This is a genomic window from Pseudomonas sp. WS 5059 (assembly GCF_012985525.1).
GTDB lineage: Bacteria > Pseudomonadota > Gammaproteobacteria > Pseudomonadales > Pseudomonadaceae > Aquipseudomonas.
Genome location: NZ_JAAQWO010000008.1, coordinates 287,761 through 335,445, shown reverse-complemented (window position 1 = coordinate 335,445; position 47,685 = coordinate 287,761). Strand labels below are relative to the sequence as shown.

The 47,685-nt window shown below is 57.0% G+C and carries 55 protein-coding genes and 4 pseudogenes (1 of these 59 only partly in view); 43 read left to right on the top strand and 16 right to left on the bottom strand.

The features are described 5' to 3' along the window. The first annotated feature begins 296 nt into the window (after positions 1–296). Together HBO12_RS23815 and HBO12_RS23810 are read left to right on the top strand one after the other, a co-directional pair. Entirely contained in the window at positions 297–1,061 is a 765-nt protein-coding gene (locus HBO12_RS23815; protein WP_170043382.1) for a DUF2971 domain-containing protein, read from the top strand. A gap of 970 nt (positions 1,062–2,031) precedes the next feature. Beyond that, positions 2,032–2,829 (top strand): BRO-N domain-containing protein, encoded by a 798-nt coding sequence (locus HBO12_RS23810; RefSeq protein WP_170043381.1) that lies wholly within the window; start codon positions 2,032–2,034, stop codon positions 2,827–2,829. A 394-nt stretch (positions 2,830–3,223) separates the two neighbouring features. Here the strand turns inward: HBO12_RS23810 and HBO12_RS28480 are convergent. Further along, positions 3,224–3,400, bottom strand: a pseudogene (locus HBO12_RS28480) (DNA adenine methylase); the annotation flags it as partial. A gap of 111 nt (positions 3,401–3,511) precedes the next feature. Here HBO12_RS28480 and HBO12_RS23805 point away from each other — a divergent pair. Continuing rightward, positions 3,512–3,859 carry a colicin E1 family microcin immunity protein gene (locus tag HBO12_RS23805; protein WP_170043380.1) on the top strand — a complete coding sequence of 116 codons (348 nt, stop codon included), beginning with the start codon at positions 3,512–3,514 and terminating at the stop codon, positions 3,857–3,859. A gap of 21 nt (positions 3,860–3,880) precedes the next feature. On the opposite strand, the gene HBO12_RS23800 is transcribed toward HBO12_RS23805, so the two are convergent. The 3 genes from HBO12_RS23800 to HBO12_RS23790 all read right to left on the bottom strand — a co-directional run bounded on the left by HBO12_RS23800 (position 3,881) and on the right by HBO12_RS23790 (position 8,341). Next, a complete protein-coding gene (locus HBO12_RS23800) occupies positions 3,881–5,221 on the bottom strand; it encodes a colicin-like pore-forming protein (protein WP_170043379.1) in 1,341 nt (446 codons plus the stop codon). Positions 5,222–5,534: 313 nt separating this feature from the next. Next, positions 5,535–6,584 (bottom strand): phage portal protein, encoded by a 1,050-nt coding sequence (locus HBO12_RS23795; RefSeq protein WP_170043378.1) that lies wholly within the window; start codon positions 6,582–6,584, stop codon positions 5,535–5,537. After that, on the bottom strand, positions 6,584–8,341 hold the full coding sequence (locus HBO12_RS23790) for a terminase ATPase subunit family protein (RefSeq protein ID WP_170043377.1): 1,758 nt from the start codon (positions 8,339–8,341) through the stop codon (positions 6,584–6,586). The genes HBO12_RS23795 and HBO12_RS23790 overlap by 1 nt, the downstream gene beginning before the upstream one ends. A gap of 155 nt (positions 8,342–8,496) precedes the next feature. Between HBO12_RS23790 and HBO12_RS23785 the strand changes: the two genes are divergently transcribed. From HBO12_RS23785 to HBO12_RS23735, 12 genes and pseudogenes are all read left to right on the top strand, one after another. Next, entirely contained in the window at positions 8,497–9,327 is an 831-nt protein-coding gene (locus HBO12_RS23785; RefSeq protein WP_170043376.1) for a GPO family capsid scaffolding protein, read from the top strand. 40 nt (positions 9,328–9,367) lie between these two features. Then, a complete protein-coding gene (locus HBO12_RS23780; protein WP_170043375.1) occupies positions 9,368–10,390 on the top strand; it encodes a phage major capsid protein, P2 family in 1,023 nt (340 codons plus the stop codon). 4 nt (positions 10,391–10,394) lie between these two features. After that, positions 10,395–11,096 carry a phage terminase small subunit gene (locus HBO12_RS23775; protein ID WP_070994588.1) on the top strand — a complete coding sequence of 234 codons (702 nt, stop codon included), beginning with the start codon at positions 10,395–10,397 and terminating at the stop codon, positions 11,094–11,096. 104 nt (positions 11,097–11,200) lie between these two features. Continuing rightward, complete coding sequence (locus tag HBO12_RS23770; protein WP_128592890.1) at positions 11,201–11,662, top strand: head completion/stabilization protein; 462 nt, start codon at positions 11,201–11,203, stop codon at positions 11,660–11,662. Beyond that, positions 11,662–11,874, top strand: a complete 213-nt coding sequence (locus HBO12_RS23765; RefSeq protein ID WP_170043374.1) for a tail protein X — start codon at positions 11,662–11,664, stop codon at positions 11,872–11,874. Before HBO12_RS23770 ends, HBO12_RS23765 begins: the two co-directional genes overlap by 1 nt. Positions 11,875–11,919: 45 nt before the next feature. Beyond that, positions 11,920–12,243: a phage holin, lambda family gene (locus HBO12_RS23760; RefSeq protein WP_170043373.1), complete on the top strand. Its 324-nt coding sequence runs from the start codon at positions 11,920–11,922 to the stop codon at positions 12,241–12,243. Further along, positions 12,240–13,082: an N-acetylmuramidase domain-containing protein gene (locus tag HBO12_RS23755; RefSeq protein ID WP_170043372.1), complete on the top strand. Its 843-nt coding sequence runs from the start codon at positions 12,240–12,242 to the stop codon at positions 13,080–13,082. The genes HBO12_RS23760 and HBO12_RS23755 overlap by 4 nt, the downstream gene beginning before the upstream one ends. Beyond that, positions 13,079–13,282, top strand: coding sequence for a hypothetical protein (locus HBO12_RS23750; RefSeq protein WP_170043371.1), 204 nt, complete (start codon positions 13,079–13,081; stop codon positions 13,280–13,282). The genes HBO12_RS23755 and HBO12_RS23750 overlap by 4 nt, the downstream gene beginning before the upstream one ends. Continuing rightward, entirely contained in the window at positions 13,279–13,722 is a 444-nt protein-coding gene (lysB, locus tag HBO12_RS28475; protein ID WP_170043370.1) for an Rz-like lysis system protein LysB, read from the top strand. The genes HBO12_RS23750 and lysB overlap by 4 nt, the downstream gene beginning before the upstream one ends. Further along, a pseudogene (gene lysC, locus HBO12_RS28240) lies at positions 13,637–13,822 on the top strand (Rz1-like lysis system protein LysC); the annotation flags it as partial. The gene lysB and the pseudogene lysC, both read left to right, overlap by 86 nt. Further along, entirely contained in the window at positions 13,819–14,301 is a 483-nt protein-coding gene (locus HBO12_RS23740; protein WP_170043369.1) for a phage tail protein, read from the top strand. The pseudogene lysC and the gene HBO12_RS23740, both read left to right, overlap by 4 nt. After that, the gene (locus tag HBO12_RS23735) at positions 14,291–14,752 is read left to right on the top strand and encodes a phage virion morphogenesis protein (protein ID WP_170043368.1); all 462 of its coding nucleotides are present in this window, start codon (positions 14,291–14,293) and stop codon (positions 14,750–14,752) included. Before HBO12_RS23740 ends, HBO12_RS23735 begins: the two co-directional genes overlap by 11 nt. On the opposite strand, the gene HBO12_RS23730 is transcribed toward HBO12_RS23735, so the two are convergent. After that, entirely contained in the window at positions 14,743–15,441 is a 699-nt protein-coding gene (locus tag HBO12_RS23730; RefSeq protein WP_170043367.1) for a DUF2971 domain-containing protein, read from the bottom strand. The two genes, HBO12_RS23735 and HBO12_RS23730, sit on opposite strands and share 10 nt — an antisense overlap. 113 nt (positions 15,442–15,554) lie before the next feature. Here HBO12_RS23730 and HBO12_RS23725 point away from each other — a divergent pair, with 113 nt between their 5' ends. The 13 genes and pseudogenes from HBO12_RS23725 (at position 15,555) to HBO12_RS23665 (ending at position 26,944) form a co-directional block, all read left to right on the top strand. Beyond that, complete coding sequence (locus HBO12_RS23725; protein ID WP_170043392.1) at positions 15,555–16,127, top strand: phage baseplate assembly protein V; 573 nt, start codon at positions 15,555–15,557, stop codon at positions 16,125–16,127. Beyond that, positions 16,124–16,468, top strand: a complete 345-nt coding sequence (locus HBO12_RS23720; RefSeq protein WP_170043366.1) for a GPW/gp25 family protein — start codon at positions 16,124–16,126, stop codon at positions 16,466–16,468. Before HBO12_RS23725 ends, HBO12_RS23720 begins: the two co-directional genes overlap by 4 nt. Next, a complete protein-coding gene (locus tag HBO12_RS23715; RefSeq protein WP_170043365.1) occupies positions 16,465–17,376 on the top strand; it encodes a baseplate J/gp47 family protein in 912 nt (303 codons plus the stop codon). The genes HBO12_RS23720 and HBO12_RS23715 overlap by 4 nt, the downstream gene beginning before the upstream one ends. Then, positions 17,376–17,993, top strand: coding sequence for a phage tail protein I (locus tag HBO12_RS23710; RefSeq protein WP_170043364.1), 618 nt, complete (start codon positions 17,376–17,378; stop codon positions 17,991–17,993). The genes HBO12_RS23715 and HBO12_RS23710 overlap by 1 nt, the downstream gene beginning before the upstream one ends. Further along, complete coding sequence (locus tag HBO12_RS23705) at positions 17,990–19,669, top strand: phage tail protein (RefSeq protein WP_170043363.1); 1,680 nt, start codon at positions 17,990–17,992, stop codon at positions 19,667–19,669. The genes HBO12_RS23710 and HBO12_RS23705 overlap by 4 nt, the downstream gene beginning before the upstream one ends. A 1-nt stretch (position 19,670) precedes the next feature. Next, the gene (locus HBO12_RS28470) at positions 19,671–20,276 is read left to right on the top strand and encodes a phage tail protein (protein ID WP_262377062.1); all 606 of its coding nucleotides are present in this window, start codon (positions 19,671–19,673) and stop codon (positions 20,274–20,276) included. Between the two features lie 91 nt (positions 20,277–20,367). Beyond that, positions 20,368–21,543 (top strand): annotated as a pseudogene (locus HBO12_RS23695) (phage tail sheath protein). A 57-nt stretch (positions 21,544–21,600) separates the two neighbouring features. Next, positions 21,601–22,116: a phage major tail tube protein gene (locus HBO12_RS23690; RefSeq protein ID WP_029293889.1), complete on the top strand. Its 516-nt coding sequence runs from the start codon at positions 21,601–21,603 to the stop codon at positions 22,114–22,116. 51 nt (positions 22,117–22,167) lie between these two features. Beyond that, entirely contained in the window at positions 22,168–22,503 is a 336-nt protein-coding gene (locus tag HBO12_RS23685) for a phage tail assembly protein (RefSeq protein ID WP_170043362.1), read from the top strand. An 8-nt stretch (positions 22,504–22,511) separates the two neighbouring features. After that, the gene (locus tag HBO12_RS23680; RefSeq protein WP_029293885.1) at positions 22,512–22,631 is read left to right on the top strand and encodes a GpE family phage tail protein; all 120 of its coding nucleotides are present in this window, start codon (positions 22,512–22,514) and stop codon (positions 22,629–22,631) included. Continuing rightward, positions 22,621–25,242 carry a phage tail tape measure protein gene (locus HBO12_RS23675; protein ID WP_170043361.1) on the top strand — a complete coding sequence of 874 codons (2,622 nt, stop codon included), beginning with the start codon at positions 22,621–22,623 and terminating at the stop codon, positions 25,240–25,242. The genes HBO12_RS23680 and HBO12_RS23675 overlap by 11 nt, the downstream gene beginning before the upstream one ends. Before the next feature lie 5 nt (positions 25,243–25,247). Beyond that, positions 25,248–25,688 (top strand): phage tail protein, encoded by a 441-nt coding sequence (locus HBO12_RS23670; RefSeq protein ID WP_169960485.1) that lies wholly within the window; start codon positions 25,248–25,250, stop codon positions 25,686–25,688. Continuing rightward, positions 25,685–26,944 (top strand): contractile injection system protein, VgrG/Pvc8 family, encoded by a 1,260-nt coding sequence (locus HBO12_RS23665; RefSeq protein WP_170043360.1) that lies wholly within the window; start codon positions 25,685–25,687, stop codon positions 26,942–26,944. Before HBO12_RS23670 ends, HBO12_RS23665 begins: the two co-directional genes overlap by 4 nt. Before the next feature lie 4 nt (positions 26,945–26,948). On the opposite strand, the gene HBO12_RS23660 is transcribed toward HBO12_RS23665, so the two are convergent. The 4 genes and pseudogenes from HBO12_RS23660 to HBO12_RS28460 form a co-directional block, all read right to left on the bottom strand. After that, positions 26,949–28,154, bottom strand: coding sequence for a hypothetical protein (locus HBO12_RS23660; protein WP_170043359.1), 1,206 nt, complete (start codon positions 28,152–28,154; stop codon positions 26,949–26,951). A gap of 2 nt (positions 28,155–28,156) precedes the next feature. Then, positions 28,157–29,347 (bottom strand): nucleoid-associated protein, encoded by a 1,191-nt coding sequence (locus HBO12_RS23655; protein WP_170043358.1) that lies wholly within the window; start codon positions 29,345–29,347, stop codon positions 28,157–28,159. 202 nt (positions 29,348–29,549) lie between these two features. Continuing rightward, positions 29,550–29,756, bottom strand: a complete 207-nt coding sequence (locus tag HBO12_RS28465; RefSeq protein ID WP_262377067.1) for a hypothetical protein — start codon at positions 29,754–29,756, stop codon at positions 29,550–29,552. Between the two features lie 6 nt (positions 29,757–29,762). Next, positions 29,763–29,957: pseudogene (locus HBO12_RS28460) on the bottom strand (helix-turn-helix domain-containing protein); the annotation flags it as partial. 101 nt (positions 29,958–30,058) lie between these two features. Here HBO12_RS28460 and HBO12_RS23645 point away from each other — a divergent pair. The 8 genes from HBO12_RS23645 to HBO12_RS23610 all read left to right on the top strand — a co-directional run bounded on the left by HBO12_RS23645 (position 30,059) and on the right by HBO12_RS23610 (position 35,770). Further along, complete coding sequence (locus HBO12_RS23645; protein WP_170043390.1) at positions 30,059–30,307, top strand: helix-turn-helix domain-containing protein; 249 nt, start codon at positions 30,059–30,061, stop codon at positions 30,305–30,307. A gap of 40 nt (positions 30,308–30,347) precedes the next feature. Further along, positions 30,348–30,821, top strand: a complete 474-nt coding sequence (locus HBO12_RS23640) for a YmfL family putative regulatory protein (protein ID WP_170043356.1) — start codon at positions 30,348–30,350, stop codon at positions 30,819–30,821. Next, positions 30,818–31,120, top strand: coding sequence for an ogr/Delta-like zinc finger family protein (locus HBO12_RS23635; protein ID WP_170043355.1), 303 nt, complete (start codon positions 30,818–30,820; stop codon positions 31,118–31,120). The genes HBO12_RS23640 and HBO12_RS23635 overlap by 4 nt, the downstream gene beginning before the upstream one ends. Further along, positions 31,117–31,488: a hypothetical protein gene (locus HBO12_RS23630; RefSeq protein ID WP_170043354.1), complete on the top strand. Its 372-nt coding sequence runs from the start codon at positions 31,117–31,119 to the stop codon at positions 31,486–31,488. The genes HBO12_RS23635 and HBO12_RS23630 overlap by 4 nt, the downstream gene beginning before the upstream one ends. Positions 31,489–31,560: 72 nt before the next feature. Next, a complete protein-coding gene (locus HBO12_RS23625; protein ID WP_058410890.1) occupies positions 31,561–31,803 on the top strand; it encodes a hypothetical protein in 243 nt (80 codons plus the stop codon). 11 nt (positions 31,804–31,814) lie between these two features. Further along, the gene (locus tag HBO12_RS23620) at positions 31,815–34,613 is read left to right on the top strand and encodes a toprim domain-containing protein (RefSeq protein ID WP_170043389.1); all 2,799 of its coding nucleotides are present in this window, start codon (positions 31,815–31,817) and stop codon (positions 34,611–34,613) included. 61 nt (positions 34,614–34,674) lie between these two features. Continuing rightward, a complete protein-coding gene (locus tag HBO12_RS23615; protein WP_170043353.1) occupies positions 34,675–34,986 on the top strand; it encodes a hypothetical protein in 312 nt (103 codons plus the stop codon). 508 nt (positions 34,987–35,494) lie between these two features. Continuing rightward, positions 35,495–35,770, top strand: a complete 276-nt coding sequence (locus HBO12_RS23610) for a pyocin activator PrtN family protein (protein ID WP_154906830.1) — start codon at positions 35,495–35,497, stop codon at positions 35,768–35,770. On the opposite strand, the gene HBO12_RS23605 is transcribed toward HBO12_RS23610, so the two are convergent. Beyond that, positions 35,745–36,896: a site-specific integrase gene (locus HBO12_RS23605; RefSeq protein ID WP_154906829.1), complete on the bottom strand. Its 1,152-nt coding sequence runs from the start codon at positions 36,894–36,896 to the stop codon at positions 35,745–35,747. The two genes, HBO12_RS23610 and HBO12_RS23605, sit on opposite strands and share 26 nt — an antisense overlap. A gap of 103 nt (positions 36,897–36,999) precedes the next feature. Here HBO12_RS23605 and dusA point away from each other — a divergent pair, with 103 nt between their 5' ends. Beyond that, positions 37,000–38,010: a tRNA dihydrouridine(20/20a) synthase DusA gene (gene dusA / locus HBO12_RS23600; protein ID WP_170043352.1), complete on the top strand. Its 1,011-nt coding sequence runs from the start codon at positions 37,000–37,002 to the stop codon at positions 38,008–38,010. A gap of 242 nt (positions 38,011–38,252) precedes the next feature. Then, a complete protein-coding gene (tal, locus tag HBO12_RS23595; RefSeq protein WP_170043351.1) occupies positions 38,253–39,179 on the top strand; it encodes a transaldolase in 927 nt (308 codons plus the stop codon). 131 nt (positions 39,180–39,310) lie between these two features. Here tal and rssC read toward each other — a convergent pair whose 3' ends face one another. After that, entirely contained in the window at positions 39,311–39,793 is a 483-nt protein-coding gene (gene rssC / locus HBO12_RS23590) for an anti-sigma factor antagonist RssC (RefSeq protein WP_029293846.1), read from the bottom strand. After that, positions 39,793–40,974, bottom strand: a complete 1,182-nt coding sequence (rssB, locus tag HBO12_RS23585; RefSeq protein ID WP_032863287.1) for a two-component system response regulator RssB — start codon at positions 40,972–40,974, stop codon at positions 39,793–39,795. Before rssB ends, rssC begins: the two co-directional genes overlap by 1 nt. 277 nt (positions 40,975–41,251) lie before the next feature. Between rssB and HBO12_RS23580 the strand changes: the two genes are divergently transcribed. After that, on the top strand, positions 41,252–41,548 hold the full coding sequence (locus tag HBO12_RS23580; protein WP_169954163.1) for a PilZ domain-containing protein: 297 nt from the start codon (positions 41,252–41,254) through the stop codon (positions 41,546–41,548). Between the two features lie 59 nt (positions 41,549–41,607). Here HBO12_RS23580 and HBO12_RS23575 read toward each other — a convergent pair whose 3' ends face one another. After that, positions 41,608–42,294 (bottom strand): MlaA family lipoprotein, encoded by a 687-nt coding sequence (locus HBO12_RS23575; RefSeq protein ID WP_169954164.1) that lies wholly within the window; start codon positions 42,292–42,294, stop codon positions 41,608–41,610. Positions 42,295–42,489: 195 nt separating this feature from the next. Between HBO12_RS23575 and HBO12_RS23570 the strand changes: the two genes are divergently transcribed. Together HBO12_RS23570 and HBO12_RS23565 are read left to right on the top strand one after the other, a co-directional pair. Next, the gene (locus tag HBO12_RS23570; protein WP_170043350.1) at positions 42,490–43,101 is read left to right on the top strand and encodes an HAD family phosphatase; all 612 of its coding nucleotides are present in this window, start codon (positions 42,490–42,492) and stop codon (positions 43,099–43,101) included. A gap of 110 nt (positions 43,102–43,211) precedes the next feature. Next, a complete protein-coding gene (locus tag HBO12_RS23565; protein WP_076961288.1) occupies positions 43,212–43,478 on the top strand; it encodes a DUF4404 family protein in 267 nt (88 codons plus the stop codon). 139 nt (positions 43,479–43,617) lie between these two features. Here the strand turns inward: HBO12_RS23565 and queF are convergent, their stop codons facing one another. Both queF and copI read right to left on the bottom strand, forming a co-directional pair. Beyond that, the gene (gene queF, locus HBO12_RS23560) at positions 43,618–44,448 is read right to left on the bottom strand and encodes an NADPH-dependent 7-cyano-7-deazaguanine reductase QueF (RefSeq protein ID WP_169954166.1); all 831 of its coding nucleotides are present in this window, start codon (positions 44,446–44,448) and stop codon (positions 43,618–43,620) included. Positions 44,449–44,514: 66 nt separating this feature from the next. Continuing rightward, positions 44,515–45,039, bottom strand: a complete 525-nt coding sequence (gene copI / locus HBO12_RS23555; RefSeq protein WP_169954167.1) for a copper-resistant cuproprotein CopI — start codon at positions 45,037–45,039, stop codon at positions 44,515–44,517. A 154-nt stretch (positions 45,040–45,193) separates the two neighbouring features. Here copI and HBO12_RS23550 point away from each other — a divergent pair, with 154 nt between their 5' ends. Continuing rightward, positions 45,194–45,874 carry a heavy metal response regulator transcription factor gene (locus HBO12_RS23550; protein ID WP_169954168.1) on the top strand — a complete coding sequence of 227 codons (681 nt, stop codon included), beginning with the start codon at positions 45,194–45,196 and terminating at the stop codon, positions 45,872–45,874. Then, positions 45,874–47,235 (top strand): heavy metal sensor histidine kinase, encoded by a 1,362-nt coding sequence (locus HBO12_RS23545; RefSeq protein ID WP_170043349.1) that lies wholly within the window; start codon positions 45,874–45,876, stop codon positions 47,233–47,235. The genes HBO12_RS23550 and HBO12_RS23545 overlap by 1 nt, the downstream gene beginning before the upstream one ends. A 105-nt stretch (positions 47,236–47,340) precedes the next feature. Here HBO12_RS23545 and HBO12_RS23540 read toward each other — a convergent pair whose 3' ends face one another. Then, on the bottom strand, positions 47,341–47,685 hold the 3' end of the coding sequence (locus HBO12_RS23540) for a lipoprotein-releasing ABC transporter permease subunit (protein WP_170043348.1). 900 nt of this gene lie beyond the right edge of the window; 345 of the gene's 1,245 nt are visible here — the last part of the coding sequence; its start codon lies beyond the right edge, outside the window; its stop codon occupies positions 47,341–47,343.

The following is a 47,685-nucleotide window of genomic DNA, read 5'->3' as shown; positions in this document are numbered from 1 at the left end:
TCTTTTCGGTCACTTGTTTGACCGCCTGGATTTTGAATTCTTCGGGATATCGCTGGTTGCTCATGGCACCTCCTAATGGGCCTCATTTTAAGGCTTGGAGGTGTCTACGAAACTAGGGGCGATTCACATACCGCGATTTGAATTTACCTTAGACAACGAAACTTAAACTAATCGCCGTTGACCGACAGATAAAGGTTTGGAATTTTAGTAAGCATGCAAAAAAGACGGCATTATGTCATGCTAGTTTCATTTAGAAGTCCCTTGCGAGGAGAATAACTGTGTATCTATGGCGATATATGGACTTATCAAAATTCAAACGATTTGTTGAGCAGCAGGCTTTATACTTCTGCGGCGCCCGCTACTTTGAAGACCCATTCGAAGGGGAGTATGCGTGGGGTAAAATCGGCCATGAACGGTTTCTCGATACTCAAGGAAAGCTTTGCCAATCTCACGGAGGCGGAATGCCGCTAGACGGATTTATGGCGATGAACCTTAAGACGTTGCGAGACATAGCTAACAACACCTATATAAGTTGCTGGCACAATAGCGCCCATGAGTCTGAGGCTATGTGGAAGCTCTACTGCAACGACCCTGCCACAGGTATTGCCATACGCACTACACAGAAGCAGCTAAAATCTCAACTTGAACAAAAAAATCTGCCAAATCTCGAATTGAATTCGGTCCGATACACCGCAAACTTCTGGATAAAACAATACAATCCTGAACCGAGCGTTTTTTTCTCAAAGAGAATCTCGTTTGAATACGAAAAAGAATTCCGAGCCGTTTTCAGAGAGATTCCACATGGACTGATTCACTCTATGCCTGGCAAGACTGTCCCAATCGACATTTCGACTTTAGTACACGCAGTACGAATTTCTCCACTGGCTTTGCCTGAGCTGAAAACAGAGGTAGAAGGTTTGTTACACGCAGCCGGCTTGCAAATTCCAGTTGAAACTTCTGAGATAGAAATACATCCCCTTATATCCGTAGATGAACAAATTTTTGCCCAGGGGGCTGGCTGGCAGCACTCAACAGTTAGACTGAAAACCAATGCATCGTAAAAGAACAGACTTCTATTAATTAAGATCTCCTATTTTGCTAAGAAAGCATCAGAAGCATGCGCTTTATAGCTACAGAGCAGCGATGAATTTGAACTGCTAATTCTACAGGGCATGTAATACATGCCCTTCGGCGCACACCCAAAACTCCCGTACCACTTCTGTACCACCCGCCTCCTCAGATTGCTCCCACCTGGCGCTAAACCCATGCGCCTTGTAGCGAGGCAATGCTGATCGCTAGTGCCTATATAAATCCAATCAGCAACCGACCACATCTAACGCTGCGCGGGAGAGGGCCGCGCGCGTGAATGTGAGAAGGCCGAAGAGTGCGCAATCATGCACACGGTGACAGTAGATCCCCCAGTCTAGGTACATTCAGGATTTTCATGTTGACCCAAGGGAAACCGGTTAGGTGGGTTAGTTTTTTTTGGGATACTATGAAAGCCTTGTGTGGTGCGGGTTTGCGAAGGATTGGCAAAGTTAGCTTTGGGTTAGCAGTGGTAATTACCTAACCTTTATTGATGTTAACTATATATTATATTAATCCTTTTAAAAACATATAGTTACAGAACACTAACTTTTAACCTAACCCAACCTAACCCATCAAAGTTAGGTCTCAAGCCCAGCAAACACGAGGCTTCCAGCTAATCACACTCCACTCAAAAAAAACCTAACCCTTTTCCCGAGGCACCAACGAAATCCGGCTGCCCATGCGCGCTTGTGAGCTTTGCGAAAACTACCCTCCTTCGCAGGGTTCCGCAGGCTTCTAACCTCCCCACAACACCGAGCAAAGCCTCAGCCTGGGCCGCATTGAATGGTCCGCAGGTGCGCAGAAAAAACGACCCATTTAGCCCGCAGGCGAGGTGGGGGGACGACGGCGCGCGCCAGGTGTAGACCGAGTTGCCGATCGCAGCCAGGCTGGGCAAACTGCTTGATGCCACACTCTGAACAAGACTTCGTAAGGAACGCACCGATGAGCATGCCCATACTGTTTGAGTTTGAAGCGTTGCCGGTGCGAGTCGTGACAGAAGAGAACGGAGAGCATTGGTTTTGCGCTAAGGATATTTGCACGATTCTCGGCTACAGCAACTCAAGACAGGTGATCAGCGACAACTGCCGCGAGAAGGGTGTCCGTATAACGGACACCCTAACGGAAAAAGGTAAGCAAGAGCTGCAATTCATTGATGAAGGTAACCTATACAGGCTCATCATCAGAAGCCGGAAGGAGGAGGCTCAGCAGTTCGAGTCATGGGTTTGCGACGAGGTACTTCCAGCTCTGCGCAAGACCGGCAGCTATCAACTGGAAAACCGCTCGACAGCCTCAGCGCGCATTGCTAATCACCGACTTCGATTAGTGTTAGGTAAAGAACTCCATCGCACTCGTGATCCCGCGCTGCGCACGCTTATTCACCAGCAACTGGCTGACGTGTCCAATGCATTGGGCCTACCTACCCCAGAGATCGACAGCTTAGGTCTCACCACGCCCAACGTACCGGACGTTCTTAAGACCTTCTGGGAGGCTTTGACTTTTCTCGACGGCAAAGGCGTGCACTATAACCACGCTGTTCGCTCAAATACCCTGGCCGTCAATCTACGAGAGCTAACACGCTTGCTCAGCGAGAACGGCCAATTGCTACAAATCGACACCGTCCTACGCCAAGCCATGTGGCAAAGCCAGAGTCCCCGCTGCCTGCACAAGAACCATGCTGTTCACAGTCGACTAACCGGAAGGATCATCAAATGCTGGGTGTTTGAGCGACTGGCTGAATGAGGATGGGTGCAAAAAACTCGATACATTTAGTCGTCAGGCGAGGGAGGACGACGGCGCGCGCCAGGTGCTGGAGCACATCACAGCCCAAAAATGTAGAACGTCAATTTCCTCGCCAGACCTGTGACGCATCAACGTCCCTAGGCCAAGCGCCCCCCCCCAGCAGATGCCAGCGACTACAGAGTCTTTTACACCTGAAATTCCTGTATTCACCGTAACGAACAACCAAAAATTTTGCAGGAGCGCCCTTAAAATTTTGTATCTAAGTGGTTTTTTTCATAGTGCCGAAGGGCGAAACCTCATCACTCCAGGTCAGACTTTTGCCCAGGGAAAGCCAATCTCCAGTCAGCAAAAATCCACCTCATGCGTGGCCCTTTGTCCTGGCGTAGCCGTCAGATCAGAACACCACTTCCAACGCTGCCGGCTCCCAATTCATGATCACCAGTTCTTCACTGACGTCGGCCTTTCCTTGCTGCTGATTCGCCGTGCTATACAGAAGCTCCACTATTTCAAAATGGACTCAAGCGAACACTCGCCTTATGTCAGGATTGGCGTTGATGCTGAACATGACCTTATAGGAATAAATAGAGAAAGCGGATTTTTTGTACACTAAACCGTTGTTTTTTAGTAAATTAACAGGATACTTCAATGACTTAAACTTGCAAAATCTTAGGGAGCAATAAATATGAAAAGAGATTATTTTTTAAAAAACTTAATGTGGGGAATCCTATTTTTCGGCCTTTCAGTTTACAACTATGATTGGGGCTCAAGCGTAACAATAGCCCCGAAGCTAATTCTTCACCCAATTGTATCAGGGATAAATACACTTCTTTTCCCGTTTTCAAAGCGACTTATAGAAAACATAGCTCTGCATTACACAACAAAAGAATTTTGGAGCAGAGGACTATTCATGGAAACCTCAGGAAAAAATGGCGCATACGCTGTTTTTTATTTATTTTGTTTTTTCTTTGCCATCCCCCTCGGATTAATATATCTAATATTTTCCCACTTCAAAAAACAGCACTACTCATAAGGGTAGTGCTGACACACCCATTTAAATAGTTGAAAAATATTTATTCATCATTTCAACTGTAGTATCGTTAATGACTGCCCCTGTCAAAGCCATTAAAGCTCCGAACCCTAGTATCCCCAGCGGCGTTACCGCTGCGAACCCAAAGACAACCCCAACTATGGCTGTCGCAGCTAATCCAAGCCCAATAGTTTCGAGCTTTACAAAAGCTGGCTTCCAGTCACCAGACCTCATAGCCTTACTAACTTCCAGATAAACATCTTTAACATCCATTGCTTTCCCTACATATCCAAATCCTTTGCCAAACTTGGCAGCAGCCTTACCGACAGCATCAAAATCCATTGAGTCAATCTGCTTTGCTGCCGCATCCCAATCCTTAGCACTAAATTTTTTATCCAAAATACTCTTATACTTATCAAATGCTTTAAATGCCTCATCGGCACTGCGAATACTTTTCCCTTTAGCGCTCTCTGCCAACTCTTGCGCTAGCGTAGAGGCCTTATTACCAAACTTACCCGCTACCTCTTCATAAAAGCTGGCGGTGGCCTTAATAGCATCTTCATATTTAGCTTGCTCATCAGCCGCCCGTTTCGCCTCTGCCACAGCCGCAGCCTCTGCGGCGACTTTCGCGATAGCCTCAGCTGCAACACGGGCCTGCTGAGCAGCTGTAGTAGCGTCCAACACTGATTTAACCCCTGCGGCCTTAGCAGTTAACGCTGCAATAGCAGTTTCAAGCAGCTTTGCCTCGTAAGCCGCTGTCAGCGACTTATGCCGCTCATAAATTATATCGTCGTCAGCGGTCACTCCTTGCCTACGGAGACGAGACATACCTTTGGCAAAATCAATAGGTGTCTTACCAATAGGGTTGCTACCATAAAATACTTCGCTTGCTTTAATCTGCTCTTGGAGATCGGCACTCTTTTGTGCGATCAGAGCATTGTGCAAAGACAGCTCATGCGTAAGTTTCTCAACTGGCGTATTACCGGAATCTGGATTGCTTGCCTTTAACTCTTCAATCTCTTCCTTTAGCAAAGTTTCCTGATTTTTTAGCACCGCTTCATACTGCTGCTTGATTTTAGACTCTTGCGCACCAAGCGGCCCTCTTACCATGCCAACCCAACGCGCACCTCCAGGGCGATTTTCAGGATCAAATCCCAATAGCTGTGTCCATTTTTCATTGTGGGCACGAAGGGAATTATCACTATCATAACCCCCACCCATTCCATACATTGAAAACTTTGGAATTTTCCCTGCGGTGATAATAGTAGGCCCGATTTCTAATGGCCCCCCAGAAGTAAATCCACCGGTTCCACCGGACGTAGGCGGAGTAATAGGCACTTTTACAAGAATGTTCTTTTCTGTCATATCGATTTCCTTTTCAACTTAACTAAAATAAACCTGGTCAAATGTTTAAACCAGAATTTCCGGGTTTCCTTACCTGACAGTTCTCAGCATCAGTGATGTTTAAGAGGGAGAAAGCAAGGCACACAAACACTGTACATAAACACAGTTAAAAACATCAAGAAAAATATGCACTGGCGCATATTTTTCTTGATGAACGGTATTGATATACGTTTGCATTTACTGCTAAAGCGAACGTCAAAACCAGTTTTTTGACGGCTAAGGACGGGCCGCAGTTGACGCGTAGGTTTGACTCCTCGTTTGCTGCGCAAGGGGTTTAGGCCCCCGCAGGAACTGCATAGGGGTTGAAGCGAACAACCTCCTCCCCGAGCCATTCATTCACTTGCGACATACGAGCCTGAATCGGCTCCAGCTCATTGGCCGCATAGATCTGCGCCGCCTCCCTGATCGATCCAAACCCACCCGCGTTTTGCGGCACGATGCCCATCAGCTGCGGAGGAATGCGCAAGCTTGCAAGCACGTCGTCACGGGTCTGATTTTTGATCGAGTTGAATTCGTCCTTGGCCGTCACTTCGCTGACCGGGATGATCTGCAAGCCATCTTTTTTGCCGTTCGGCGAATACACGAATAGATTGCGGAAATTGCCAGGCCCCTTGGAGTCCTTCAGCGCCTTGCGCAGCGAGTCGACGTCCGCTTCGTTCTGCGCCGCATCGGTCATGTACAAAATGAAGCCCGCGTGACTGCCATTTTCGTAATACTTGCGGCGAAACAGCGTGGCCGACTCATTCAACAACGCCGACTGCAACGCACTGATCCACTCGGGCAACCCGTACACCTCCTGGTGCAGATCCGCTTCCCGCAGATGAAAGACGGTGCCTGGTTCAAATTCATGCTCTTCTTTCCAACCCTGGACCATGAACTGCCGGCCGTCCTTGCCCGAACGCATGTACTTCGCCAGCGGCGGCACCAGCTCGCGTACCGGGCCAAGCATCGACCGTCGAGCCTCCAGATAACCGTTACCCAGGCACAAGAAGTCCAGGGCGAACTGTTCAAACGCCGCCCGCGACAGCAGTCGGTGCGGGATAAAGGTCTTGCTCAACAAATTGCGCTTGAACATCAGCCCAGAGTGCAAATGCACGCTGGAACCCACCGACCGCGCCAGGCCATCCAACGACAGCGGCGGCTCGTACCATCGCCCGTTAAACCAACACTCCAGATAATCGAACACCTCCCGGCCACTCAATACCGGTGTGGGCTCTCCGAAGCTGAACGCCTCGATCTTGCTGTCACCGCGAGGAATAAACTCCTGCGTTGCAACCGTGGCGGCCTGGGCCAATTGCTTGGTATTTCTGCGGCGGTTCGACATCAAAAAATCTCCATCCGACCGGTGTTGGCAGTGGTCTGCCCCTCCAGCGGTTCGTTGTGCAATGCGTGAAAGAGCGCCCACGCCAGGTCGGCGTGGCCGGTGTTGTCGTTGCGGCCGGCGGTGTAGGTGAATTGGCGACCGCCGGCGGTGATGGTCTTGCGGATAGCCATCAGCGACTGCGCCATGTCGGTCCAGCCGGCGTCGAACTCCAGCCGGCCACGGTGGATCACGTCGTAAGCCTTCAGCACCAGGCGGGTCTTGACCTCTGGCGAGTAGCTGAAGGTGGTGACGTTAGGAAAAAATTGCCGCACCAGCTGCGCCACGCCGCTACCCAGGCCGGTGACGTCGATCCCGATGTACGTCACCCAGTAACGGTCGCAGACGGCTTTGATCACGCTGGCCTGGGCCGCAAAGTCCATGCCTCGGAACTGGTGACGCTCCAACACCCGGAACTTGCCCCCTGGCACCATCGGCGGCGCGACGACCACCAGGCCCGAGCAATCGCCGGTTTCCGCCGGGTCATAACCCACCCACACCTGGCGATCACCAAACGGCCGCATAGCAAACGGCTTGTAGTCCTCGGCCCACTCAACCCAGCTATCAACCATGCACGGCTGCAACACCGTCAGCGGGAAAATGCTCGCGCCGTCGTCAACGAACTCGCACATCAGCAAGTTGGCGAACGCCTCGGGGCTGTACTCCCGGCGTAGCTCCTCAATGTCGAACAGGTCGCAGCCGCCCTCCTCCGCGTCGAGGATGGTGACGATCTGGCGCCACAACCGGTCCTCACAGAAACGGCCCTGCTGGAGAGCGCCATGGGAAACATCGACCTTCGTGTGTTGCGCCGCCGGCTTGCCTTTGTTGAAGCGTTCGCCCGTCCAGAAGGTGTAGGCCTCGTGGGCCATGGTCGAGGGCGTCGAGAAGTAGGTTTTGCGCCACTTCTTGTGCATTGCCATACCCGACGCAACCTTGTTCAGTTCCTCAAACTTGAACGTCCAAAAGAATTCGTCGAAGTAGAAGTTGCCGTGGTAGCCCTGGGCCGTCCGAGCATTGGTACCGAGGAAAAACAGCTCGGCACCGTTGGGTAGTACGATTGGATCGCCCGTTAACTCGACACCGATCACCTCACGGGCAAACGCCTGGATGTACCCACGAAACAGGTAGGCCTGGTTCTTCGACGCTGACAGGAAGATCTGATTGCGCCCGGTTTCCAGCGCATCAATAAACGCCTCGCGGGCAAAGTAGTAGGTAGCGCCGATCTGCCGGCTCTTGAGGATGACGCGGGTGCGCTGATTGCCGGCCCGGTGCCAGTCTTTCTGGTAGTCGAAGCAGCCGTCGATAAATGCTTCGCGCAGCAGCTCGATCTGCTCTTCGCTGATGTCGTTTTTCGGGGTCTTTTTCTTCGGGCCTTCGGTGCGCTTGGCGAGGTTGGGGTTGAGTTCGGTTTCGGTACCGCCGCCCTGAAAACGCTGAATGCGCGCCTGCCGCTCCAACTGGCGGTGCAGCAGGTCGATCTCTTTGAAGTCGCCGCTGCTCTTCCCCTCCTTGAGGATCAGTTGCACCAGACGTGCTTCCAAGGCCCCGCCGATCCGTTCAACGTTGTCGGCCCGGTCCCATTCGTCGCGGGCCTTCCAGCTGTGTAGCGTTTTTTCCTTTTCGCCCGTAGCCTCGGCGATCTCGCAGATACGCCAGCCCATCCAATACAGAAACTTGGATTGGCGCCGGGGATCGATGGGGAGCAGTTCGGTCGTAGTCATGGCCGCGATGCTGCCGCCCATGCCTTCGAGTCAGTAGCGCCGCCTCTTGTAATAGCCCTTCCTACAATCCCGCCTCGTTGCCGCAACTCGCGCGCGTCACGACCATGCCCCTCATTGCAACGCATTAAGCGCCCTATGCATTGAGGATTCCCGACATGAAGAAATTTCGCAGCAACTGGTTCCGCGTCGCCGTCGAGGGCGCTACTTCCGACAAGCGCACCATCAAACGCAGCTGGCTGGAACAGTCCGCGAAGAATTTCAACCCGTCCACCTACGGCGCCCGCATCTGGCTGGAGCACTTCCGCAGCGTGATGCCGGACAGTCCGTTCAAAGCCTACGGTGATGTGCTCGCGGTCAAGACCGAAGAAGTAGAAATCCACGGCCACAAAAAGCTGGCCTTGTTCGTCCAGGTCGAACCGACCCCTGAGCTGATCGCCATGAACAAGGCCAAACAGAAGATCTACACGTCGATCGAGATCGACGACAGCTTCGCCGACACCGGCGAAGCCTACATCGTCGGACTGGCAGTGACCGATTCACCGGCCAGCCTCGGCACAGACGTGCTGGCGTTCTCCGCGCAAAAGCCTGAATCCAGCCCGTTCAAGGATCGCCATTACTCCACCACTTCGATGTTCACCGAGGCCGTGGAAACCGAGCTGCAATTTGAAGAAATCGAAGACAAGCCCGGCCTCGGCGCTCAGCTCTTCAGCAAAGTGCAGGCGCTCCTGGGCGGCAAGCAGGCAAAGGACGATGCCGAGTTCGCCCAGATCGGCCAGGCCGTCGAAGCGATCGCCGACCACGTCAAGGATTTGCCCGAGCAACTGGCCGCCGAGAAGATATTCTCCGGCGATTTAAACACCAAGGTTGAGCAGCTCAGCAAAGACCTGGTCGACCTGAAAACCACCCTCGGTAAGACCCAAGACCACTCCCAAACCCAGCGCCCACCGGTAACCGGCGGCGGCAACCAAGCCCTGGCTGAGTTTTGACCTGCGGCCTACACCGCCCAGCCCACTATCGGAGACACCCATGCGTAACGACACTCGAAAACTCTTTGCCGGCTACCTCAGCCAGGTCGCGCAGCTCAACGGCGTTGAATCGGCCACCGCCACCTTCAGCGTCGACCCAACCATCCAGCAGCGCCTGGAAACCAAGATTCAGGAGTCAAGCGAGTTCCTGACCAAGGTCAACGTCATCGGCGTCGATGAACAGGAAGGCGAAAAGGTCGGCCTGGGCGTGGGCGGCACCGTTGCCAGCCGTACCAACACCAACGTCAAAAAACGTGAACCGCGCAGCATTGGCGCTCTGTCGAGCGACAAGTACAAGGCCGAACAAACCGACTTCGACACCTTCGTCAGCTACAAACAGCTCGATGCCTGGGCCAAGTTCCCGGACTTCCAGACCCGCCTGTCCAGTGCTATTGCTCAACGCCAGGCGCTCGACCGCATCCAGATCGGTTTCTACGGCGTTTCGGCCGCAGAGCAAACCGACCGCACCACGCACCCGCTGTTGGAAGACGTCAACATCGGCTGGCTTCAGCAGTACCGCACCCACGCCCCCGACCGCGTGCTGAAGGAAGGTGCTGTCGCCGGCAAAATCACCATCGGCAAAACCGGTGATTTCAAAAACATCGACGCCCTGGTCTACGACGCTATCCAGCTGCTCGACCCTTGGTATCGCCGCAACCCTGGCCTGGTGGTGCTGACCGGTCGCGAACTGGTGCACGACAAGTTCCTGGCCTTGGTAAACAAGGACCAGGACGCGACCAACACCCTGGCGAGCGACCTGATCATCTCGCAACGCCACGTCGGCGGCCTGCCGCTGTACGAGGTGCCGTACATCCCCGAAGGCACGATCCTCATCACCACATTCGCCAACCTGTCGGTGTACTGGCAGATCGGCGGGCGCCGCCGCTACCTCAAGGAAGAGCCGGAGTGGAACCGCGTCAGCAACTTCGAATCGTCGAACGAGGCGTACGTGGTCGAGGAATATGGCCTGGGTTGCCTGCTGGAAAACATCACCCCAGTCGAAGACGCCGGCGGCGAGGGTTAATCCCATGGCACTCAGCATTGCCCAAGCCCACCAACGCCGCGCTCGCGCGGCCATGGAAGCAGCGAAAACAGCACCGCAGCAATCCATGGCCGGTGCCACCGCTTACGAGCACCAGTTGAATCAGCTGCTACAGGATCGGCTACGCCTGAAGGCGATCCAGTCCACTGCCGCCAAGGAAGCGCTCAAGCCGCAGCTGTTGCCTCAGTACGTCCCTTATGTCGAGGGCGTACTTGCGGGCGGCAACGGCGCTCAGGATGACGTTCTGACCACCATCATGGTTTGGCGGATCGACGCCGGTGAATACGCCGGTGCGTTGGACATTGCCGATTACGTGCTCAAGCACAAGCTGATCATGCCCGACCGTTTCGAGCGCACCACCGGTTGCCTGGTAGCGGAAGAAATCGCCACCGCAGCACTGAAAGCGCAAAAAACCAACGGCACGTTCGACCTGAGCATCTTGCATCGCACCATTGAGCTGACCGACGAAGAGGATATGCCTGACCAGGCCCGCGCCAAGCTCTACCTGGCAACAGGCCGTGCCACGGTGCATGGCATCACGGCAGAGGAACCCGGCCAGCCGGGGCAGATTCAGGCCGGTATCGACCTGCTCAAGCGCGCCATCGAGCTGCACGACAGCTGCGGCGGCAAGAAGGATTTGGACGGCGCCGAACGCCTCCTGAAAAAACACGCTGCACCAAGCAGCTAACCGAGCGTCCCCACGCACCCCGCCGGCTCGGGGCGGATCGGCCAGGCCGCTCCTCCTGAACGTGAAGCCCCGACCACCGGCGACCTATTTTTGAGTGCCGTTCCATGAGCGCATTTGTAGCCAGCGGCCCAGTTGCCGGCGGTCATATCAACACCAACCCCTTCTGGCCGTCGATTGACCTGGACCACTTGCGCGCCACCCTGCGCATCGACTCCAGCGTCACCCCTGCCCGCCTGGAAACCGCCGTTATTTCTGCAGCTATCAACCTCAACCGCGAGCTGGCCGAATGGCGGGAAGTTCAGCAAGCAGCCGGCCACGCCACGCTGGACGACGTACCAGGTGATCGCATCAATGACGTTTCGGTAAAAGCCCACCTCTACCTGCGGGCCATAGAGGCCGGTACCGGCGCCGAAGTCTGCGAGCGTCACCGCGACTACAGCGCTACCAACGCCGGCAGCCAGAAGGCCGAAGAAGTTACCCCAACCATCGACGACTACCGCCGCGACCTGCGCTGGGCCGTGCGCGACTTCCTCGGGCGAACCCGCACAACCGTGGAGTTGATCTGATGGCCGTCGCCATCCGTGCCAATCAAAACGACACGGTCGACGCCCTGTGCTGGCGTTTCTACGGCCGCACCGCAGGCGTCACCGAGGCCGTCCTTGAAGCCAACCCCGGCCTGGCCGACCACGGCCCAATCCTGCCGCAAGGCCTTGTCGTCAACATGCCCGAAGCCCAAACCAGCGCCCCGCAGCGGCAAATGGTGAACCTATGGGACTGACTGAGCTGCACCCGGACCTTGACCCCCCCAACCCTGGACAACGGAATGAAGCGCATGCCTGAACGTCCCGACACCTGGGCCTGGCTCGCCGCCTGGCTCGAACAGAACTGGCCGACTCTTTACGCCGGAGTCCTCGCTGTGATCATCGCAGCCCTACGGATCATGTACGGCGGCGGCACGGTGCGCCGCATGCTGATCGAGGCGCCGCTGTGCGGCACCTTGGCCCTGGCTGCCAGCCATGGCTTGGCCTTGCTCGGCATTCCAACCACCACCGCGCCGTTTTTCGGCGGTGTGATTGGTTTGCTCGGCGTGGAGGGCACGCGCGCGGTCGCCAAGAAGTTTTTCACCCGCAAGGTAGAACAACTATGACCACCCTACGCCACGGCGACCGCTCACAGGCCGTCCGCACACTGCAAAAGAACCTCAACAACCACGGCGCCAAGCTGGACGTGGACGGCAGCTACGGCGACGACACCGAAGCTGCTGTCCGGGCCTATCAGCTCAAGGTCGGCTTGGTCGCTGATGGCGTGGCCGGCAGTAAGACCCAGGCCAGCCTGGCCGGTGGTGACTGCGCCCAGTTGCTGCGCAACGGCGACCTGGTCGCGGCCGCCGAACGCCTCGGCGTGCCGCTGGCAAGCATCTATGCCATCAACGAGGTGGAATCCAAGGGCAAGGGCTTCCTCGACAACGGCAAGCCAGTGATCCTGTTCGAACGGCACATCATGCACCGCCAGCTCGCCAAGGTGCGGCACGAAGGCGATGACCCGGCCGAACTCAAACGCCACGCCGACCAACTCGCCGCCGTCAATCCCGCATTGGTCAACCCAAAGTCGGGCGGATACTCCGGCGGTACCGCCGAACACCAGCGCCTGGCAATGGCTCGCCTGATCGACGACACCGCCGCCCTTGAATCTGCGTCCTGGGGGGCTTTCCAGATCATGGGCTTCCACTGGCAGCGCCTGGGCTGCACCAGCGTGCAGGACTTCGTGGCGGCCATGAGTGCCGGCGAATCGCAACAGTTCGACGCCTTCACCCGCTTCATTGAAACCGACCCGGTGTTGCACAAGGCGCTGAAAGCCCGCAAATGGGCCGAATTCGCCAAGCTCTACAACGGCCCGGACTATCAACGAAACCTCTACGACGTGAAGCTCCAGCGTGCATACGAACGGCACGCCGACTGCGGTTGCGGGCAAGGGGTAGCGGCATGATCGACTTCGAAGCGGTGCAAAAACTGCGAGTGCAGGACGGCGATCTGCTGGTGGTGCCGGAATCCACCGAACAGGACGATATGCAGGTGCTGGCCGAGGCCGTTCAGTTGATGAGCGGTGCCAGGGCCGTGATCGTTCGCGGCCCTATTAAACAACTCGATACCGAAGCCATGAATAAGCTCGGCTGGTACCGCGCATGAGCACCCTGCGTCAGGCCCTGTACGGCATTGCCCTGCTCGGTGCCCTGGCGCTGCTGATCTGGGGCCAGCAACAGCGCATCAACGTCGCCGAGGGCAAGACAGAGCTGGCAAATGCGGCGGCCAAGGCTGCCCGCGCAGACGCAGACCGAAACCTCACCACAGCCAACACACTCACGAACACCCTGAAACATGAACGTGACGCCCAAAGTGCCTTGCGCACCCAACAGGATCAGTTGCGCCAGGGCCTGGCAAAGCGCGAGCGAACCATAGAGGAGCTGAAACGTGAAAACGCCGAACTACGCACCTGGGCTACTCAGCCTTTGCCTGATGCTGCTCGCAGGTTGCGGGAGCGCCCCGCCCTTACCGGCGCCGCAGCTTACCGTGACTGGCTGTCCGGCCGTGGTGCTGTGCCAACTGCCGGCGACCAGCCCACGCAATAACGGCGACCAGCTTACAGACCAGGACCGCGTTGAAGCCGCTTGGGCGGATTGTGCCGCACAGGTCGACATGGTTTATCAACATCAGCAGGCAGCGCCATGAACAAGCCCGAAAGCCTACGCGCACACCTCCTGGCCACCGTCGCCGAATTCAAGCACAACCCCGACCGACTGCTGATCTTTATCGACAATGGAAAAATCCGCTGCACATCAGCGGAAAGTCTCTCTTTCGAGTACAGCTTTGACCTGCAGATCATCCTCACCGAGTTCTCGGGGCACCCTGATAGCGTAATGCTCCCGCTGCTGGGCTGGCTCAGCGTCAACCAAAACGAACTGTTGGATAACCTCAGCAAGGTCAAAGATGGCATTGCGTTTGAGGCCGATATCCTTGACAAGGGCGCGGTAGACCTCAGCATCAACCTGCCGCTGACAGAGAAAGTGATCGTCGGCAAATTTGACCAGGGCAACACCACCGTCAAACATCCAAACGAACCACAGCGTGTAGCGGGCTACCTCGATCCGAACTGGAAACCGGGCGCCCAGGGCAACACCAGTGAATGGATTGTTCCCGATGGCAAATGATCTGGAAGCGCTGGAGACCTGGGCAGCCACGCTGCTGGAACGGCTGGCGCCTGGGGCACGCAATCAACTGGCCCGCAGCATTGGCCAGGAGCTGCGTCGCAGCCAACAAAAGCGTGTTATTGCCCAGCAAAACCCGGATGGCACCAAGTTCGCCCCACGTAAACATCGGAATCTACGCGGTAAACAGGGCCGCATTCGACGCAAGCTGGAAATGTTCAAGAAGTTGAAGAACGCCACCTACCTCAAGGCCCGAGGTGACAGCAACGCCATTACCGTGGGTTTTACCGGGCGAATCGCCCGCATTGCCAGGATTCACCAGTACGGTTTGAAGGACCGCGCAGAGCGTGGCGCTCCCGATGTGCAGTACGAACAACGTGAAGTGTTGGGGTTCACCGAAGCGGATCTTGAACTAATCCGCGACGGGTTGTTGTTTCACCTCACTCAGAGCTGATCGAGAGATACCTCATCAATTTCAATCTGTCCTGGTGACTTATACAAAACCGAACGTCTAACAGGCCTCTTAAATAAAAGCTTGCCTTTGAAGTAGAATTTAAAAGCATTGACAAGTTCTTCGGGCGCCCTAGGGTCCAGCAAAATATTATTAACAAAATCATGAGGATCAACAGGGACAGTAAAGCCCGCGTGTTCTTGCGAAGGCTGCGCATCCTTTGAAAAAAGAATTGCTCGCCACTCTTTCTCGTGATTAAACGCCAGACGCTTAATATATAGTGCATCTACTGCGCGAGAGATTTTAAATTCTTCATTAAGATCCGCCGCAATATCTTTTATCTTGCCAGCCAACATAGCTGTCGAGTGATATCGAACCTTCGCTACTCGGGAACTATATTTTTTCAACTTTGCCGAAGTATTTAATACTGATTCCAACTTCGATCTAGTGGTTGAAATTCGAACACCCATTCCATTTTGCGAATAAATCCTCCACATCGCATCAGAAATTGGGGCACTGCTCCAGCACTGGGCAAAAACAGCGTGGTTTTTTGAATGCTTAATTCGTTTTTCGTAAGGGTCGTCCCAAACCCCCGGATTAGCAAAATACAACTCTCCCTTTTCAAAAATCTGAACCACTCGCGTGAAATCCAATATTCGATAAAGCCGTTGAGAAACATCCGTTTTTACCATAGCCGCTCTCCTGATTTTCCATAATTTTAACAACTGCACTCTCTGTTTGTAACGTTCGCTCCTACAAACACAAACAGCTGCACATGTTCGCGCGAGCAATCACCATCGGCGCCATGAACAATTTCGCCGCCCTCTCCCGTATGCTCGAAAACCTCATCCGCCTCGGCGTCATCGCCGAAGTCCAGATGGTGCCCCCGCGCGTGAAAGTAAAGACCGGCGAATTGACCACCGCCTGGCTGCCCTGGCTGGCCCTGCGTGCGGGGGCCGACCGGGAGTGGGACCCGCCCACCGTCGACGAACAGGTCATCCTGATCAGCCCGTCCGGCCAACTCGCCAATGGCGTCGTCATCACCGGCCTACCCAGCGATCACATCCCCGCCAACGGCAACCGCGCCGGCCTGCACCGTCGCACCTACGCCGATGGCGCAGTGATCGAGTACGACAGCGTCGCCCACCACCTCAACGCCACCCTGCCCGATAGCGGCACCACTAACTTGGTCAGCAAGGGCGGCATCAACATCATCGGCCCCATCAATCACCAGGGCGACTACAACCAAACCGGCAACCAAAACGTGGTCGGCCTCGTAACCGTCTCCGAAGACGTGGTGGCGGCCGGCATCAGCCTGGTGAACCACCCGCACGGCGGCGTCACGCCAGGCAGCGGCAAGACGGGAAAACCAGAATGAACCGAGAAACCGGCGGCGCCATCGGCGATCTGGACCTCATCAGCCAGGCGATTACCGACATCCTCACCACCCGCATCGGCACCCGCGTCATGCGCCGCGAATACGGCAGCCTGCTGCCCGAGCTGGTGGACCATCCCTTCAACGATGCCACCCGCCTGCGCGTGTACGCGGCAGCAGTCATGGCATTGATGCGCTGGGAACCGCGTATCAGCCTGAACCGGGTGCAGTTCCTCGGCGCCAATCTGCAAGGCCAATCGGTGCTGGACCTGGACTGCACCCTGGTGGACACCAATGAGCCGTTGAGCATGAGCCTGCCGCTGCAACTGGGGGCCAGTGTATGAACACGTTCGCCGCCATCGACCTGAGCCTGTTGCCCGCGCCGCAGATCGTCGAGCAGATCGACTACGAGCAGATCCTTGCCGAGCGCAAGGCCTACGCCATCAGCCTGTGGCCGCTCGAGGAACAGCCAAAAATCGCCGCACGCCTTGAGCTGGAGTCGGAGCCGCTGACCAAGCTGCTGCAAGAGAACGCTTACCGCGAGACGATCTGGCGCCAACGGGTCAACGAAGCATCAACCGCCAATATGCTGGCCTTTGCCAAGGGCTCCGACCTGGAAAACTTGGCCTCCAACTTCAACGTCAAGCGCCTGGTTATTCAGGAAGGCAATGCATCAGCATCCCCGCCCGTGGCGCGGGTCATGGAAGATGACGACAGCCTGCGCGAACGCACGCAGATGGCCTGGGAAGGCCTCAGCACCGCAGGCCCGCGCAACAGCTACATCTTCCACGCCCGCGCAGCTGACGGCCGGGTTGCCGATGCCACAGCGGAAAGCCCTTCCCCGGCCGTGGTCGTGGTGACGGTCCAGGGCATGCTGGCCGATGGTAGCGCGGAGCCTGGGTTGCTGGCCGTGGTGGACGCCTACCTCAGCGATGATGATCGCCGGCCTGTCGCCGACCGCCTGACCGTCCAGGCCGCACAGATCCTGCGTTATCCGATCAAAGCCAAAATCTATTTGAAAACCAGCGGCCCGGAAACTGAGCCAGCGCGGACCGCTGCCGAGCAACGCTTAAAGAACTACGTCCACCAGCGTCGGCGCCTGGGCATGGAAGTCTCAGAATCAGCGATCCACGCCGCGCTGCACGTCGAGGGCGTGCGCAAGGTCGTGCTTGAAGGCTGGACCGACATCATCGCCACGCCTTACCAGGCGCCGTTCTGCACCGATATTCAATTGTCGGTTGGGGTGGAGTAATGGGCGCCCAGCACCTGCTACCCAGCAACTCGATGCAGTTGGAGCGTGACGCGGCCGTGGCACTGGCGCAGATCCAGCGGGTGCCTATTCCGATCCGTCTGCTGTGGAACCCTGACCTGTGCCCCCTCGCGGTATTGCCATACCTGGCTTGGTCGTTTTCGGTCGACCGCTGGGACAGCAACTGGTCGGAGTCCACCAAGCGCGCGGCGATCCGGGCCGCGTACTACCTGCATTCGCACAAGGGCACCATTGGTGCGTTGCGCCGAGTGGTCGAGCCCCTGGGCTATCTGATCGAGATTATTGAGTGGTGGCAGGACGTGCCGGTTGGCATACCGGGCACCTTCAAACTCAAGGTCGGCGTGCTGGAAACCGGTATCACCGAAGAGATGTATCAGGAACTGACCTTCCTGATCGATGACGCCAAACCCCGTAGCCGCCACCTCACCGGCCTGGCCATCAGCCTGGAAACCACCGGCAGTTTCTATATCGGCGCCTGCGTCAACGAAGGCGATGAACTCAGCGTTTACCCACCGACCCAACGCGACATCGAAGTCAGCGGCTATCTGCGCCTGGGCGGTCGCGAACATCACATTGATACGATGGACATCCTCCCATGATCGACCAGAACAGCCAGTTTCAAGCCATTCTTACGGCCATCGGCGAGGCCAAGCAGGCAAACGCGGATGCCCTGGGCGTCCCCTGGACGTTCGCGCAGATGGGTGTGGGTGATGCCAACGGCACCGACCCGTTCCCCGACCGCCTTCAAACCAAGCTGATCAACGAGTGGCGCCGTGCACCGCTCAACCAGCTCAAGCCAGACCCGAAAAACGCCGGCATCATCATTGCCGAGCAGGTCATCCCGGAAAATGTCGGCGGTTTTTGGATTCGGGAAATTGGCCTGTACGACACGGACGGCGATCTGGTGGCCGTCGCTAACTGCGCGCCAACTTTCAAGCCGCTGCTGACTCAAGGGTCCGGTCGAACGCAGATTATTCGAATGAATCTGATCGTTTCCAGCCTGGCCAACATCGTGCTGAAGATTGATCCGTCAGTAGTCCTGGCAAGTCGGGATTATGTGGATCGTTCGATTGGTGACGTGCTGCCGGCGGATAAAACGCCCGGTACTTATCACCGAGTTACGATCAATGCGCGGGGCATTGTGGTGTCGGGCAGCAATCCAACCACGCTTGACGGATTCGGCATTAAAAACGCTTACACCAAAGACCAGACCGATAGCCTGCTCGATCAGCGGGTTGCCGCAGACAGCATACTGGCGGCAGGTGTGGTGAATGGAGACCCAGGCGCGCCATATTTCAGGTTCAAGAAACCTGATGGCTCTGTGGGTCATATCATCAACCTGTCATTGTCATCTCATGGTCACACCTTCGATAGCTTGAGTGACAAGCCAACAACACGAGATGGCTATAACCTCCGCGATGTTTTTACAAAGACCGAAACACGAGCCGGTTTTGTTGCAGCCGGTTCGGAAAACCGCATTGCTCTTTCCTGGGCTGCGGAGGGGTTAAAAGCCGCTGTTGATGTTACTGACCTCGGTGCGTTATGGCTGACGTCGAACTTCAATCCTGACACGAAGGCAGACAAGTCCAATACCTACACCATTGGGCAAACAGATGTTCGTTTATCGCAGCGAGTTGTCAGCGATTGGATATCTCACGCAGGGTTGATTTCGGATAACCCGGACCTTCCTTACTTCATGCAGACTTCGACCGGCGCTATTTTGCAGCTTGCTCGCCGGGTGCATCGTCACGCATTTTCCGATCTGGATGGGCTTCCGCCTACAGCTGTTGGGCATGGGATCTACGACGTCTACTCCGTATCTCAGTCAGATGTAAAGTTCAATCAAAAGCTGACCCGCGATGCGATTAGCGTGGCTGGATTATGGGGCGGCGACATCAACCTTCCGTACTTCCGGAGGGCTTTTGATGAACAGCCGGTTTACTTCATCACCCAAACCACCCTGCCGAAAAACACCTGCCAGAAGGGTATTCCAGGCTGGTGGAAATGCGCCGATACCGGCCTGCTACGTCAGCGGGTCTCCATCTATATCGGTGATGTCTCAACGGCATGGGCGGGTGCGGTTACATGGCCTGTTGCCTTTGCAGAGCAAGCTGATTCAGTGAAGCTTTCGTTTCTCCATACCAATGGTTCGCCGGCAACCGTCTCATGTGCGTATGCCGACCTGACCCGCACAGGGTGCAATTTGCGCGTAGATGAATGGGGGTTAAATCCGCAGTACGGGCTGACACTTATCGTAGAAGCGGAGGGTTATTAAGATGAGCGCGTATTTTCACTCAAAAAGTGTCGGGTTCTATACCGATGAGGTTCACGGCCCCCGGACTATCTTGGTAGTTGATCCCAAGTGGAAGCAGCCAGAAATCCAGATTACTGATCCCGATTGGGTTCCTGGTGACGATGATAAAGACGCAGAGCCCCCGCTGATTAGCGCCCCCGACCCTGACGCGGTTCCGCCCCTAATTGAAGTGCCGAACCCCAAATGCTCGCTGCCTCCGAAGGCCGAACTGCGGGACCTGCCCCAGGACAAGTACCTGGCGCTCCTAGTCGCACAGTCCCAAGGTAAAGTCATTCAAGCCAATTCAAAGGGAGAGCCTGTTGCTGTTGCTCCACCTCCGCCCAGTGACGCAGAGCTTGAACGGCGCGAGCGTATTTGGCGCGACTCAGCGCTGGCAAACACTGACGGTTTGGTTGTGCGCCATCGTGACGAGTTAGAGCTTCAACAGGCTACAACGCTTACAACTGAACAGTATCAGCAGTTGCAGCGTTATCGCTTGGACCTGCGAGCCTGGCCCGTCGCGGAACATTTTCCAGACAGACAATTCCGGCCAGTAATACCAGATTGGGTCTCTGCCAAGAACTTGTAAGCGTTGCGACTACAAGCCCGCGCGCTCGCCCAATCGGCGCGCGCGCGGCAGCCTGTGTACTGTCATTCCATCACAGCGCAGGCAACCACCCATGGCCGGTTCAGACTATCTCCACGGCGTGCGGGTCATCGAACTCAACGACGGCACCCGCCCCATTCGCACCATCTCCACCGCAGTCATCGGCCTGGTTTGCACGGCTGAAGATGCAGATCCCCTGATGTTTCCGCTGGATACCCCGGTACTGCTGACCAATGTGCAAAGCGCCATTGCCAAAGCCGGCGTCAAAGGCACCCTGGCATCCAGCCTGCAAGCCATCGCCGACCAGACCAAGCCCTACACCATCGTGGTGCGGGTCAAGGAAGGTGCCGACGAAGCCGCCACCACCAGCGCCCTGATCGGTACCACCACCGCCGATGGCAAGTAGACAGGCATGAAAGCCTTGCTCGCTGCCAAAGCCCGTGTGGGCATGACGCCGCGCATTCTCGGCGTGCCAGGCCTCGACAGCCAGCCGGTAGCCACCGCCCTGGTATCGATTGCCAAGGACCTGCGCGCCTTCGCTTACGTCAGTGCTTGGGACTGCAAAACCAAGGAAGAAGTGGTCGCCTACCGCGAAAGCTTCGGCGCCCGTGAAGTGATGGTGATCTGGCCGGAGCTCCAGAACTGGAGCACCGTCACCAATGCAACCGTTACCGCCTCGGCAGTGGCGCGCGCCCTGGGCCTGCGGGCCAAGATCGATCAGGAAATCGGCTGGCACAAAACTATCTCCAACGTCGCCGTCAATGGCGTGACCGGCATCAGCGCCGACGTGTTCTGGGATCTGCAAAACCCGGCCACCGATGCCAACTACCTCAACAGCAACGAAGTCACCACGCTGATCAACGAGGGCGGCTTCCGCTTCTGGGGCAGCCGTACGTGCAGCGACGATCCGCTGTTCGCCTTCGAAAACTACACCCGTACCGCGCAGATCCTTGCCGACACCATGGCCGAGGCGCACATGTGGGCGGTCGACAAACCCATGCACGCCTCACTGGTGCGGGACATCATCGAGGGCGTTAACGCCAAGTTCCGCGAATGGATTGCCCAGGGCTACCTAATCGGCGGCAGTTGCTGGTACCCCGAAGACATTAACGACAAGGACACCCTCAAGGCCGGCAAGCTGACCCTGGACTACGACTACACCCCAGTGCCGCCCCTGGAAGACCTCACGCTTCGCCAGCGCATCACCGACCGCTACCTGATGCAGTTCGCCAGCCAGATCAACAGCTAAACCGGGCCTCCCCGCGAGGGGAGTTAACCCTGTGCCATACCCCCGGAGAACACCGCCATGGCTCTGCCCCACAAGCTCAAAAACCTCATGTTGTTCAACGACGCCAACATCTACCGTGGCTTGGTTAAGTCCGTCACCCTGCCCGCCCTCGGCCGCAAGATGGAAGCGTATCGCGGCGGCGGTATGAATGGCCCGGTCAAGGCAGACCTGGGCTTTTCCGATGACGGCATCCAGTTGGAATGGAAAACCGGTGGCCTCGATCTGATCAGCCTCAAACAGTTCGGCGCAGTCAACGCCTCGGGTGTGGCACTGCGCTTTTCCGGCGCCTATGAGCAGGACGACACAGGCGAAGTCAGCGCCGTGGAAATCGTGGTGCGCGGCCGTCACGAAACCATCGAAATGGGCGACGCCCAGCCAGGCGAAGACACCGAGCATTCCATCACCACCACCTGCACCTACTACAAGCTGACGGTCGATAACGAAGAAATCATCGAAATCGACCTGCTCAACTTCATTGAGAAGGTCGGTGGCAAGGACATGCTGGAGAAACAGCGCAAGGCCATCGGGCTCTGATCCCGGCCCTCGATCGATAACCCCACACGTTCATCACCAGGAGCTTTTCCAATGAAACCAGCAGCCACCGAACAACCCGACGTCCAGCCACTGGCCGACGAAAACACCGTCGTCCTCGACTCCCCGATCCGTCGTGGCGTCACCACCATCGACCGCATCACCCTGCGCAAACCCAGCTCAGGCGAGCTGCGCGGTGTGAGCCTGGTAGACCTACTGCAAATGGACGTCGCGACCCTGATCAAAGTCGTGCCGCGCATCAGCAGCCCAACCCTCACCGCGATTGAGGTCTCTGGCATGGACCCGGCCGATCTACTCGCCCTCAGCAGCAAGATCAGCGGTTTTTTGTTGCAGAAGTCGGCGAAGACGGATGCATCCCTCGTTGCGTAGAGGACGCCATGGCCGATCTGGCCGTGGTTTTTCACTGGGCACCGGCTGATATGGATCAGTTGGGCCTGCAAGACCTGATGGACTGGCGCGAGCGTGCCAGGGTGCGGAGTTCCACCGATGGCAAATGATCTGAAACTTCAGGTGCTGCTCAGTGCCATCGACAAAGCCACCCGCCCGCTGAAGCAAATCAACAACGGCAGCCTGGAGACCGCCCGCGCGCTCAAGGCTGCCCGCGACCGCCTGAAGGAACTCAACGCCCAGCAGAAAGACGTCACCGCCTGGCGGTCGCAGCGTGCAGCTGTCGAGCAGACCAACGAGGCGTTGAATGCTGCGCAGGCCAAAGTCAAAACCCTCAGCCAGCAGTTTGCCGCGACCGGCGTGCCGACCAGGGCAATGGCGAAGGATTTTCGAACGGCCGTGCGCGAGGCCCATCGGCTGAAACAGCAGCACCAACAGCAGAGCGAGCAGCTCCAGGGGCTGCGCTCACGACTGTATGACGCGGGTATCAGCACCAAGAACCTGGGCACACACGAACGCCAGCTGCGCGAGCAAATCAGCGCCACCAACGCCAGCATCAGCGCGCAGGGTAAGCGAATGGCCGAGCTGACCGCCCAGCACAAGCGCGCAGCGACGGCCCGTAGTGCGTATGACAAGGGGCAGCAGTTCGCCGGCAGCGCGGCTGTCGCAGGTGGTGCCAGCCTGGGTATGGCCTACGCGGCCAGCCGCCCTGTCATCGGCGTGGTCAAGGAATACGTCGACTTTGAAAGCGCCATGATGGGCGTTGCCAAACAGGTCGATGGCGCGCGCGACGACAACGGCAAACTCACCAGCACCTACTACGAGTTTGCAGACGCTATCAAAGCGGCCAGCAACGAAATGCCCATCGCCACGACCGAATTTGCGGCCTTAGTCGAGGCCCAGGCGCGCGCCGGTATCCAGGGCAAAGAAAACTTGCTGACCATGGCAAAGGTCTCGGCCACTGCCGCCGTTGCCTTTGACCTTCCCGCTGAGCAGGTCGGCGAAGACATGGGCCGGATCGCCGGCTTGTACAAAGTGCCGATCAAGAACATCGCCGAGCTGGGTGACGCGCTCAACTACCTGGACGACAACACCCGCTCCAAGGGTGGCGACATCATTGAGACGTTGACTCGCATGAGTGACGTGGCCGACAAGCTCGACTACCGCAAGGCTGCGGCTCTGGGCAGTACATTCCTGTCGTTGGGCGCGGCACCCGAAGTCGCCGCCAGCGCCTCCCGGGCGATGGTGCGCGAGCTGGCTATCGCGAACATGCAGAGCAAGACATTCCGTGAAGGCATGAAAATGGTGAACATGGACCTGAATGAGGTCCAGGGCGGCATGACCACCGATGCCATGGGCACGATGATGGCGGTACTTGAACGCATCAAAACGATAGACCCCAAGCAACGGACCGAAGTAGCCACGCGAATTTTCGGTAAAGAGTACGGCAAGGACGCCGCCAAGCTGGTCAACAACCTGGATGAACTGCGCCGCCAGCTCAAACTGGTCGATGACACAGCCGCCAATGGCTCCATGCAAAAAGAAATGGATATCCGTGCTGATGCTATCGAAGGCCGTTGGCAGGTGTTACAGAACAAGCTGTTCAACACCAAAAGCGGTGCAGGTGAGACCATGCGAGCCACCATGCTCGACGTCATGGACGCGCTCGGCGGCGTGCTGGACAAAGTCAACGGATGGGTCAAGGCAAACCCCGTCCTCACCGCATCCCTGCTCAAAATCGTCGCCAGCGTGGCTGTATTGTCCGCCGTGTTCGGCGGTCTCGCCCTTACTCTCGCGGGCATTCTCGGGCCGTTCCTGATGCTGCGTTTCGGCCTGGCAATGTTCGGTATCAAACTGCCAGGCATCATCGGCATCTTCAAAGTTTTTGGCACAGTCCTGCGCACGCTGGGCGGCATTCTGATAGGCCCACTTGTGACCGCCCTGCGCACCGTCGGCATCGCGCTGTGGGGGCTTTCGGCCAACCCGATTGTCCTGGTCATCGCCGCCGTGGTCGCCGCCCTGGCCGCAGGCGCCTACCTGATCTACACCAACTGGGACGCAGTGAAGAACTACTTCGCCAACGCCTGGACGGAGATCAAAGCCGGCTTCAGCGGTGGGGTCGTCGGCATCATCAACACCTTGGCCAACTTCAGCCCCATCGGCCTGATTTATCAGGCCTTCGCCGGGGTGCTGAGTTACCTGGGCGTGGATCTGCCCAGCCGTTTTACCGAGTTCGGCAACATGATCGTCAATGGCCTGGTCAACGGGCTACTGGCCGGACTGGGCAGCGTCAAAACTGCCATCAGCTCAATCGGCGACGCCAGCATCGGTTGGTTCAAGGAAAAGCTCGGCATTCACAGCCCGTCACGGGTGTTCGCCGAGTTGGGTGGGTTCACCATGGCAGGCCTGACCAAAGGCCTGGAGGGCGCCCAGAAAGGCCCCCTCGACGCCCTGAGTAGCATGGGCAAGCAACTCACAGCGGCCGGCACGCTGGCCCTGAGCGCCACCGCCCTGCCGGCGCTGGCCGTAGATGACCGCCCGCCCATCAGCAGTTCACCAGCAGCGACCACGTACGACAGCCACGACGTGTATCAAATCACCCTGCCAGCGTCGCCGAGCATGGACCTGCAGAGACTGGAAAAGAGCCTGCGCGCCATGCTCAACAAGATCGAAAACGAAAAAAAGGCGCGTCAGCGCAGCAAACTTTCTGACCGGGAATAATCACCATGATGTGTGCCCTCGGCATGTTCGTGTTCAGCCTCTCCACGGCCGCTTACCAGGAGCTGCAGCGCCAAACTGATTGGCGCCACGCCAGCAACAACCGCGTCGGCGCGGCTCCTGCACGGCAGTTCGTGGGCCGTGGGGACGACTCCATCACCCTCCCCGGCATTATTTTCCCGGAGCTGGCCGGCAGCGCCCTCAGCCTGGACGCCCTGCGCCTGATGGCAAACACCGGCAAAGCCTGGCCCATGGTTGAAGGCAGCGGCCGGATCTACGGCCTGTGGGTGATCGAGAGCCTCAGCGAAACCAAAACCATATTCTTCAGCAATGGCACTCCACGGCGCATTGAGTTCACCCTGAACCTCAAACGCACCGACGATGACCGTATTGATCTGCTCGGCGCTGCCACCAATATCGGCGTCAACATTCTGCGGGGGCTGCTGTGATTGATGCCGCGCTGTCCAAGGTCACCGGCTACCTCAAGGACACTGCCCAGCGCTTCATCCGCGACGCGGCCTACCCGGTACCGGCATTCCGCCTGTCCGTGGACGGCCTCGATATCGCCCGGAAGATCAGCCCGCGGTTGATGAGCCTGGAACTGACCGACAACCGCGGCGTCGAGGCCGATCAACTCACCATCACCCTCAGCGACCACGACGGCCTGCTGACCATCCCGCCCAAGGGCGCAGTGCTGCGGCTGTGGCTGGGTTGGAGTGATACAGGCCTCGTGGACAAAGGCACCTACACCGTCGACGAAACGGAGCACAGCGGCGCGCCGGACGTGCTGAGCATTCGCGCCCGCTCGGCGGATCTACGCAAGGGCCTGAAGACCAAACGCGAACGCAGCTGGAGCAACACCACCCTCGGCGAAGTCCTGGGCGATATCGCCATGGGCAACAACCTCACCGCTACCATTGCCGGTGCCCTGGACGGGTTGCCCATCCTGCAACTGGACCAGGCCAACGAATCCGACGCCAACCTGATCAGCCGCCTGGGCGAAGAATTCGACACGGTGGCCAGCGTCAAAGCCGGCTGCCTGCTGTGCCTGCCGGCCGGAGGCGGCAAGACCGCCAGCGGTCTGGATTTGCCCCACATAACCCTGACCCGCACCGACGGCGACCAGCACCGCTACCTGCAAGCCGACCGCGATAGCTACGACGGCGTACGCGCCTATTACTACGACGTCAACAGTGCCAAGAAACAGGAAGCCATTGCCGGCGGCGGCGACAACCTCAAAGACCTGCGCCACACCTACAGCGACCAGCAGTCAGCCCTGCGCGCTGCGCGGGCCGAATTCAGGCGCCTGCAACGCGGCAGCGCCACCCTGAGTTACACACTCGCCATGGGCCGGCCGGATCTGATACCCGAGCTCACCTATACGCTCCAGGGCGTGAAGGCGGAAATCGACGAGATCATCTGGTATGGCGGGGATGTACAACACAGCCTCACTGCTGACGGCGGTTATACCGTGAGCCTGGAACTTGAGAGTAAGTTGCCCGAGGACAATGTTGAGGATCTGGCAGAGGAAAACGCAGGGGATTACACCGGGATCATCGCCTACTACCGGGATGAGAAAAGCGGGAAGGAAAAAACTATAACTGCGGGGGATCAGGCAAAGCCGAGGCGGTTACGATGGCTATATGCAAGTGCCAAGACCGCTAAACGGGCAGTGGAGAGAGAGTGGGCAAAGTTTACACAGTAATTTCTTACTCGAACAAAAAACAAATCAAGTCTGGCATCCATCGATAGGAAAGCATGCCTATCATTACTAGAGTAGGAATAACCGCCAACACAAAAAATGCTTGAAGTGTGACCTTCAAAAAACACCTCTGCGACTTAATTTCTTTTTTGCTTTTATTTAACAATCGCTGCAAATTTCCAGGATATGTACTCAATCGCTTATCAAACAAGTCAAACGTAATATTTAAACTATTATCCAAACGTTGAACATTCAAATGCTGATTCCATAAAACTCCGCAAAAAATCAATGTAACCATCAAAACTCCCACAGCAATCGAAAAAATCTCAATGGGATCCACAGCCTTATTAAGAAGAACGAGAGCCCCAAATGATAACGGCAAGGCCAACATCTTACCAGCCATATCACTCAACACACCACTCAACTTGGCTCCATATTCCAACTCTGCCTTTGCCAACTCCGCTCTTACTTTATCAAAAGAAAAACCATGAACATAAGCCTGTAGATTTTGCCAGTATTTACGCAACACATCTTCCCAATGCATTAGAACAAAAGGAAATGCTTGGTCGTCTCCCGCAGACTCTATAACATCAGCAATAGCGGAGTTAAAGATCAGCTTACGTTCCTCCAGATGCATCTTGTGTTCATCTTGAGAAGATGCCAACGCCTTTACCAGACTGACATGCCGCAGCTTCACATCTAAAATTGTTTCATCGACTTCTGTTTTCAAAACAAAGGTTTTTGGCTTTCGATTATCGTCAGCAGGTAGAGCAAAAAAAATATTCTCATATGAGTCGGAAGACTTACGATCCACCACAGCCACTAAACCACAAAGCCCATCGATCAGATCACAACAAAGCTTAATAGTTTTGTGCTTGGGGTGTTCAACGCCATCCGTCGTAGACCAATTTTCATCAACTATATAAAAGTCTTCTGGCAGTTTCCCTTTACCCAACGTAGGAGTAGCTTTAATAAAGCTTCTAAAAGTTGAATGAAACCTCCCAAAATCCGAGGTCGGCAAATCGAATTCTATATCTATATTACCTTCAGACTCATCTGCATCTATCAGCCTTCCATATTTTTCAGCTAATTTCCTGCACTTATCAACACACTCCCTAATTTCTTCAGTGCAAACGCCACTATAGATAATTCTATCATCATCTATTAATGGCCGGCCTAACAGCCTATATAATTGCACCACAACGGAAAACACTTTTATTTAACCTCATCTGCAGCAAGAGCCGCCTCAATAGCACGACACATTTTTTCTGAAGGATCTGAAAGAATTATCTGCCTAGCCTCACCATTATAACAAACTTTACTATTAGGAGTCCTTCCTAAAGATCCTTTTTCAAACTGCAGTGCCCAGTGGCGCCCAGAGTCACCTTTGATTCTTATACGCTGATTAAGCGCAACCTGGTTAACAGCAAATTCCTCTGGCACTTGATTGACTTCATCATTCAAGAAATCTTTGAGTTCTGCAACGTAGGCCGTTAATTCGGCTTGTTCAGGCTGTATGCAGGAAGTAGCTGCAGCATGTATTCCTTCAAGAGTTGCATGGTGCCCATCTTCAATCTTCTGCTGCAGGTATCGAACTACATTTTCGCGCGCTAAAACCTTAAGATGCTTAATCGGCTCTCGGCTTTTAAAAAACGACTCCACCATATCCATGGCATTTCTAGTCGCCCTTGCGGAGGCGACCCCCTTTTCACAACCTAGAGCCTCCACGAAATATCCAGAAGCCTCACTGCCCTTCCCTTTACTAATGAAACATAAATAAGTTTTTTCTTTCTCCATTTCAATTTCTGCTAATTGCTCCTCATCCAAATCCGCAACCTCAGCCACCGGATTCAAGAATTCAGACAGCCTGGATAAATTTATTCTAGCCGCCTGTTGAATTTTTGACATATCAATATCAGTCGTTTCTTCAGGAATATAATCGGCATTGAGCTTCAGCCCATCACGCTGCTTGATACTAGTAACAAGAAGAAATGGCACATTATCATTTAAATACTGCGCGAACAGAATATACCCGCCTGTAGATAGGGCTTCAGCCAAGGATTTCCCTATAAGCTCATCAAGGGCAATGTGAGTTAGATGCTCAAACTTATCAGCATTCGAATCAACTATGTAGGACGCCACTTCTGGAGGAAAAGCACCTTGCCTCCCGACCTCCGAAAATTGCCCCCACACGACATTATTACCTGTCTTCCCTAGCACTCCATGGATACTAGAAACAAGCTTTACCACACTCGGCTTTGCCACATCAAAAAGCGGCTTCTTCACTATCTTAGCCGGATCCACATTAGTCGCATGCTTCTCTTTATCGAAACTATGTATAACTGCATACTTCAATTCAAATGCCATATAACTCCCCAATAAATCAAAACTTAAATCAGTTTCCATTCGAACATAATATTTACCTTCCCCAAAAACCGAGCGCGCACACGCACTCACACTTTCGAGATTTTTTAAGGAAGTTTTATAACCATCAGCATATCCTTATGATTTTTCGAAGGGACAGAAAATCACCATTTTCTTTTTTGCTTAATTGGTGAGTCGTGATCCGATACTTCCCTGTCTAGGATCCGTTCTTAATGGGTACAGATTATGCTGGCCGTTTGGTATCGGCAAGGGCTTCAGTCAAATCCTTGAGGCGCTGCTCGACATCCATTAAGCGTTTCTTTTCTTCAGCAGCGCTTTGTATCTCCCGCTTACCGGCCTCTCCAAGCGAGCGGAACAGCTCAAGGATGGCCTCCTCCTGCTGATTTGCAGCCTGCGCATCAGATGTCCCAGCTGACACACCCAGAAACATAGAGCCCTCTCCTGTCAGCAGCCAATCCAGACTTATACCCAAATGAGTGCGAATGGCAGCCATCGCCTTTGCATTGGGCTCGCGTTCGCCCAGAAGGTAGTTCTGAAGCGTTCTGTAAGGGATCCCCACTACCTCTGAGGCCTCCTTTATAGACATTCCTCTGTCGTCTATTACGCTGCGCAAACGCGTCGCTATACTCATTTTTTCATATATTCCGATTTACGCACCCGTTTTGGTGCGTATACTGCGAACAAACAGGTACATCTTAACCAACTAGGAACACTCGAACCATGAGCCAAGCGATGGAGAAGCGCCAGATCCAGGCACGACTGATCGAACGCGGCAGTAACTTCCGTCAGTTCGCCCTCAGCCATGGCTACGAGGTGAGGACGGTCACCCAGGTGGTTCAGCGCTGGGCCGGCCACGAAACCCTGCCGCGCGGGCGGCTGACATTCCAGATCCTGCGGGACTTGTCTCGGGTGATTGGCAAAGAGGTATTGCCTGGGATCCTGGCGGAAGGCACCGAGCAGACCGCAGCACAGGCTGTATGAAACAACTGTAGGGGCGATGACTCCAGGGGGATACCAGAAGATGAAACGCCCAGTTCTAGCGACCAAGCGGCAAGTCATGAGCGCTGTCATCAACGACTACGAAGGTGGCCGGGAATGCGCAGCGGCACGCCTCGGGTACGAACTCAAAAAGTTCGATAACCACATCTATGAAAACGCCGGCAGCCGACCTTTGAGCGATGAGCAAATACACCTGTTAGAGCAGGACATGGGCACGACCTACCTGCCTGAATACATAGCCGCTATGTACGGGGGCATGTTTGTGCCCCTGGCCAAGCCTGAAACACTCGATAACGTCGACCTCTACGGCCGCTCGGTGCGGGCCGCAGCCAAGCGTGGCGTGGTCGACCAGATCATCGCCAAAGCATTGGACGACGGGGTCATCGAACGGGATGAGGCAGAAGCCATCCTGCGCGCTCACAGCCATTACATGGCAGCTCGCCACTCCGAAGTTCTGGCAACGATCCTGCTGCACAGCCGAGGGCAGAAGCATTGAGCACATACAAGCTGGTTTGTCCTTCCTGCTACGGCCCGCTGCGCATTCGAACGTCTGAGGGGCAAACGCCATGTTTCCGATCCTTGTACTACCAATGCATGAACGTCGTGTGCGGGGCAACGTTTACCGGTAGCCAGACCATAGATTTTCAGCTCAGTCCGTCGGGTGTTGAGCGACCGCTGACCATAGTCCCAATCGCCCCGTACATGGCTCGTCAAAAGGCGATACGCGACAGCCGTGCCGATACCAACCAACCCGATTTGCTGGACCAACTGGACGTGGAGACTGCATCCGTATGAACGCCATAAACTTGACCGCCAACCCCACCAGTGACTACCGCGTAGCGATGCAGCAAGCAGCTGTAGCCTATCTGTACCGCCACCGCTCCCAACACTTGGCCGGTGACACCCAACTGCTGGACAACTGCGCCCGTTACCTGACGCTGTCATTGGAAGTGCCGCCGCACCTGGTGCAACGCATTGCGGAATTAGCCGTGGCCGAGTTCGAAAGTATGACGTGCAACCGCATTGCCTGGCTCGGCATCTACCCCAGCAGCGGTCCATTCCGGCCGGTCATTTGGCTGCTGGACACCTGCACCCAACAGCGACGCCCTGTGTCAGCACGATTGCTTCCCACGCATCTGCTGAATCACAACCTCCCTCAATAACACCCAACCTCCCCTCTTCTGTATGCCCGCACCGCGTGGGTAAGGGGAAACTGCAACTTACTGGTGGCCGAAATGAGCAAAATCACCATAAAACTGGAGCTGGACGAACAGCAGGCGCAGCACTACCTGTTGTGGCTGACCAGTCAGTACGAAGTCACCATGGCTGATATTTGGTACTCCGACCGCTACCGGAATGTGCCAAGCGGCCAGCGGGCGCCGAAGGTGCTTGAGGACTTGCCTTACCTGGCCGGCATCTGCAAGACACGCACCGAGCTGAAAAAGCAGCTCGTCCCCACCATGGGGAATGCGCAGTGAATCGCAAGCCCATGGAGCACCAGATCCGCGCCGATGTGATTCAGCGCCTGGAATCTGACTACGGCCTTCAACACATGAAGGGCACGCATTACATGCGCAAGGGCACTTGCCCGCAGTGCAACCAGAAACGCCTGTTTTCTCGCCATGACGAACCTTGGTTCATTCGCTGTGGCCGCGAGAAAAACTGCCGGTACATGGCTCCTACTAAAGAGCTGTATCCAGACCTGTTCGACGACTGGAGCAAGCGGGCTCCTGCTACCCGGGACGAGCCAGCCGCCAGTGCCAAGGCGTACCTGTCTTTTGCCCGAGGCTTTCGCACTGAACTGATTGAGGGTTGGTATACCCAGGAAAGCTACTTTGACCGGGATCTGGAAATCGGCTCTGCAACCGTCCGTTTTCCCCTGGAGCACGGCGGGTACTGGGAGCGCCTGATTGACCAGCCTTCGCGCTTCGGCAAGAAAAAGGCCCGCTTCCAACCCCTCAAGAGCTACAGGGGGCACTGGTGGTGCCCGCCTTGCCTGGATCTGCTTGAAGTGAAAGAACTGTGGATCGTTGAAGGCATCTTCGACGCCATCGCGCTCATTCATAACGGTCTATCAGCAGTTGCAGCCCTGTCTTCAAATGCCTTTCCAGAGGAGTCACTGAAGGCGCTGATCACCTCTCGCGGCGGTAAAACACCTAAGTTGATCTGGGCTCTGGACAACGAGCCAGGCGCTCACAAGTACACACAGATGTGGGTCAAACGTGCCCGCGAACTTGGTTTCACCTGCGAAGCCGCGCAGATCCCGCAGCCGGACGCACGCAAGGTCGACTGGAATGACCTGCATCAGCGCTGGGCATTCATTGACGACGAAACAGCACGCGCAGAACGCATCAAAAAAGACCTGAGGGAAGCCAGGCACCAGGGCGATCTGCTCATTGCTGACAACGCCAGCGACAAGGCGATGCTCATGTATCACTGGCGTGAGCGGGAGGAGTTTCACTTCTGTTTCGACTCCCGTTTGTACTGGTGGAAATTGGACATGGCGAAATTCAACACCGCCAAGCAGACGTTCGACAAAACCGATAAGCAGGAAGAGCAAGTGCTTAACGAAAGGCAAATCCGGGACAAAGCCTTGCAGATGGCCGGCTGCGTCGTCGAAATCGCCAACTGCTACCCCAAGGCCCTCTATTTCCAGCGCAACGAGATTACCGACGAGTCCTGGTACTTCTTCCGCGTCGACTTCCCCCACGACGGCGGCTCCGTGAAAAACACCTTCACCGGCGGCCAGGTCGCTGCCGCAAGCGAATTCAAAAAAAGACTTCTCGGCATGGGTGCCGGAGCCGTGTTCACCGGCAGTGGACAGCAATTGGACAAACTCATGAAAGATCAGCTTTTTGGGATCAAGACCGTCCAGACCATCGACTACGTGGGCTACAGCAAGGAATACCGCTGCTACGTGTTCAACGACGTAGCCATCCGCGAAGGCCAGGTCATCAACATCAACGAAGAAGAATTCTTCGAAATGGGCAAGCTCAAGCTCAAAACCCTGCAAAAGGGGGTCAAGATCGATCTGGAAAAAGACAGCAAAAAATACGACCCGCAGTGGCTTGGCCTTCTCTGGCAGTGCTTCGGCGCCCAGGGCGTCGTGGCGCTGACCTTCTGGTTTGGCTCCCTGTTCGCCGAGCAGATCCGTGGCCGCTACCAGTCGTTTCCGTTCCTTGAAGCCACGGGCGAGGCCGGCGCCGGCAAGACCACTTTGCTCACACTGCTCTGGAAACTCGCGGGCCGTGATGGTTACGAAGGGTTCGACCCGTCCAAATCCACCAAGGCCGGCCGCAGCCGCTTGATGGGCCAGGTGTCCGGCATGCCCATCGTGTTGCTGGAGTCAGACCGCAGCGGCGACGACAAGGCCCACGCCAAAACCTTCGAATGGGACGAGCTCAAGGACTACTTCGGCGGCGGCACCCTGGCAACCAAGGGTGTTAAAACCGCAGGTAACGAAACCTACGAACCACCGTTTCGCGGCACCATTGCCATCAGCCAAAACGCCCCGGTGGTGGCTTCTGAGGCGATCATGACGCGGATCGTCAAACTGCACTTTGTACGACCGAACGTGACGCCTGAAAGCCGTGCGGCAGCGGATCACCTCAATGCACTGGACGGTTCGACACTCAGCAACTTTGTTTTGCAGGCCGTGCGCAAAGAGCTGGAAGTAATGGAGCTTTTCGGACAGCGGGTACCGGGCTATGAGGCAAAGCTGCGCAACCTGCACTCCCATTGTTTCGCTTGTGATACCCGATTCAAGGACGAACACAGCGACTGTAACCACTGCGGCAACAAGCTGCGTGGCTACATCCGCGTGGAGCGGATCAACAAAAACCACGCCCAAATGCTCGCCCTGCTGGACTGCCTATGCATGGTGGTGCCGCTAACCGACGCCCAGGTCGAGCACACCCGCTCGCAGATCATCCGCATGGCAATCGAGCGCCAGGCCTCGATCAGCTCCGACCACCCGGTGGTGGCTGAATTCTGGGAAGTTTACGAATACCTGGAAGGCCTCGACGCCGAAGGCCCGGTGGTCAACCACAGCAAAAAAGACCACGTCATCGCCATCAACCTAAACGACTTCGTGAAATGTGCGGCAGAGAACCGGCAAAAAATCGCCGACGTCGGTGAGCTGCGCGAACGCCTGAAGGACTCCCGCTCCCGCAAGCTGCTGGACGTCAACAAGGCGACCGACAGCGCTGTACGCGCATACCAATCCACCAAAACCAACGCCGTCGTCACGAAACAACCCATCGTGAAGTGCTGGCACTTCCAGGCCTGACACCTCACCGGTTTACCCGCCAGGCGCTGCAACGTCTGCCACCACCCAAAGGAGAAGCACCATGCATGTACAAGTCATCACCGGGGAAGGCCAAGAGGGGGAAACCAACCGACTCCGGCATCTGAAAGAGCTGAAGGACTGGTTTAACAAGTCGGGGAAAACTGTTCACGCAGAAGCCTACGACCCAGCCGGCCTGGTCGCGATCCTGGAGGTTCGTGCGGTAAGCGATAAAGAAATCCTGGTGCTGGAGTGCAGCCGGGAACAGATCCAGGCAGTTCTGGAGTGGCAATCCGAGACAGATGACGTTGTCGAGTTTGAAAACCTGCTCCTGCACCTGGTGCGCAAGCAAAACCCAATCGGCGAAAGCCAGTAAGAAGGTGGTGCCGAGGGGCTGCAACCCCTCGACACCGACCACCCAAAGGAGAAGCACCATGCAAGTGAATCAACCCAAAGGCGGCACCGTAGAGGCTACCACAGCTCCACTCGCTGTCGGCGACAAGGTCAGTTCCGTCGCATTGAGCGGTGGCGGCCGGGAATACCGTCTCAGCGCACGTACAGGCGTAATCGTAGGGATCGTTGGAAATGTTGCCACCTTGGGTGCTGCGCAGGAGGTCGCTCTATGACCGTCCTTCTCCTGCTATACCTGTGCGCAGACGCAACCCGCACAGATTGCCAGGTACTTCCCGCTCAACTCTGGCAAGGACCTGATGCATACGAGCTATGCATTGCTACGGTGCCTGGCCTCACACAAGCCCTGACCGCTCCAAACCGCGAGCGGCACCGATTTGTGTGTGAAATTCAAGCAGATGGCGAGCAAAACGCCGGGCATCACGCTAAGCCGACATTCATTCATCGAACGTTTCGGATGTGAGGGAATACCCATGAAAACAGCCTTCATCCTGATGGCTCAATATGATGGCCAGGCAGTTATCTCACTGGAACTGGTTTGCAGAGACTATTTCACACACCTGACACCGGACATGTTCCAGCGCAAGGTCATGAGTGGTCAGATCAAGCTGCCAATTACCCGCCTAGAGCCGAGCCAGAAGTCTGCCAAGGGCGTCCACATCACAGATCTGGCCGTCTACCTCGACCTACAGCGCGCCGCCGCGGTTAAAGAGCACAACCAACTCAACGGGTTAAAACCCGCCGTTTGAGCCACTTCATTGATGCGGCGCCCAGCTGGACGGGCGCCCTTAATATCTTTTCATGCCACTCCCAGCCCACATATCGGTCACCTTTGCCACGCAGGTGGGTGTACCGCCGCATAGAGTTCCAATCCCTGTGCCCGGAAACACTCGCCACACGCGGGATATCCCAGTCCATTTCAAACAGGCGGCTCACACCTTCATGGCGAAGGTCATGGAAGTGCAGGTCTGCGATTTCCAGGAACTTGCAGGCCTTCGCCCAGGATGTCGAGATAGATTCGGGGCTGTAGGGGAATATGTCGTCGCCAGCCCTTGGCATTGTCTGGAGGATCTGCCACGCCTCGTCCGGCAGGAAGCACCAAACATCGTTGCCGATCTTCTGGCCGGGGTTCTTCATGTCGCGCACCAGCACCCTCTGACCAGGCTCGTCGACATCCGCCCAGCGAATACGGGTTATTTCATCCAGCCGGCGCGTGGAGAAAAGGGCAAACCCCACGACCTTCAACATATTGATGGCGGTCGGGCGCCTGGCCTGCATGGCCTGGTAGTGCGTAAGCACCTTTCCCAACTCGTCCAAGGTCGGCCGGCGGGCACGCTCCCGGCTTTTCAGGTTGTAGCCCAGCTTGCGCAGCACCCGCCTGGCACCGCCCATGGCGAGGGGATCGACCTGGTAGCCCCAGGCATCTCTGGCAATCGCCAGAACAGCGCCGAGATGCGCCAGGTCGTTGCCGGCGGTTTGTGGCTGAACCCCGCCACCCTCTTGGCTCATTCGCCAGAGAGCGAAGTCGACCAGGCATTGGGTGGTGACGTCGGTATCGTTGAGCTTGCCGATATCCATCTTGCCGATGGCTTCCAATGTGGCCTTCTTGGTTTTGCCTAGAGGCCGGGCCTTTTCCACTTCCAGCAGGTACTGCTTGATCATTTCTTTAACGGTGACACCCTTCCGGCTCGCCCGTTCGATCGCACCAGGCTGGTCCAGCTCCGATTCGCGCTTGCGCGTCCACGCCTGGGCTGCCTGTTTCCGGGCGAAGGTCTGGCTCTCTTGGTAGACTTGCACTCCGTCGCGCTTGATGCGGATCTGAGCCGTGTAGCTCACAGTCCCATCCGCCAGTTTTCTTGCCCTGATAGTCGCCATATCGAAAGTGGTACGCGTCAATTTTGAGGTGGTACATCGTACCACCGAGCCCTGAAAAACGCCTGAAAACGCCCTAAAACATGCCAAGAACACGTTGAGTAAAATGCTAGATAAACAGAGCTTTAGCCCAGCAGAATCAAGCCCCGCACTGTCTCGGCGCTTTAGCGTTGCACCTATGATGGATTGGACCGACCGCCACTGCCGCTTTTTCCTACGTCTCCTCTCCAAGCACGCCCTGCTTTACACCGAAATGGTCACCACCGGCGCCATCCTCCGCGGTGACCACGAACGCTTCCTGCGTCACAACGAGGCCGAGCACCCACTGGCGTTGCAACTGGGCGGCAGTGTTCCAGCCGATTTGGCTGCCTGTGCCCGCATGGCCGAGGATGCAGGCTACGACGAAGTGAACCTGAACGTCGGCTGCCCCAGCGACCGGGTGCAGAACAATATGATCGGCGCGTGCCTGATGGGGCACCCCGCTCTGGTGGCGGACTGTGTAAAGGCGATGCGTGATGCGGTGTCGATTCCGGTGACGGTCAAGCACCGTATCGGGATTAATGGCCGGGATAGTTATGCCCAGTTGTGTGATTTCGTCGGGCAGGTGAAAGACGCGGGTTGCACCAGTTTTACCGTGCATGCGCGGATTGCGATTCTGGAGGGGTTGTCGCCCAAGGAGAATCGGGACATTCCGCCGTTGCGTTATGACGTAGCGGCGCAATTGAAGCGGGATTTTGCCGAGTTGGAGATTATTCTCAATGGCGGGATCAAGACGCTGGAGCAATGCGAAGAGCATTTGCAGGTGTTTGATGGGGTAATGCTGGGGCGTGAGGCTTATCACAATCCGTATTTGCTGGCAGAAGTGGATCAGCGGCTGTTTGACAGTACGGCGCCGGCGATCAGTCGGGCCGAGGCGTTGGCGAAGTTGCGGCCTTATATCGCCGAGCACTTGGCCACCGGTGGGGCGATGCATCACATTACGCGGCATGTGTTGGGGTTGGGCACCGGATTTGCGGGGGCGCGCAGGTTTCGGCAGTTGTTGTCAGTGGATATTCATAAGGCCAGCGATCCGTTGGCGTTGTTGGATCAGGCTGGGGCGTTGCTGGAGGGCCACTGACGGAGCGGGTCAGTCGGTTTATTGGACGACTGGTCCAGCGCTATCGCGGGCCAGCCCCACATTTTGATCGCGGTGCAGGCGGAACCTGATGGCGATTCTGCCCTCCTATCTAGCAGCACGGCCGGTCATTCAAACGGCTGTTTTCAGGTTGTTGCCCTCGCAAACGATCGAACGCATTTGCGCCCTTGAGCGGCTAGCAACCCTCGGGTAATGTCATCAGACCCATAGGACAGAGCACGCCCATGACTTCCAAGCTGGAACAACTCAAGCAATTCACCACTGTAGTTGCCGACACCGGCGATTTTGAAGCTATCGCTCGCGTCAAGCCACAGGATGCCACCACCAACCCTTCCCTTTTGCTCAAGGCTGCGTCAATTCCAGGCTACGCCAAGTTGCTGGATGCCTGCGTGCAGGATTGCAACGGTGATGTGGGCCTGGCCAGTGACCGCTTTGCGGTGGCTGTGGGCCAGGAGATCCTGAAAGTGGTGCCAGGACGCATTTCCACCGAGGTGGATGCGCGCCTGTCGTTCGACACTGACGCGGTACTCAAGCGTGCGCATCGTCTGATCGACCTGTACGAAAAGGCAGGTATTGGCCGCGACCGCGTGCTGATCAAGATCGCGTCCACCTGGGAAGGCATTCGTGCCGCCGAGCAACTGGAAAAGGAAGGCATCCAGACCAACCTGACCCTGTTGTTCTCATTCGCCCAGGCCGTGGCCTGCGCGGAAGCCGGGGTGTTCCTGATTTCACCGTTTGTCGGTCGTATCTACGACTGGTACAAAAAGGCCAACGGCAACGACTACATCGGCGCCGATGATCCAGGCGTGCAGTCGGTCACCCGCATCTACAACTACTACAAGGCCAATGGCTACAAGACTGTGGTGATGGGCGCGAGCTTCCGCAACCTGAGCCAGATCGAGGAGTTGGCCGGTTGCGACCGCCTGACCATCAGCCCGGACTTGCTGGAGAAGTTGGCGGCCGACACTGGCAAGCTCGAGCGCAAGTTGGCGCCAGGCCACGCCGGCGAACCTCGCGTGCATATGACCGAGGCGCAGTTCCGTTGGGAGTCCAACGAAGATGCGATGGCCACTGAGAAGCTGGCTGAGGGGATTCGTCAGTTTGCCCGGGATCAGGAGAAGCTGGAGGCGTTGTTGAGCGCCAAGCTGTAAAAAGCGAGCGCGGCAAAAAGGGCGGCATCTTTGGGATGCCGCCCTTTTTTGTACCCGCTCAATATGGGTGGTTGGGCTGGCGCTATCGCAGGCAAGCCAGCTCCTACATCTTGGCCTTCTCAACAGTGAGATCAGTGACGCTCCAGGGCGTTGACCAGGTCGTGAAACGCCTCGCGGTTGGATTCGTTCAGGCCCATCAGGATCTTGTGCGCTTCCAGCACTTTGAGCCGCACCACTTCCTCGGACTGGTCCTGGGAAGGCAAGTCGGTCAGGCATTCCGGACAGGGGATCGGGCGATCGACGATGTTGAACACCTGGTCGAAACCCATCGACTGCAACAGCCGGGTGATGTCTTCGTGTGTGGTGACGACGGTCGGCAGCAGTCCAACCTTCTGCCGCGACAGAATGGACAACTTGGCCAACAGCCCAAGGGTGGTGCTATCGATGCTGCGGGTTTCGGTCAGATCGATCACGATCGCCGAGAAATTCAAGGCTGTGAAAATCCGCTCAATCGTTGCATCCAGCGCCGAACACAAGGTCAGGCGCACTTCACCGACAAACTTCAGGACGAAGGTCCCGTCTTGCTCGGCGAATTGGATTCTTCCGGTACTCATCAAAGATTCCTGCTCAACACCAATAGGGCGATATCATCCGGCATCTCCCCTAGCGTGGCCAATCCAAAAACCTGCCGCAGGCCATCCAGGCTGCCGCCCGCCGACCTTACCCGTTGGGGCAAGGCGGCTTCTTTCTCTTTGAGTGTAGGCTCTGGAAGAAGGTCCAGGATGCCATCGGACATCAGCGTCAGGCTGAAGGCCGGTGGCAGTTCCAGGATGTGATCTTCATAGGTGGCTTCGTTGAACAAACCCACCGGCAGACCACGCCCTTCCAGATAACGCACACTGTCTGGAGTGTATAAAACCGGCAATGGCAGGTGACCGCCAATGCTGTAGGTCAAAAGACCCGTTTCTTCATCAATCACGCCGCCCACCATCGTCACGTGCTTGCCCAGCTTGCAGCTGATCAGGCCCCGGTTGATGTGGCCCAGCACTTGCGAGGGAGTGAACTCCGGCAAAGTGCCGTTGCGCTTGGATTCGAACAACAGCCGTGTGGTCATGAACTTCAACAACACAGTTACGAATGCAGAAGATGCGCCGTGCCCGGAGACATCGGCCAGGTAGAACGCGACACGGCGCTCATCAACGCGAAAATAGTCGACAAAATCACCCGACAAATACAATGAAGGGATGATCTGGTGAGCAAATTGGAACTCGTCGATGCTCCACGGGCTGACCGGCAGCATGTTCATCTGCACCTGGCGACCGGCGTTCTGGTCTTCCTGGAGCAGGTTGAGGCTGGCTTCGAGTTCACGGTTGGCGGTTTCGAGCTTTTCGCGGTAGCGCTGGTTTTCCAGCAGCAGGCGGGCACGGTCCAGTGCACGGCGCACCGAGTGTTCCAGGACGGCCAGGTCTTCCAGGGGCTTGATCAGGTAATCGGCGGCGCCCAGGCGCAAGGCTTCCACGGCGTCGTTCATCACTCCGGCACCCGACACGACAATGACCGGCGTCTGCGGGGCAAGCTCGGTCACCTGGCGGATCAGCTCAAGGCCGCCCATCTGGGGCATGCGCAGGTCGCAGATCACCAGGTCGGGCTGGTCGCGCTCGAACACCTGGAGACCCTGAAGACCATTGCCGGCCTGCAGGACGCTGAAGCCACTGTCTTCCAAATAGGCCGCGAGGCTCGCGCGCACTACTTCGTCGTCATCGATTATCAGCAGCGTGGCACTGGTTTTTTGCATGTGGGCAAACGGCGCCAGAATTAGGTTGGCGTAGGCAGTCAGGCAATGGCCCGGCTCGCACTACTGGATTCGCTTTCTAGCCTCTCTGTCCTACAAAACATGAGCTGTTGGCCCACGCACAAAGGTAAAGCAGAGGTGCCCTTCTAAGGCGCAGACGGTACTCCCATCCGCCAGGGGTTTCAAGCTCATGCCGATGGTCGCTGGGCGTCTTTACATCGCAAATCACCGGGAGTTATAAGAACAGGCAAAACCACAACGCAATGGAAGGATGAAAGCTATGAGCGCAAATGAACGTGACTACGCAGAAAAGCGCGATTTCATCCGCATGCGGGTGGATGCGGACGTGTCGCTGATCCATGCCGGGCAAGAGATTGCCGGGGTCTGCCTGGACCTCTCCAGCTCTGGCATGCAGGTCCAGGCGCAGCATCCATTCAACGTTGGCGACCAACTGAAGGTGCGTATCGACTCAGAACACGCCGCGCTCAAGGGCCTTGAGGCAGACACCGAGGTGGTCTGGGCCAGGAAAGAAGGCGACGACCAACACCTGGGCCTGAAAATCCTCACGATGTACTGAAATCAATGCACACAAAAAAGGCGGCCTCAAGGGCCGCCTTTTTCATTCAAGGTTTAACCTTAAAAGTCATCCACTACATTGCCGTCCTTGACCTTGAACTCGCGGTTCTGCAGATAGGCATTGCGAATAAAGGTGTATTTGTCGCCGTTGATCAGCTTTTCAGCCGACAGCAGGCTGGCGCGGGTATCGATGATATCCAGGCCCATGGCGCTGTTGCGCGTAGGAATGTCGTTCATGTAGCGGTAGGGTTCGGTGTAGCTGTCGACATACTTGGACGGTGCATCACGCAGGGTGCTCGGGCCCAGCAGCGGCAGCATCACGTACGGACCGCTGCCCACGCCCCAGTAACCGAGGGTCTGGCCAAAGTCTTCATCGCTGCGCTGCAGCCCCATTTTGGTGCCGACATCAACCAAGCCCAGCACGCCAAACGTGGTGTTGACCAGCAAGCGCGCGGTATCGACACCGGCCTGATGCGGCTTGAGTTGCAGCACGTTGTTGGCCAGGTTGCCCACATCGCCGATATTGCGGAAGAAGTTGTGGATACCGTCTTCGACAAATTGCGGGGTGATGAACTGGTAGCCCTGGGCCAATGGCTTCAGTGCATAGGTATCAACGGTGTCGTTGAACGTGAAGATCGGGCGGTTGATGCTCTCCCACGGATCTTCTTCTGCGGCCTGGGCGGCGAAAGGCACCAGCAGGACACTGGCACATACCGATAGTTGAGCAAGACACTGGCTCCAGCGCATAGCTTGAACTCCTTGAATGATCTGTCATGGGCGCTATGCCCTGAATAAGGCGGCAGTATATGACGGAAGTGTAGGATTAGGCAGCTTGACGGAATTGTCATTCAGAAAATGTACAAATTCCCTACAATCTCATCAGGTGTCATCTGCCTGTCACGGACCTCCGATAGCGTCACAGCTATTTTCAGGGACGTCGAAATGCCCCACCCCCAGATCGTTGCAGACAACGCCCCTTCCCTGACCGCCGTGTTGTTTGGGCTCAGTGGTTGCCTGGTGGACTTCGGTTCCACGGCCCACGCCAACACCATCCCCGCAGCCGAAACCCTGGCCACCCCTGGTGCCCTGAATATCCTGCAATGGCTCAACACCCAAGGCACCCCCTGCGCCTGGCTGGATGAGTTGCCTTGCGCCGTCACCACCCCGCTGGCCGCAGCCCTGCCCGGCTGGGTGCATGGCTGCCGCCCTGCGACCGCCCCCTGGCCTGCGCCCCATGCCTGCTGGCAAGCGTTGATGGAGTTGAACATCGCACACCTGGATGGCTGCGTGCTGGTCAGTGGCGAGCCGCGGCTGCTGCAATCAGGGCTCAACGCTGGGCTCTGGACAATTGGCCTGGCGTCCTGCGGCTCCCTCTGCGGGCTCTCCTCTGGCCAATGGCAAGCGCTGGACGAACAGGCACGCGAACACAAGCGCGCCAAGGCCACCGTCGCGCTATATGGGCTTGGCGTGCACTCGGTGATTGATCACCTGGGTGAACTGGGCACCTGCCTGGCGGACATCGGCCTGCGCCGGCTCAAAGGCGAGAAGCCCTGATCAAGATCATGCACAGTCGCCGCCAGTGGATTAATCTACAGGTCGTCCCGTAGACCTTTCTCGGCGTGCCGTGGTCTATGCCAGTGCCTATTGATAAAAGGAAGAACGCCATGCCTGCCCGCGAAAAACTGCAAGAACAGGTTTCCATCCTGCGCGAGCAATTGAACCAGGACCCGCCTCTGTCGCTGGAAAAACGCGAAGCGCTGGAAGCGTTGATTGCCAAGTTTGAAGTGCAACTGGAACTAGAACCTGCCACTCAGAACCCCAGCCTTGCCGACGGTGTCAACCTGGCTGTAGAACGCTTCGAGCTGGAGCATCCGGGCATAGCCGGGACATTGCGCAATATTGTGGTGACCCTGGGCAATATCGGGATCTAATCCGCATCCAGGCCAAACCCAGAACCAAAAAATGTGGGAGCGGGCTTGCTCGCGATAACGGAGTGCCAGTCACCGAAGATATTGACTGAAACATCGCTATCGCGAGCAAGCCCGCTCCCACATTTGTGTGGTGTAAAGCTTACTGGCGAGCCAGGCGCAGGTTCTGGAACTGCACAGCCTCGGTACTGCGATAGGGGTTGATATCCAACCCACCGCGACGCACATACCGCGCATACACCGTCAACTTCTGCGGCTTGAGCAACCGCTGCAGGTCGAGAAAGATCCGCTCCACGCACTGCTCATGAAAGTCCGAGTGCTGGCGGAAGCTCACCAGGTATGCCAACAGGCTCGCATGGTCCAGCGCCGCGCCACGGTATTCCACCGCCACGCTGCCCCAGTCCGGCTGGCTGGTCACCGGGCAGTTGGACTTGAGCAGGTGGCTGTGCACGCTCTCCTCCACCACACGGGAATCATCGCAACGCAGCAATTCCGGACGCGGATGCTCGTAGTTGCTGACACTGATATCCAGGTCATCGATGCACACCCCCGGCAGGCGCACCACGCCTTCGTCTTCCACCTCGGCCAGGCTGCGGATGCGCACACCCACGGGTTTGCCGGCCGCCGCGCTCAAGTCGGCACGCAAGGTCGCCTCAAGGTTGGACACATCGGCAAACGGCGTCTGGTTCAACGAGTTGAGGTAGAGCTTGAAGGACTTTGACTCGATGATGTTCGGCGAGTCAGCCGGGATGCTGAACTCACCGATAGCCACCACCGGCTTGCCAGACGGCAGCAGCCAGGACAGTTCAAAACAGTTCCAGAAATCCACGCCCTTGTAAGGCAGCGTCTGGGCGGTGAGGCCCAGCTCGGCCCATTTGGCGGCGCGAGGGATAGGGAACAGCAATGAAGGGGTGTAAGTGGAGATGTATTCACTGGACTTGCCCAGCGGCGAATGTTCGGCTGCGGGATGCATGGCGGAAACCTGGCTAAATAAACCCCGCCAGTCTACCAGCCTTTGCTCCCGGCCTTAACCCGCGCGTCAGGGGGCAACAGTCAGCTTGCCGACCATCCCCGCCTGGTAATGCCCGGGGAGGTTGCAAGCGAACTCCAGGGCCCCTGCCTTGCTGAAGGTCCAGGTCAATTGCGCGGTCTTGCCCGGCTCCACCAGCACGCTGTTGGGATCGTCATGCTTCATGCCACCCATATCACCATGGCCCATCGCTGCGTGATCCATCTGGCCCATGCCGGTGGCGGTCAACATGCCGCTGGCTTGCATCTTGAGCATTTCTTTCTGGTGATCGGCATGCATGCTTGCGTCACCCAGGTTGAACTCATGCAGCAGCTGCCCCTTGTTGACCAGCACAAAGCGCACCGTCTCACCGGCCTTTACATCAAGTGAGGTGGGTGCAAAGGAAATATCCTGCAGCACCACTTCCACCGTACGAGTGGCCTTGGTCGCCGGCGCCGCCTCGCCAAAGGCAAACGTGTGAGCGCCATCGGCCAGCGCCGGGACGCTCAACATCATCAAGCAACCTGCCAGCCACCCAGATTTACGCAAAAACATGTTTATCCTCCAAAGGTATAAGACCAGCCTGTGGGACACTCTAATAATGCACCGCTGCCAGTTACCTGACTGCTAGATTACAACTTTGTCAGGTTGCGCCAGCCCACCGGCGCACACGGTATAAAGCCCGCTGCTACCCCGCCATGAGTTGCCTATGAAACTGCTGATCGTCGAAGACCAACCCAAAACCGGCCAATACCTGCGCCAGGGCCTGGCCGAAGCCGGGTTCAATACCGAACTGGTGGCCGACGGCACCACCGGCCAGCACTTGGCGCTGACGGGTGACTACGACTTGCTGATTCTCGATGTGATGCTGCCGGGCCGCAGCGGCTGGCAGATCCTGCAGGCGGTGCGCAGTGCCGGCCTGGAAATCCCGGTGCTGTTCCTGACGGCACGGGATGCGGTGGAAGATCGGGTCCACGGCCTGGAGTTGGGCGCTGACGACTACCTGGTCAAGCCATTCGCGTTCTCCGAACTGCTGGCCCGGGTGCGCAGCCTGTTGCGCCGCGGCAGCAGCACACCCCAGGAAACCAACCTGCACCTGGCCGACCTGCGCCTGGACCTGATCCGGCGCCGCGTGGAGCGCAGCGGCCAGCGTATCGACCTCACCGCCAAGGAGTTCGCCCTGCTGGAAATGCTCCTGCGCCGCCAGGGCGAAGTGTTGCCCAAGTCGCTGATCGCCTCCCAGGTCTGGGACATGAATTTCGACAGCGACACCAATATCATCGAAGTGGCCATCCGCCGCCTGCGCTTGAAGATCGATGACGGCTTCCCCAACAAGCTGATCCACACCGTGCGCGGCATGGGCTATGTGCTGGAAGAGCGATTCAGTTGATGAAACGCCTCTCCCTGGCCAGCCGCCTGGCCCTGCTGTTTGCCGGCTGCACCGCCGTGGTCTCGCTGCTGGCAGGCGTATTGTTCAGCCAGGCCAGCGAAAAGCACTTCATCGAGCTCGACCAGCAATTGCTCGACAGCAAGCTGCTGGCCCTGCGCGGTGCCCTGCAAGACGCCGATACCCCGGTGCTGTTCGCCCAACGCGTGGCCGCACTGACAGACGAACTGAGCCATCAACCGGACCTGGCCGTGCGCGTCAACGCCGCCGACGGCCAGCGCTGGTTTGACAGCGCGCCGCGCATCCCCGCCGACCTGCCCACCGCGCCCGGCCTGCACAGCCTGCAAAGCGCCGGCACCAGCTACCGGGTGTACAACGCTGCGTTGAACCCCGCCCAGCCCGGTTCTGCGCAGTTGGTCCTGATGCTCGACATCACCCATCACCAGCACTTCCTGCAACGCATGCAACACCTGATCTGGCTGACAGTCGGCCTGTCCGCCCTGGCGACCGCGCTCCTTGGCGCCTGGGCCGCGCGCAGCGGGCTGCGGCCCCTGCGGCGAATGACCGAAGTGGCCAGCAATATCCGCGCTCACTCCCTGACCCAGCGCCTGCCCCAGGAACAGATGCCCGCCGAACTGGCGGAACTGGCCCAGGCCTTCAATGCGATGTTTGGCCGCCTCGATGATGCGTTCCAGCGGCTATCGGCGTTCTCTGCCGATATCGCCCACGAACTGCGCACGCCGTTATCCAACCTGCTGACCCAGACCCAGGTGATCCTCACCCAACCCCGGCCGCTGGAAGACTACCGCGAAGCGCTGCACAGCAATCTGGAAGAGCTGCAATGGATGGCCCAGTTGGTCAACGACATGCTGTACCTGGCCAAGGCCGACCACGGTTTGCTCAACCCCAAACGCGAACCCCTGGCCCTGGCCGACGAGGTAGATGCCTTGCTGGAGTTCTTCGCGCCGTTGGCCGAGGACGCCCAGGTCAACCTGCTGCGCGACGGCAGCGCCAGTGCCGCCGGTGACCGCAGCATGCTGCGCCGGGCGTTTTCCAATCTGTTGGACAACGCCGTGCGCTTTACCCCGCCGGGTGGCGAAGTACGGGTGAAGATCAGCGAAAACGCCCAGGGCGTGACACTGAGTGTGGAAAACACCGGGACCGGGATTCCCCAAGGGTTGCTGCCCAAGCTGTTTGACCGGTTCTACCGCGCAGATCCGGCACGGCACGAAGGCAGCAGTGAGCATGCGGGGCTGGGGTTGGCAATTACCCAGTCGATTGTGCGGGCGCATGGGGGGAGGATTTTCTGTGAATCACAACCGGGGTGGACGCGGTTTGTGATTGAGTTGCCACAGGGGGTTTGAGGCAAGCTGGGCGAGCCTCATCGCGGGCAAGCCCGCTCCCACATGTTGATTTGCGAACACCGTCAAATGTGGGAGCTGGCTTGCCTGCGATAGCGATCTCAAGACCTACGAATATCTCAGGGCATGCGCCGGCTCGATCTTCGCCGCCCGATACGCCGGGTAGATCGTCGCCAAAAAGCTCAACACAAACCCCGCGCTGCAAATCAGCAGCACATCGCCACCTTGCAGCTCCGATGGCAGGTTGCTGACGAAATACACGTCCGAACTGAAGATATGCTGCCCGGTCACACGCTCCATCCAGCCCACCAGCTCACTGACGTTGAGCGCGGCTATCACCCCCAGCACGCCGCCAATCAGAGTGCCGACAATACCGATCACCGTGCCCTGGACCATGAAGATCGCCATGATCTGCCGTGGCGTGGCGCCGATAGTGCGCAGGATCGCGATGTC

Coding starts and splice junctions, on each gene's coding strand:
- HBO12_RS23785 (WP_170043376.1), top strand. CDS start 8,497: ATGAAGAAATTTCGCAGCAACTGGTTCCGCGTCGCCGTCGAGGGCGCT.
- HBO12_RS23770 (WP_128592890.1), top strand. CDS start 11,201: ATGAGCGCATTTGTAGCCAGCGGCCCAGTTGCCGGCGGTCATATCAAC.
- HBO12_RS23565 (WP_076961288.1), top strand. CDS start 43,212: ATGCCTGCCCGCGAAAAACTGCAAGAACAGGTTTCCATCCTGCGCGAG.
- HBO12_RS23685 (WP_170043362.1), top strand. CDS start 22,168: ATGAAACCAGCAGCCACCGAACAACCCGACGTCCAGCCACTGGCCGAC.
- HBO12_RS23725 (WP_170043392.1), top strand. CDS start 15,555: ATGAACAATTTCGCCGCCCTCTCCCGTATGCTCGAAAACCTCATCCGC.
- HBO12_RS23630 (WP_170043354.1), top strand. CDS start 31,117: ATGAACGCCATAAACTTGACCGCCAACCCCACCAGTGACTACCGCGTA.
- HBO12_RS23795 (WP_170043378.1), bottom strand. CDS start 6,584: ATGTCGAACCGCCGCAGAAATACCAAGCAATTGGCCCAGGCCGCCACG.
- HBO12_RS23675 (WP_170043361.1), top strand. CDS start 22,621: ATGGCAAATGATCTGAAACTTCAGGTGCTGCTCAGTGCCATCGACAAA.
- HBO12_RS23545 (WP_170043349.1), top strand. CDS start 45,874: ATGAAACGCCTCTCCCTGGCCAGCCGCCTGGCCCTGCTGTTTGCCGGC.
- dusA (WP_170043352.1), top strand. CDS start 37,000: ATGCTAGATAAACAGAGCTTTAGCCCAGCAGAATCAAGCCCCGCACTG.
- HBO12_RS23625 (WP_058410890.1), top strand. CDS start 31,561: ATGAGCAAAATCACCATAAAACTGGAGCTGGACGAACAGCAGGCGCAG.
- HBO12_RS23655 (WP_170043358.1), bottom strand. CDS start 29,347: ATGGAAACTGATTTAAGTTTTGATTTATTGGGGAGTTATATGGCATTT.
- HBO12_RS23615 (WP_170043353.1), top strand. CDS start 34,675: ATGCATGTACAAGTCATCACCGGGGAAGGCCAAGAGGGGGAAACCAAC.
- HBO12_RS23765 (WP_170043374.1), top strand. CDS start 11,662: ATGGCCGTCGCCATCCGTGCCAATCAAAACGACACGGTCGACGCCCTG.
- HBO12_RS23550 (WP_169954168.1), top strand. CDS start 45,194: ATGAAACTGCTGATCGTCGAAGACCAACCCAAAACCGGCCAATACCTG.
- HBO12_RS23580 (WP_169954163.1), top strand. CDS start 41,252: ATGAGCGCAAATGAACGTGACTACGCAGAAAAGCGCGATTTCATCCGC.
- HBO12_RS23715 (WP_170043365.1), top strand. CDS start 16,465: ATGAACACGTTCGCCGCCATCGACCTGAGCCTGTTGCCCGCGCCGCAG.
- HBO12_RS23755 (WP_170043372.1), top strand. CDS start 12,240: ATGACCACCCTACGCCACGGCGACCGCTCACAGGCCGTCCGCACACTG.
- HBO12_RS23740 (WP_170043369.1), top strand. CDS start 13,819: ATGAACAAGCCCGAAAGCCTACGCGCACACCTCCTGGCCACCGTCGCC.
- HBO12_RS23710 (WP_170043364.1), top strand. CDS start 17,376: ATGGGCGCCCAGCACCTGCTACCCAGCAACTCGATGCAGTTGGAGCGT.
- HBO12_RS23670 (WP_169960485.1), top strand. CDS start 25,248: ATGATGTGTGCCCTCGGCATGTTCGTGTTCAGCCTCTCCACGGCCGCT.
- HBO12_RS23780 (WP_170043375.1), top strand. CDS start 9,368: ATGCGTAACGACACTCGAAAACTCTTTGCCGGCTACCTCAGCCAGGTC.
- HBO12_RS23735 (WP_170043368.1), top strand. CDS start 14,291: ATGGCAAATGATCTGGAAGCGCTGGAGACCTGGGCAGCCACGCTGCTG.
- HBO12_RS23645 (WP_170043390.1), top strand. CDS start 30,059: ATGGAGAAGCGCCAGATCCAGGCACGACTGATCGAACGCGGCAGTAAC.
- queF (WP_169954166.1), bottom strand. CDS start 44,448: ATGCATCCCGCAGCCGAACATTCGCCGCTGGGCAAGTCCAGTGAATAC.
- tal (WP_170043351.1), top strand. CDS start 38,253: ATGACTTCCAAGCTGGAACAACTCAAGCAATTCACCACTGTAGTTGCC.
- HBO12_RS23680 (WP_029293885.1), top strand. CDS start 22,512: ATGGCCGATCTGGCCGTGGTTTTTCACTGGGCACCGGCTGATATGGAT.
- HBO12_RS23610 (WP_154906830.1), top strand. CDS start 35,495: ATGAAAACAGCCTTCATCCTGATGGCTCAATATGATGGCCAGGCAGTT.
- HBO12_RS23805 (WP_170043380.1), top strand. CDS start 3,512: ATGAAAAGAGATTATTTTTTAAAAAACTTAATGTGGGGAATCCTATTT.
- HBO12_RS23730 (WP_170043367.1), bottom strand. CDS start 15,441: ATGGTAAAAACGGATGTTTCTCAACGGCTTTATCGAATATTGGATTTC.
- HBO12_RS23800 (WP_170043379.1), bottom strand. CDS start 5,221: ATGACAGAAAAGAACATTCTTGTAAAAGTGCCTATTACTCCGCCTACG.
- HBO12_RS23705 (WP_170043363.1), top strand. CDS start 17,990: ATGATCGACCAGAACAGCCAGTTTCAAGCCATTCTTACGGCCATCGGC.
- HBO12_RS23760 (WP_170043373.1), top strand. CDS start 11,920: ATGAAGCGCATGCCTGAACGTCCCGACACCTGGGCCTGGCTCGCCGCC.
- HBO12_RS23720 (WP_170043366.1), top strand. CDS start 16,124: ATGAACCGAGAAACCGGCGGCGCCATCGGCGATCTGGACCTCATCAGC.
- copI (WP_169954167.1), bottom strand. CDS start 45,039: ATGTTTTTGCGTAAATCTGGGTGGCTGGCAGGTTGCTTGATGATGTTG.
- HBO12_RS23575 (WP_169954164.1), bottom strand. CDS start 42,294: ATGCGCTGGAGCCAGTGTCTTGCTCAACTATCGGTATGTGCCAGTGTC.
- HBO12_RS23605 (WP_154906829.1), bottom strand. CDS start 36,896: ATGGCGACTATCAGGGCAAGAAAACTGGCGGATGGGACTGTGAGCTAC.
- HBO12_RS23750 (WP_170043371.1), top strand. CDS start 13,079: ATGATCGACTTCGAAGCGGTGCAAAAACTGCGAGTGCAGGACGGCGAT.
- HBO12_RS23810 (WP_170043381.1), top strand. CDS start 2,032: ATGAGCATGCCCATACTGTTTGAGTTTGAAGCGTTGCCGGTGCGAGTC.
- HBO12_RS23690 (WP_029293889.1), top strand. CDS start 21,601: ATGGCTCTGCCCCACAAGCTCAAAAACCTCATGTTGTTCAACGACGCC.
- HBO12_RS23775 (WP_070994588.1), top strand. CDS start 10,395: ATGGCACTCAGCATTGCCCAAGCCCACCAACGCCGCGCTCGCGCGGCC.
- HBO12_RS23640 (WP_170043356.1), top strand. CDS start 30,348: ATGAAACGCCCAGTTCTAGCGACCAAGCGGCAAGTCATGAGCGCTGTC.
- HBO12_RS28465 (WP_262377067.1), bottom strand. CDS start 29,756: ATGTTTCTGGGTGTGTCAGCTGGGACATCTGATGCGCAGGCTGCAAAT.
- lysB (WP_170043370.1), top strand. CDS start 13,279: ATGAGCACCCTGCGTCAGGCCCTGTACGGCATTGCCCTGCTCGGTGCC.
- rssC (WP_029293846.1), bottom strand. CDS start 39,793: ATGAGTACCGGAAGAATCCAATTCGCCGAGCAAGACGGGACCTTCGTC.
- HBO12_RS23570 (WP_170043350.1), top strand. CDS start 42,490: ATGCCCCACCCCCAGATCGTTGCAGACAACGCCCCTTCCCTGACCGCC.
- HBO12_RS23815 (WP_170043382.1), top strand. CDS start 297: ATGGACTTATCAAAATTCAAACGATTTGTTGAGCAGCAGGCTTTATAC.
- rssB (WP_032863287.1), bottom strand. CDS start 40,974: ATGCAAAAAACCAGTGCCACGCTGCTGATAATCGATGACGACGAAGTA.
- HBO12_RS23620 (WP_170043389.1), top strand. CDS start 31,815: ATGGAGCACCAGATCCGCGCCGATGTGATTCAGCGCCTGGAATCTGAC.
- HBO12_RS28470 (WP_262377062.1), top strand. CDS start 19,671: ATGAGCGCGTATTTTCACTCAAAAAGTGTCGGGTTCTATACCGATGAG.
- HBO12_RS23790 (WP_170043377.1), bottom strand. CDS start 8,341: ATGACTACGACCGAACTGCTCCCCATCGATCCCCGGCGCCAATCCAAG.